55 protein-coding genes (1 of these 55 running past the window's edge) are annotated in these 57671 nt (G+C 27.3%); 54 read left to right on the forward strand and 1 reads right to left on the reverse strand.

Features of this window, described 5'->3' with window-relative positions; genetic code table 11:
• The first annotated feature begins 278 nt into the window (after window positions 1-278).
• The 43 genes from OW729_RS12985 to OW729_RS13195 all read left to right on the forward strand — a co-directional run bounded on the left by OW729_RS12985 (window position 279) and on the right by OW729_RS13195 (window position 47076).
• The gene (locus OW729_RS12985) at window positions 279-623 is read left to right on the forward strand and encodes a DUF1292 domain-containing protein (RefSeq protein WP_268061959.1); all 345 of its coding nucleotides are present in this window, start codon (window positions 279-281) and stop codon (window positions 621-623) included.
• Between the two features lie 66 nt (window positions 624-689).
• A complete protein-coding gene (locus OW729_RS12990; protein ID WP_268061960.1) occupies window positions 690-1343 on the forward strand; it encodes an HAD-IB family hydrolase in 654 nt (217 codons plus the stop codon).
• 15 nt (window positions 1344-1358) lie between these two features.
• Window positions 1359-2183 carry an aminotransferase class IV gene (locus tag OW729_RS12995; RefSeq protein ID WP_268061961.1) on the forward strand — a complete coding sequence of 275 codons (825 nt, stop codon included), beginning with the start codon at window positions 1359-1361 and terminating at the stop codon, window positions 2181-2183.
• A gap of 134 nt (window positions 2184-2317) precedes the next feature.
• The gene (locus tag OW729_RS13000) at window positions 2318-3139 is read left to right on the forward strand and encodes a PRD domain-containing protein (protein WP_268061962.1); all 822 of its coding nucleotides are present in this window, start codon (window positions 2318-2320) and stop codon (window positions 3137-3139) included.
• Between the two features lie 118 nt (window positions 3140-3257).
• Window positions 3258-5267 (forward strand): flagellar assembly protein A, encoded by a 2010-nt coding sequence (locus OW729_RS13005; protein WP_268061963.1) that lies wholly within the window; start codon window positions 3258-3260, stop codon window positions 5265-5267.
• A gap of 12 nt (window positions 5268-5279) precedes the next feature.
• Window positions 5280-5732, forward strand: coding sequence for a chemotaxis protein CheW (locus OW729_RS13010; RefSeq protein WP_268061964.1), 453 nt, complete (start codon window positions 5280-5282; stop codon window positions 5730-5732).
• 10 nt (window positions 5733-5742) lie between these two features.
• Window positions 5743-6231 carry a chemotaxis protein CheD gene (locus OW729_RS13015; RefSeq protein ID WP_268061965.1) on the forward strand — a complete coding sequence of 163 codons (489 nt, stop codon included), beginning with the start codon at window positions 5743-5745 and terminating at the stop codon, window positions 6229-6231.
• Window positions 6232-6247: 16 nt separating this feature from the next.
• Window positions 6248-7357, forward strand: coding sequence for a protein-glutamate methylesterase/protein-glutamine glutaminase (locus tag OW729_RS13020; RefSeq protein WP_268061966.1), 1110 nt, complete (start codon window positions 6248-6250; stop codon window positions 7355-7357).
• A 10-nt stretch (window positions 7358-7367) separates the two neighbouring features.
• The gene (locus OW729_RS13025) at window positions 7368-8135 is read left to right on the forward strand and encodes a CheR family methyltransferase (protein ID WP_268061967.1); all 768 of its coding nucleotides are present in this window, start codon (window positions 7368-7370) and stop codon (window positions 8133-8135) included.
• 12 nt (window positions 8136-8147) lie between these two features.
• Window positions 8148-10217, forward strand: a complete 2070-nt coding sequence (locus OW729_RS13030) for a chemotaxis protein CheA (RefSeq protein ID WP_268061968.1) — start codon at window positions 8148-8150, stop codon at window positions 10215-10217.
• 20 nt (window positions 10218-10237) lie between these two features.
• The gene (locus OW729_RS13035; RefSeq protein WP_268061969.1) at window positions 10238-10843 is read left to right on the forward strand and encodes a chemotaxis protein CheC; all 606 of its coding nucleotides are present in this window, start codon (window positions 10238-10240) and stop codon (window positions 10841-10843) included.
• A 16-nt stretch (window positions 10844-10859) separates the two neighbouring features.
• Window positions 10860-11222 (forward strand): response regulator, encoded by a 363-nt coding sequence (locus OW729_RS13040; RefSeq protein WP_268061970.1) that lies wholly within the window; start codon window positions 10860-10862, stop codon window positions 11220-11222.
• A 20-nt stretch (window positions 11223-11242) separates the two neighbouring features.
• Window positions 11243-11644, forward strand: coding sequence for a chemotaxis protein CheW (locus OW729_RS13045; protein WP_268061971.1), 402 nt, complete (start codon window positions 11243-11245; stop codon window positions 11642-11644).
• 21 nt (window positions 11645-11665) lie between these two features.
• Window positions 11666-12661: a flagellar motor switch protein FliM gene (fliM, locus tag OW729_RS13050; RefSeq protein WP_268061972.1), complete on the forward strand. Its 996-nt coding sequence runs from the start codon at window positions 11666-11668 to the stop codon at window positions 12659-12661.
• Window positions 12654-13853: a flagellar motor switch phosphatase FliY gene (gene fliY, locus OW729_RS13055; protein WP_268061973.1), complete on the forward strand. Its 1200-nt coding sequence runs from the start codon at window positions 12654-12656 to the stop codon at window positions 13851-13853. The genes fliM and fliY overlap by 8 nt, the downstream gene beginning before the upstream one ends.
• A gap of 314 nt (window positions 13854-14167) precedes the next feature.
• Window positions 14168-14452 carry a flagellar biosynthesis anti-sigma factor FlgM gene (gene flgM, locus OW729_RS13060; protein ID WP_268061974.1) on the forward strand — a complete coding sequence of 95 codons (285 nt, stop codon included), beginning with the start codon at window positions 14168-14170 and terminating at the stop codon, window positions 14450-14452.
• Window positions 14453-14893 (forward strand): flagellar protein FlgN, encoded by a 441-nt coding sequence (locus OW729_RS13065; protein WP_268061975.1) that lies wholly within the window; start codon window positions 14453-14455, stop codon window positions 14891-14893. It begins immediately after the preceding gene.
• Between the two features lie 235 nt (window positions 14894-15128).
• A complete protein-coding gene (gene flgK / locus OW729_RS13070) occupies window positions 15129-17003 on the forward strand; it encodes a flagellar hook-associated protein FlgK (RefSeq protein WP_268061976.1) in 1875 nt (624 codons plus the stop codon).
• 106 nt (window positions 17004-17109) lie between these two features.
• Complete coding sequence (gene flgL, locus OW729_RS13075; protein ID WP_268061977.1) at window positions 17110-18495, forward strand: flagellar hook-associated protein FlgL; 1386 nt, start codon at window positions 17110-17112, stop codon at window positions 18493-18495.
• A 272-nt stretch (window positions 18496-18767) separates the two neighbouring features.
• Window positions 18768-19205, forward strand: coding sequence for a flagellar assembly protein FliW (gene fliW / locus OW729_RS13080; RefSeq protein WP_268061978.1), 438 nt, complete (start codon window positions 18768-18770; stop codon window positions 19203-19205).
• Window positions 19199-19417 (forward strand): carbon storage regulator CsrA, encoded by a 219-nt coding sequence (gene csrA / locus OW729_RS13085; RefSeq protein ID WP_268061979.1) that lies wholly within the window; start codon window positions 19199-19201, stop codon window positions 19415-19417. The genes fliW and csrA overlap by 7 nt, the downstream gene beginning before the upstream one ends.
• 157 nt (window positions 19418-19574) lie before the next feature.
• Window positions 19575-19967, forward strand: a complete 393-nt coding sequence (locus tag OW729_RS13090; protein ID WP_268061980.1) for a flagellar protein FlaG — start codon at window positions 19575-19577, stop codon at window positions 19965-19967.
• A 19-nt stretch (window positions 19968-19986) separates the two neighbouring features.
• Window positions 19987-20295 (forward strand): hypothetical protein, encoded by a 309-nt coding sequence (locus OW729_RS13095; protein WP_268061981.1) that lies wholly within the window; start codon window positions 19987-19989, stop codon window positions 20293-20295.
• Window positions 20296-20576: 281 nt separating this feature from the next.
• Window positions 20577-20963 carry a flagellar export chaperone FliS gene (gene fliS / locus OW729_RS13100; RefSeq protein ID WP_268061982.1) on the forward strand — a complete coding sequence of 129 codons (387 nt, stop codon included), beginning with the start codon at window positions 20577-20579 and terminating at the stop codon, window positions 20961-20963.
• A 215-nt stretch (window positions 20964-21178) separates the two neighbouring features.
• Complete coding sequence (gene fliD, locus OW729_RS13105) at window positions 21179-23671, forward strand: flagellar filament capping protein FliD (protein WP_268061983.1); 2493 nt, start codon at window positions 21179-21181, stop codon at window positions 23669-23671.
• Window positions 23672-23676: 5 nt separating this feature from the next.
• Window positions 23677-24030: a hypothetical protein gene (locus OW729_RS13110; RefSeq protein ID WP_268061984.1), complete on the forward strand. Its 354-nt coding sequence runs from the start codon at window positions 23677-23679 to the stop codon at window positions 24028-24030.
• Between the two features lie 123 nt (window positions 24031-24153).
• Entirely contained in the window at window positions 24154-25110 is a 957-nt protein-coding gene (locus tag OW729_RS13115) for a flagellin N-terminal helical domain-containing protein (RefSeq protein WP_268061985.1), read from the forward strand.
• Between the two features lie 271 nt (window positions 25111-25381).
• Window positions 25382-30004 (forward strand): glycosyltransferase, encoded by a 4623-nt coding sequence (locus OW729_RS13120; protein WP_268061986.1) that lies wholly within the window; start codon window positions 25382-25384, stop codon window positions 30002-30004.
• Window positions 30005-30193: 189 nt separating this feature from the next.
• A complete protein-coding gene (locus tag OW729_RS13125) occupies window positions 30194-31450 on the forward strand; it encodes a motility associated factor glycosyltransferase family protein (RefSeq protein WP_268061987.1) in 1257 nt (418 codons plus the stop codon).
• Window positions 31451-31490: 40 nt separating this feature from the next.
• Window positions 31491-31868 carry a hypothetical protein gene (locus OW729_RS13130; protein WP_268061988.1) on the forward strand — a complete coding sequence of 126 codons (378 nt, stop codon included), beginning with the start codon at window positions 31491-31493 and terminating at the stop codon, window positions 31866-31868.
• Between the two features lie 161 nt (window positions 31869-32029).
• Entirely contained in the window at window positions 32030-33028 is a 999-nt protein-coding gene (locus OW729_RS13135) for an SDR family NAD(P)-dependent oxidoreductase (protein ID WP_268061989.1), read from the forward strand.
• Window positions 33029-33241: 213 nt separating this feature from the next.
• Window positions 33242-35071 carry a motility associated factor glycosyltransferase family protein gene (locus OW729_RS13140; protein WP_268061990.1) on the forward strand — a complete coding sequence of 610 codons (1830 nt, stop codon included), beginning with the start codon at window positions 33242-33244 and terminating at the stop codon, window positions 35069-35071.
• Between the two features lie 21 nt (window positions 35072-35092).
• A complete protein-coding gene (locus OW729_RS13145) occupies window positions 35093-35932 on the forward strand; it encodes a hypothetical protein (protein ID WP_268061991.1) in 840 nt (279 codons plus the stop codon).
• Window positions 35929-36987 (forward strand): dTDP-glucose 4,6-dehydratase, encoded by a 1059-nt coding sequence (gene rfbB / locus OW729_RS13150; protein ID WP_268061992.1) that lies wholly within the window; start codon window positions 35929-35931, stop codon window positions 36985-36987. Before OW729_RS13145 ends, rfbB begins: the two co-directional genes overlap by 4 nt.
• A 24-nt stretch (window positions 36988-37011) precedes the next feature.
• Entirely contained in the window at window positions 37012-37869 is an 858-nt protein-coding gene (rfbA, locus tag OW729_RS13155) for a glucose-1-phosphate thymidylyltransferase RfbA (RefSeq protein WP_268061993.1), read from the forward strand.
• A gap of 14 nt (window positions 37870-37883) precedes the next feature.
• Window positions 37884-39386 (forward strand): TDP-N-acetylfucosamine:lipid II N-acetylfucosaminyltransferase, encoded by a 1503-nt coding sequence (locus OW729_RS13160; RefSeq protein ID WP_268061994.1) that lies wholly within the window; start codon window positions 37884-37886, stop codon window positions 39384-39386.
• Window positions 39387-39648: 262 nt separating this feature from the next.
• Entirely contained in the window at window positions 39649-40581 is a 933-nt protein-coding gene (locus tag OW729_RS13165; protein ID WP_268061995.1) for a radical SAM/SPASM domain-containing protein, read from the forward strand.
• A gap of 43 nt (window positions 40582-40624) precedes the next feature.
• On the forward strand, window positions 40625-41320 hold the full coding sequence (locus OW729_RS13170; protein ID WP_268061996.1) for a class I SAM-dependent methyltransferase: 696 nt from the start codon (window positions 40625-40627) through the stop codon (window positions 41318-41320).
• A 4-nt stretch (window positions 41321-41324) separates the two neighbouring features.
• Window positions 41325-42035 (forward strand): formyltransferase family protein, encoded by a 711-nt coding sequence (locus tag OW729_RS13175; RefSeq protein ID WP_268061997.1) that lies wholly within the window; start codon window positions 41325-41327, stop codon window positions 42033-42035.
• Window positions 42007-42738, forward strand: a complete 732-nt coding sequence (locus OW729_RS13180; RefSeq protein ID WP_268061998.1) for a WbqC family protein — start codon at window positions 42007-42009, stop codon at window positions 42736-42738. The genes OW729_RS13175 and OW729_RS13180 overlap by 29 nt, the downstream gene beginning before the upstream one ends.
• Window positions 42725-43852: a dTDP-4-amino-4,6-dideoxygalactose transaminase gene (rffA, locus tag OW729_RS13185; RefSeq protein WP_268061999.1), complete on the forward strand. Its 1128-nt coding sequence runs from the start codon at window positions 42725-42727 to the stop codon at window positions 43850-43852. Before OW729_RS13180 ends, rffA begins: the two co-directional genes overlap by 14 nt.
• Before the next feature lie 212 nt (window positions 43853-44064).
• Window positions 44065-44898, forward strand: coding sequence for a radical SAM/SPASM domain-containing protein (locus OW729_RS13190; RefSeq protein WP_268062000.1), 834 nt, complete (start codon window positions 44065-44067; stop codon window positions 44896-44898).
• A 117-nt stretch (window positions 44899-45015) separates the two neighbouring features.
• The gene (locus OW729_RS13195) at window positions 45016-47076 is read left to right on the forward strand and encodes an asparagine synthetase B family protein (protein WP_268062001.1); all 2061 of its coding nucleotides are present in this window, start codon (window positions 45016-45018) and stop codon (window positions 47074-47076) included.
• A 381-nt stretch (window positions 47077-47457) separates the two neighbouring features.
• Here the strand turns inward: OW729_RS13195 and OW729_RS13200 are convergent, their stop codons facing one another.
• The gene (locus tag OW729_RS13200; RefSeq protein ID WP_268062002.1) at window positions 47458-48168 is read right to left on the reverse strand and encodes an IS4 family transposase; all 711 of its coding nucleotides are present in this window, start codon (window positions 48166-48168) and stop codon (window positions 47458-47460) included.
• A 574-nt stretch (window positions 48169-48742) separates the two neighbouring features.
• On the opposite strand from OW729_RS13200, the gene OW729_RS13205 reads away from it, so the two are divergent.
• The 11 genes from OW729_RS13205 to OW729_RS13255 form a co-directional block, all read left to right on the forward strand.
• On the forward strand, window positions 48743-49315 hold the full coding sequence (locus OW729_RS13205) for a polysaccharide deacetylase family protein (protein ID WP_268062003.1): 573 nt from the start codon (window positions 48743-48745) through the stop codon (window positions 49313-49315).
• A gap of 22 nt (window positions 49316-49337) precedes the next feature.
• Entirely contained in the window at window positions 49338-49490 is a 153-nt protein-coding gene (locus OW729_RS13210) for a hypothetical protein (protein WP_268062004.1), read from the forward strand.
• 4 nt (window positions 49491-49494) lie between these two features.
• Entirely contained in the window at window positions 49495-49794 is a 300-nt protein-coding gene (locus OW729_RS13215) for a hypothetical protein (protein WP_268062005.1), read from the forward strand.
• 318 nt (window positions 49795-50112) lie between these two features.
• Window positions 50113-51195, forward strand: a complete 1083-nt coding sequence (wecB, locus tag OW729_RS13220) for a non-hydrolyzing UDP-N-acetylglucosamine 2-epimerase (RefSeq protein ID WP_268062006.1) — start codon at window positions 50113-50115, stop codon at window positions 51193-51195.
• 5 nt (window positions 51196-51200) lie between these two features.
• Entirely contained in the window at window positions 51201-51659 is a 459-nt protein-coding gene (locus tag OW729_RS13225; RefSeq protein ID WP_268062007.1) for a hypothetical protein, read from the forward strand.
• A 36-nt stretch (window positions 51660-51695) separates the two neighbouring features.
• Entirely contained in the window at window positions 51696-52796 is a 1101-nt protein-coding gene (locus tag OW729_RS13230; RefSeq protein WP_268062008.1) for a glycosyltransferase, read from the forward strand.
• 46 nt (window positions 52797-52842) lie between these two features.
• Window positions 52843-53769 carry an NAD-dependent epimerase/dehydratase family protein gene (locus tag OW729_RS13235; protein ID WP_268062009.1) on the forward strand — a complete coding sequence of 309 codons (927 nt, stop codon included), beginning with the start codon at window positions 52843-52845 and terminating at the stop codon, window positions 53767-53769.
• Between the two features lie 20 nt (window positions 53770-53789).
• Window positions 53790-55232 carry a glycosyltransferase gene (locus OW729_RS13240; RefSeq protein WP_268062010.1) on the forward strand — a complete coding sequence of 481 codons (1443 nt, stop codon included), beginning with the start codon at window positions 53790-53792 and terminating at the stop codon, window positions 55230-55232.
• Window positions 55233-55248: 16 nt separating this feature from the next.
• Complete coding sequence (locus tag OW729_RS13245) at window positions 55249-56370, forward strand: glycosyltransferase (RefSeq protein ID WP_268062011.1); 1122 nt, start codon at window positions 55249-55251, stop codon at window positions 56368-56370.
• A 127-nt stretch (window positions 56371-56497) separates the two neighbouring features.
• A complete protein-coding gene (locus OW729_RS13250; protein ID WP_268062012.1) occupies window positions 56498-57421 on the forward strand; it encodes an ATP-grasp domain-containing protein in 924 nt (307 codons plus the stop codon).
• On the forward strand, window positions 57418-57671 hold the 5' portion of the coding sequence (locus OW729_RS13255; RefSeq protein WP_268062013.1) for an HAD family hydrolase. It continues 418 nt past the right edge of the window; 254 of the gene's 672 nt are visible here — the first part of the coding sequence; it begins with the start codon at window positions 57418-57420; its stop codon lies off the right edge, out of view. Before OW729_RS13250 ends, OW729_RS13255 begins: the two co-directional genes overlap by 4 nt.

Below are 57671 nucleotides of genomic sequence, written 5' to 3' on the forward strand. Positions count from 1 at the left end.
TAAGGGTGGCAGGTAATAGTTAAATTGCGGCTGGCGAGATTTTTATACGTGCCTTAAGGCATAATGCTGGTAAAGTGCCCTTATAGGGCTTAAGAAAAACCACCAGCTAAGCTGGTGGATATTTATTTGAAAAATTTTCATAGAAATACTTTTATTATTTAGCATTTAAGGTTACAATAGAAATATTACTATATAATAATTTCTGTTCTATATAGAATATATAGAAATAAGATAATAAGTCCTATTCTATTTAGAAAGAATATACCAGGAGGTAAAGTATGGATAAAGAAAAGTTACATGAATGCGGATGTGGATGTGGATGCGAAAGCGAACACGAACATCACCACGAGCATGAACATGAATGTGGATGCGGATGTGGAGATCATGAACCACTAATTGTTGAACTAGAAGATGAAAATGGTAATGTTGTACCATGTGAAGTAGTAGATGGATTTGAATATAATGGTAATGAATATGCGCTTGTACAAAATTCAGAAGATGAATCTGTTTATTTATTTAAAGTAGTTGGCGAAGGCGAAGAAGGGGAATTAGTGGTTCCTGAAGATAAAGAATTTGAAGAAGCTACAGCTTATTACGAATCACTATTAGAAGAAGAGGAATAATAATAATAAAAGTCGTTGCATTTGCATCGGCTTTTTCCAATGTGGGAAGAGATTAGAGGTGATTTTGTGGAAAAATTGGCTATATTTGATGTAGATTACACTTTAACTAAAAGAGAAACGTTTATAGAGCTATACAGGTTTATGTTGAAAAAAGATATAAAATTATTATTTCATTTTCCAAACACTTTAAAAACAGCTTTTTTTTACTTATTTAAAATATATGATGCTGGAAAAGCAAAAGAGGCTTTTGGGAGATTTTTAAATGGAATCCATGAAGAAGATTTGAAAAATATAGTGAAAGAGTTTTATGAAAAAAGATTAAGCAAAATTCTATATAAAGATGCAATAGAAACAATAAAAAAGCTAAAAACAGAAGGATATAAAATTTATTTAATTTCAGCATCTCCAGAAATTTATTTAAAAGAATTATATAATATAAAAGAGGTTGATAAAATAATTGGGACTAAATTTAGATGTCAAAATGGTATATACCATAGTATAATAGAAGGAGAAAACTGTAAAGGTGAAGAAAAAGTAAAGAGATTAAAAGAAGTTTTAAAGAATGAAAATATGGAAGTAGATTTTAAAGAATCTTACATGTTTTCTGATTCTTTATCAGATTTACCTTTATTTAAACTTGTAGGAAAGCCATACCTTATAAATTATAGGGGTAATCCTAATAAAAATAAAGATAACATAGAGATGTTAAAATGGGAATAGAATTGGAGGGGTATTATGGAGGAATGTTTTAGAGAAAAATTTATTTATAACAATGATATAAAATCTTCAAAGGAATTTGATTTATTTAACCCTAATGGTGGTAAATCTTTGTATGAAGTTTTAAGAATTGTGGAAGGGGTTCCATTGTTTTTAGAGGATCACCTTGAAAGATTGGAAAATTCTGCAGAGGTTACTTCGTTAAAATTATGGATGAAAAAAGATGAAATTAAAAATAAAATTTATAAACTTTGTAAAGTAAACGATATATTTTTCGGAAATATAAAGCTTATATTTAACTACAAGGAAGATGAAAGTGAAAATTTTTTGGCTTATTTTATAAAACATAAGTATCCTTCAAAAGATATGTATGAAGAGGGAGTAGCTACAGCTTTATATCATGCAGAAAGAGAAAATCCAAATGCGAAGGTTATAAATTCAAAACTTAGAGAAGATACAAATAATTTTATAAGAGAGAAAAATATTTATGAAGCTATTTTAGTGGACAATGATGGTTATATAACTGAAGGAAGCAGATCTACTATTTTTGCTATTAAGGGGGATAAGGTATACACTTCTCCTATAAAAGATGTTCTTCCTGGGATAACTAGAAAATATGTTTTAAAGGTATGTAAACAGCTAGACATAGATGCTATAGAAGAGAGAATACATCATACTAATATAGATGACATAGACTCGTTTTTTATTTGCGGCACTTCTCCAAAGATTCTACCTATACATAAAGTAGATCATATTAAGTGTGATATAAACAATTGTATTCTTGAAAAAATAAAACTAGGTTATGACAATATTATAAAACAATATATAAATTTTAATAAATAGGATTCCTTTGTTTTAGATGAAAATTTTTATTTCATCTAAAACAAAGAAAATTCTATAAGTATTATAAATAATATCTGCTAATTTTAAGAAACTAGAGAATATGATCTTTCATTTATTATGGAAAGGAAAATATTATGTATGTGATTAAAAAAATTTTAAATAATAATGTTGTTGTAGCTCAAAGGGAAAAGGATGAAGTAATAGTTGTTGGAAAAGGAGTTGGATATGATTTAAAAAAAGATATGCCTATTCCGGAGGAGAGAATAGAGAATCTCTTTATAAAGGAAAAAGGGGAAAATGGAGGCAATTACAGTAAACTTTTTGAAAAAATTAATAATAAAGTAATTGCTATATCTGAAGAAATAATATCTTATTCTGAAAATGAACTAAATATAAAATTAAATGAATCTATACATTTGTCACTTGCAGACCATATAAATTTTGCTATTCAAAGAATAAAAAAAGGAATAAAAATAGAAAATCCTTTTTTAAATGAATTAAAAGTGTTATATCCTAAAGAATTTGAATTAGCACAAAAAGCTTTAGAAATTATAAATAAAGAATTTGACACAAAACTTCCAGAAGATGAGATAGGGTTTATATGCCTTCATATAAGAGCAGCTATAGAAAAACAAAATGTAGGTAGTTCTTTAAACTATACAAAAAAGATAAAGGATGTAATGGACTTCATATTAAAACTTATAGATAAAACAATAGATGAAAAATCTTTTGAATATGTCAGAACATTAACACATATTAAGTTTATGTTAGATAGGTTAAATAATAATAAACCTATAAAAAATGAACTTTTAGAAGGGATAAAAAAAGACTTATACATTGAATACAATATAGCAATAAAGGTAGCAATGAAAATAGAAACTGTTTTTAATGTAAAAGTCCCTGAAGATGAAATTGGTTACATTGCTTTTCACTTAAGAAGACTTATAGCTTGTTAAAATTTTCATAAATATATAATCTATAAAGTATGATGTATTAATAACGATAAATTTATTACTATAGTAGATGCATTGTTGGAATATTTTGTTATACCATAAAATGGTAGGGGGTTATTATGTGGCTGAAAAAATTTTCTGTGGTAAAGCCTTAGATGAATGTTTAGAATTAGCTAGTAGTGAATTGAATATTTCAAAAGAAAATATTCAATATGAAATTATAGAGAATAAACAAAGATTTTTTAAAAGAAAAGTTTCTATAAAAGTTAATGTTTATGAGGATGAACTTAGTTTTAATAAAGATGAATCAGATAAAAAAGAATCAAATGAGGAAGATTTAAAAATTCAAGATTTAGAACATAAAAAAACAAAAGTTCAAAATGGAAAAATAAAGGTTGAAAATGGAAAAATAATAGTTAAAGATCCTAAAGAAGATGGAAGACCAGCTATATTAAGAGTTCCTAAAGGAAATATGAAAGTTTTAGTAGATAATGTTGAAGTAGATTATCAAAAAGAGGTTTATGAGGAAAGCAATATAGAAGTTATTTTTGAAGAAAGTGTTGCACAAAGAATAATGAATATAAGTATATCTCCAGATAACATGAAGGTTTTTATAAATATCAGTTATGTTCCTAAAAAAACATATAAACTTAAGGATTCTAAGGAGGAAATTCAATTAACTTTGGAGAATGAAGTAGACAAAATAGAAAATCCTCCTCTTTATAATCAAGATGAAATTAAACAAGAATTGCTGGCAAAGGGTATTAAATTTGGTATAATAGAAGAAAACATAGAAAATTGTACTAAAATGGAAAATGTTGAAGAAATTTTAGTGGCAGAAGGTCTTTATCCAATAGATGGTGTGAATGATGAAATTCAAATAAAATTTAATACAAGAGAACAAATAAGTGATTTAGAGGAAGATAGTACTGGTAGAATAGATTATAAAAGTATTGGATATGTTAAAGAAGTAAAAAAAGGAGATATTTTAGCTGTAAACATAAAAGGTAAATCTGGGAAAGATGGACTAGATGTAAAAGGCAAAATTAAAAAACACATAGTTGGTAAGAAGCTCTTTCTTAAAGCGGGAGAGGGATGCGAACTTTTAGATGAAAATACTATAGTAGCTTCTATAGAAGGTAAGCCATATGCTAAAGGAAATTTATTTGTTGTACATCAACTTCATGAAGTTAACAGTGATGTAGATATAAAAACGGGTAATGTTAAGTTTAATGGCGATATAATGATTCGTGGTAATGTAAAGGAAGGGATGATAGTAGAAGCTGGGCATAACTTGTTTGTAGAAAAAAATGTAGAAAAAGGCAATATATGTGCTAAAGGTGATTTGGAAGTATTAGGAAATGTTATTAATTCCACAGTATGTTCTGGGGGAGAAGAAATAACAAAAATCAGTAAAGTAAATGCTTTGGAAAAATTACACAAAGGATTAGTGACTCTTATAGAAACAGTAGAAAATATAAGAAAACTTAATCTTATAGAACAAAAAGTGCGTGATGGAGAAATGATTAAATTGCTCATTGAAAACAAATTTAAATATATTCCCGAAATTTGTTTCAAATATGTAAAACTTGTTGAGAAGGAATCAGTAGAGGATGAAGTAACACTTTCAAAGCTTATGAGTCAAAAACTTATAGATTTTGGACCACTTAATATCAATACTTACAGAGAACTTAGTATTTTAGCTGAACTAGTAAACAAAAATATTAAAAAAATTCGTGATACTTTATCTATGCCTGTTAATATTAGAATAAGTTATTGTCAAGATTCGGATTTAAGAAGTTCGGGTAGAATAACAATTACAGGGAAGGGAGAATATGTTTCAAATATTAAGGCAAGTGAATCTGTAATATTTGAAGATCCTCGTAGTGTAGTGAGGGGTGGTGTGATAAAGGCTAGTAATGAAATAAGATGTAAAGAAGTTGGAAGTGAAGGAGGAGTATCTACCAAGCTTATTGTTAAAGATAAAGGTAATATATGGGTAGATAAAGCCTATCAAAATACATGTTTTATAGTTGGAGGAAAAGAATATGTATTGGATATTGCTAGTAAAGATATTCATGCATATTTGGATTCTAAAGGAGAACTGATTGTGGACAAGTTTATTCTATAGGGAGGTATACTTATGAATAATAGTGAAATAAAAGTATTGATTTTTAAAATAAATGATCAATATTATGCTACAGACATAATGGAAGTTGAAAGGATACTTGGTTATACTGAACCTACTAAGTTACCTGATTCACCAGAGTTTGTAGAAGGAGTAATAAATTATGAAGGCAACATACTTCCAATAATGAGTTTAGTGAAAAAATTCAATATAGATTGTAAAGAGTCAGAAGGAGATGCTAAAATTATTGTTGCGAAGCAAGAAGAAAATAAAATAGGAATAATTGTTGATATAGTATCAGAAGTTAGGGACGTTAAAATGGAAAATATTGAAGAGCCCCCAGAAATCGTAGCAGGAATATCAAAACGATATATAAAAGGATTAATTAAAACTAATGAACAAATAATAATCTTTTTAAATCTCTCTACTATATTAACGAGAGAAGAAAAAGAACAAATTTTGAGATAAGGTGTAGATTATGAACAACGATGAAGTGAGGGTTGGAATTGCAGATTTAAATACTGCGTTACCACCAAAAAAACTTATAACTGTCGGACTGGGTTCTTGTATAGGAATAGCTCTTTATGATAAACATAAGAAAATAGGCGGGCTTGCTCATATTATGCTTCCAGATAGCTCTCAATTTACTAAGGTTAATAATCCTATGAAATTTGCGGATCTTGCTATACCTTTATTAATTGAAGAAATGGAGAAAAAAGGAGCAGTCAAGAGAAGTATTGTAGCTAAAATTGCAGGTGGAGCATCTATGTTTAATTTTTCTGATAAAAGTATGATTATGGATATTGGAAATAGAAATGGTAATTCTGTTAAAAAAGTTTTGAAAGAATTATCTATTCCCTTATTAAGTGAGTCAATAGGGGGGAATAAAGGAAGAACAATGATATTCAATACTTTAGATGGAATGGTACAAATAAAAACCGTTGGTATGGAAATTAAAGAAATATAGATGGAGTGATTTTATTTTGGACAAGATTAAGGTTATTGTAGTTGATGATTCTGCATTAATGAGAAAAATTATTTCTGATATTATTAATTCTGATAATAGCATGGAAGTAATAGCTACTTGTAGAAATGGCGAAGACTTACTTATGAAATTACAGAAACTAAAACCAGATATAATAACTTTAGATGTAGAAATGCCAAAAATGGATGGCATAACAACTTTAAAAAATTTAAAATTGAATAGATACAATATACCTATAATAGTTTTAAGCAGCATATCTAAAAGGGGAACAGATTTAACCTTTGAATGTCTAGAAAATGGCGCCTTTGATTTTATACCTAAACCATCAGGGGCTATATCTTTAGATATAAACAAGATTGAAGACGCCCTTAAAAGTAAAATAAAGCTTGCTTATAATAAAAATTATGATTCAGATAAAAAATATGACTTGGACAATAGAATTGAGACAGAAGAACCAAAAAAGGAGTTTATAAAAATTAAAGAGGATATAAAAAAAGAAGATATAAAAAGGGAAGTCATTTTTACTTCAAATGTTAGAAGTAAAAAAATTAATGCTGTAGTTATTGGTGCATCAACAGGAGGACCAAAAGCATTATACAAAGTAGTAACAAAATTACCCAAAGATATAGGAATACCCGTATTTATAGTTCAGCATATGCCAGTTGGGTTTACTAAAGCTTTTGCTGATAGACTAAATGCAAATAGTGAAATTGAGGTAGTAGAAGCAACTGATGGAGAAAGCATTAGAAATAATGTGGTTTATGTGGCAAGAGGTGGAATTCATATGGAAGTAGGTGGAGATAAAAAGATTCATTTTAATACAGATCCTCCTATTTGGGGAGTTAGACCAGCTGTTGATAAATTATTTATATCAGCTTCTAAGATCTATAAAGAAAATTTATTAAGTGTAGTTTTAACAGGTATGGGTAAAGATGGCGCTGAAGGCACAATAGTAGTTAAAGATAATGGTGGAATTACTATTTCAGAGGATAAGTCTACATGTACTATTTATGGGATGCCTAAAGCTGCTTATGAAACAGGCAAAGTTGATAAAGTATTTCCTATAGACTATATTGCAGAAGCTATAATAAAAATTATAAAGAGCTAGGAGAGAAGGTATGGACTTAGAAAAATTTAAAGAATGGGTTTTAAAAGAATTTAATATAAATCTATTTGCATATAAATCTAATCAGCTTCATAGAAGAATTCTAAGCTTAATGTCTAGAGTGGGAGTTAATTCAGTAGATGAATATGTTGCTCTACTGAAAAAAGATAAAGAACAGAGACAAAAGTTTCTTGATTTTATAACGATAAATGTAACAGAGTTTTTTAGAAATCCTGAAATTTTTCAAGAATTAAAAGTTAAGATAGAAAAAGAATTACTGCTAAGAGAAAAGAACTTAAAAATATGGAGTGCAGCATGCTCTATAGGTGCAGAGCCTTATTCTATCGCTATGATTTTAGACAATCTAAAAGAAAAGGGAAGACATAGTATTTTAGCAACTGACTTAGATGAAAGTATTTTACAAAGAGCTAGAAAAGGTGAATATGTAAAATCTGAAATAAAAAATATTAGTAATGAGCATCTAAAAAAATATTTTACCGAAAATGGTGATAAATATTTGATTGATTCAAGAATAAAAAATATGGTAAACTTTAAAAAACACGATTTAATACTTGATTCTTATGAAAAGGGATTCGATTTAATAGTATGCAGAAATGTGGTAATATATTTTAACCAAGAAATTAAAGAAGAGATTTATAAAAAATTCAGTGCTTCTCTTAAACCAGGAGGATTACTTTTTGTAGGAGCTACTGAAAGTATATACAATTACAGAGATTATGGTTTTGAAAAGGCTTCTACCTTTATTTATAGGAAACAATAAGGAGGGAAAAATGTGGACACATCACAATATCTATCAATGTTTCTTGAAGAATCAATGGATAATCTTCAAACTTTAAATGAATCTTTATTAGAGTTAGAGCAAGAACCTGATGATATAGATAAATTAAATGAAATCTTCAGGGTAGCCCATACAATAAAAGGTATGGCAGCAACTATGGGATACAACAATATGGCTGAATTAACTCATAAAATGGAGGATGTTTTATCTGAATTTAGAGAAGGAAAGCTAAAAGTAACTCAAAATGTTGTAACAGTATTATTTAAGTGTCTAGACACGCTTGAACAAATGGTTAACAATATATCAGAAGGTATAGAGGACGATGTTCATATAGATGAAATTATAAGTGGTCTAGAAAAAATTGTTAAGGAAGAAGAAGATAACGGTGAAGTAGAAGAATCAAAAGAAGCTGCAGAAACTGTTAATGAAACTCATAATAATGAGTCAGGGGAAGATTCAAAAGAAAGCTTTATTGAAATGAATGAATATGATGTTAATATCATAAGACAAGCTTTAGATAAAGGATTCAATCCTTATCAAATTAAAGTTGTACTGGATGAAAATACTTTATTAAAATCAGCTAGAGCGTTCTTGATATTTAAGGATTTAGAAGAGTATGGAGAAATAATAAAATGCATACCTTCTGCAGATGATTTAGAAAATGAAAATTTTGATTTAGATATAAGTATGATTTATTTAACACATAAAACAGAAGAAGAAATTTACAATGTTTTATCAAATATCTCTGAAGTTGAAGAAGTTATAATCGATAATGTAAATGTAGAAGAAAAAATGGCATCTAAAGTTGAGGAAAAGTCAGAGGAAAAGCAGCAACCAGTTGTACAGAAAAAAGAAGAAAAGAAAATTGAACCTCAAGTTAAGGTCAAACCAAAAGAAGTAGAAAAGAAACCAGAGGAAAGAAGAACTCACAAAAAAGTTCATCAATCTGTAAGAGTAGATCTTGAAAGATTAGATAAATTTATGAATATGGTTTCAGAACTTGTAATTCATAGAACTAGATTAGAACAAATTAGTTCTAACTATAAATCTACTGAATTAAATGAGACTTTAGAGCAGGTCGCTAGAACTACTTCAGATTTGCAAGACTTAGTAATGAAAATAAGAATGTTACCATTAGAAACTGTATTTAATAGATTCCCTAGAATGGTTAGAGATCTTTCTGTAGAATTAGACAAGGAAATTGATTTTATAGTAAAAGGACAAGATACAGAGTTAGATAGAACTGTTATAGATGAAATAGGAGAACCTTTGATTCATCTTATTAGAAATGCAGCTGACCATGGAGTAGAAAGTAAAGAGGAAAGAATAGCTAAAGGGAAAAATTCAACTGGAACAATAAAGCTTATTGCTTATCAAGAAGGAACAAAAGCTATTATAAAAGTTGAAGATGATGGTGGCGGAATTCCTGTTGAAAAAGTTAGAGCTAAGGCTGAAAAAGTTGGTATAAGTACTGAAGGAATGAGTGAAGCAGATATCAGAAATCTTATTTTCGCACAAGGATTTAGTACAAATGAACAAGTTACGGACATATCAGGAAGAGGAGTTGGTATGGACGTAGTTAAAACTAAAATTAACTCTTTGGGTGGTACAGTAGACGTTGTAAGTGAGATTGACAAAGGTACTACATTTATTATAACATTACCTTTGACACTTCAAATAATACAAGCCTTATTAGTTAAAGTTGGAAATGAAACTATGGCTATATCACTAGGATATATTGATAGGGTTATTGATTATAAAGAAGAGAATGTTATGAAAACTAATAATAAAGAGGTTATTATCTATAATGATAATGTAATACCACTAATAAGAGTCTATGAAAAATTGGATATTGAAAAAGTGGACAATGGTAAGAAATACATTGTTATAGTAAAAGTTGGAGAAAGAACAGTAGGACTTTTAGTTGATGGTTTATTAGGCCAACAAGAAACAGTAATAAAATCTTTAGGAAAAACTTTAAAAGGACTAAAAGAGTATATTGGTGCTACTATATATGGAGATGGATTAGTAACGTTAATACTTGATGTAGCAGCTTTAATTTAATGTGAGGGGAGGGGATTAACATGATGTATATTGACATGACTCCCATGCAGTTAGATGCATTAAGAGAAGTTGGAAATATTGGTGTAGGTAATGCAGCAACAGCCTTATCTCAACTTTTAAATAAAAAAGTAGATATGACTGTTCCATCTGTAAATATAGTTCCTTTTGAAGATGTGTTTTCAGATAGTGGAACAGAAAGAGTTGTTGCTGCAATTCTTGTAAGGGTACTTGGAGATACCCCAGGAAATATTTTATTTATACTTGAAAGGGAAACAGCATTTAGTATGATAAAAGCATTGACTGGGGAGGAAAGCGAGGAAATATCTGAAATGGGCAGCTCAGTATTATGTGAGATTGGAAATATTATAGCTGCTTCTTACATGAATGCTATTTCAAAGTTCACAGGACTTTTTATAACACCATCTGTGCCAGCTCTTTGCTATGATATGTTGGGTGCTATATTATCCACAAGTTTTATAGAAGCTGGTCAGTTTGATGAACAAGTCCTTGACATTGAGACAAGATTTTTAGAAGATGATAATGATAAGGGAATAAGTGGGCATTTTTATTATATTCCAATGCCTGGATCTTTAGAAAGAATATTGAGTACATTAGGAGTAAATTAATGGAGGTTATGAAGACATGGCAAAAGTATTAATTGTTGATGATGCTGCTTTTATGAGAATGATGATAAAGGATATTTTAGAAAAGAATGGATTTGATATTGTAGGAGAAGCTAGTAATGGATTAAAAGCTGTAGAACTTTATAAGGCTGAAAAACCAGACGTAGTAACTATGGATATAACAATGCCTGATATGGATGGTATTGAGGCTGTGAAGGCTATAAAAGAATTTGATCCTAATGCTAAAATAATAATGTGTAGTGCAATGGGACAACAAACAATGGTAATGGATGCTATAAAATCTGGAGCTAAAGACTTCATTGTAAAACCATTTCAAGCAGATAGAGTACTTGAGGCTATTAGAAAAGTAATAGGTCAATAGCCTAAAAGGGGGAAATGAAAATGCAAGTTGTTATATTTAGACTTGGGGATGAACAGTTTGCAGTTGAAACTGCAAAAGTGCAAGGAATAAATGATATTATGGAAATAACAAGGGTCCCTAAAGCACCAGCTCATATAAAAGGATTGATTAATTTAAGAGGTAATGTTATTTCCCTCTTAAATATAAATCTTTTATTAGGTATACAAAAGTTAGATGATGTGGAGCAAAATAATATAATAATTTTAAATATGGAAGATGAACATGTTGGTATTACAGTAGATGAAGTTGATGAAGTACTTGAGATTGAAGAGAGTGTATTAGAAAAAGTTGAGGATAATAAGAAACCTTATGTAAAAGGAATTATAAATTTTAAGGATAGAGTAGTTAGTTTAATAGATATAGATAAACTACTTATAAATTAGTAAAAGAAATGAGGGACAAATATGGCAGACGTTTTATCGCAAAGCGAAATAGATGCCCTTTTATCTGCCTTGAACTCTGGTGAATTAAATCCCGATGAAATTGAAGCGGAAGAAGAAAAACAAAAAGTTAAGCCTTATGACTTTAGAAGTCCTCAGAAGTTTTCTAAAGATCACATAAGGACACTAGAGCTCATACATGATAATTTTGCTAGGATAATTTCAAATTATCTGTCAGCCCAATTAAGAACTAACGTTAAGGTAAAGGTAGAAACGGTTCAGCAGATAACTTATGATGAATTTATTCATTCAGTTCCTAATCCAACTATACTGACTATATTCAAGATGCCTCCTTTAAGTGGTTCAATACTTTTTGAAAGCAATCCTCAATTTGTGTATAAGGTTATTGATATTTTGCTTGGAGGAGCAGGGACTAGTCAATATAAGGATAGAGAGTTTACTGACATAGATAAAAACATTATAAAACAAGTAAATACAGGATTAATTGCAAATTTAAAACTTGCTTGGGAAGATGTTCTCGAAGTAGAGCCTGAAATAGAAGGGCTAGAGACAAACCCAGCTTTAAATCAAACATTAGCTCCAACAGAACCAGTAGCGTTGATAACTTTTTCTGTTGAGATGAATGGAAGTAGTACGTTTATAAATATTTGTATTCCTTATTTAAGTATAGAAAAGGTATTAGATAAGTTAGTAGTGCAATATTGGTTTAGAGAAAATGATACCTATATACTAGAAGAATCTAAACAAAAGTTGCGTAAGAGAGTGAATGTTATTGATTTAGGAGTAACTGCTCAATTAGGAGTTACTAATATAACAGTAGAACAGTTTTTAGGATTAACTGTTGGAGATGTAATAACTTTAGATACTACAACTAAGGAAGCAATAAAATTAAAAGTAGAGGATCAAGATTATATGTATGCTAAACCTGGGGTTATCGGGAAGTTTAAAGGTGTACAGGTATTAGATATTATTGATAAGGATGTGGGAAACTATGAGTAGCGATAACGGATTTCTTTCTCAGGAAGAAATAGATGCATTATTAAATGGGGGAAGTGATTCTACACCTAGTGATGAAGTTGGAAACGATAAACCTGAGGAAAGCAATATACAAGGAGATATATCTCCTGTAGAAGAGGAAGATGGAATTTCTGACTTGGAAAGGGATTTACTAGGTGAAATAGGTAATATCTCTATGGGGTCAGCGTCTACTGCTCTTTCTACTATAATAAATCAGCAGGTAAATATCACTACTCCACAAGTTGAAATTACTACTTTAAATAAATTAAAAGACAGTTTTGAAGTTCCTAATATAGCTCTTGAAGTTCAATATACAAGTGGTATATTAGGCGAAAACTTACTTGTAATGAAAATAGATGATGCAGCAGTTATCGCCAATTTGATGATGGGAGGAGATGGTAAGATAGAAAAAACCACTTCTCTTTCTGAAATAGAAGAAAGTGCTGTATCAGAAGCTATGAATCAGATGATAGGTTCAGCTGCTACATCAATGGCGACAATGTTTGCGAGAGAGGTTAATATTTCTCCGCCATTATCTAAAATATGGGAAGATACAACTGCTCCTTTAGCGGAAGGTATAACAGGTGATGAACCTATAGTGCAAGTATCTTTTAGATTAAATATAGGTGAATTAGTTGATAGCAAAATTATGCAAATACTCCCAATAAAAACTGCAAAAAAAATAGTTTCTATAATGATGGGAAAAGAAGATGGTGAAAATATTCAGCCTATAAAAGAAGGTTCTAAAGTAAATATGGAAAAGATTGAGGTTAAACCTAAACCAGTACAACACCATGAAGAAAAACAATACATACAAGAAACTAAGCCGCAACCACCACAACCACAGCCACAAGTTAATGTTCAAACAGCTAATTTCAAACCTCTTGGAGAGGCTGCAGTTAGCAATACTCCTCAAAATATAGATTTAATACTTGATGTTCCGCTTGAAATTTCAGTGGTTCTTGGAAGAACTAAAAAGAGTATAAAAGAAGTATTAAGTTTGGGCGCAGGTTCTCTTATAGAATTAGATAAATTAGCAGAAGAGCCTGTTGAAATTTTGGTTAATGGTAAAAAGGTAGCTTATGGAGAAGTAGTTGTTGTAGATGAAAACTTTGGTGTTAGAATAGTAAGTATTGTAAGTGGTGAAGAAAGAGTTAAATCCCTTAGAGGATAATATGATTTTAAAACAAAGTATTATAAAAAACACGACATATGAAATATAAAAATGCAATTTTGAAAAATCAAAATTGCATTTTTATTTCATATGCTTAATATTATGTGAAAGTATGTTGTTCACAAATTGTTTATATTTTCGGAAAAATATAAACGCTTTAAGTTGTATATAAATTTTAATGTAGTATAATTTAACATTAAAAATGAAATTACTATAGTAATTCCTTTTATTTTTTTATAAACTAATATAAACTTTATATATAGTAATTCGATAATATTAACAAGAAGATAAGAAATGGTTAAGGAGTGTCAGGAATGAAAATATCAAGAACTGATATAAGTAAAGCTGTAAATTTATACGATAAGAATAATAATCAAATAGAGAAACAAAAAATAGAAAAAATTAAAGAAAAAAAAGATTCTATAGAGATTTCTAAGGCAGGGAAAGAACTGAGTACTTTAGATATTACTGATAATAAAACTTCATCTGCTGAAAAATTGGAAAAAATAAGAAAAGAAATTAAAAATGGAACTTATAAAGTAGATGCAAAACTTGTTGCAAAAAAGATGATAGATATAATGAAAGGAAGAGAGGGGTAAATGAGTTTAGAGTTTACAGTTTGCAGTTCACAATTGAAGGAGAATATGAAAAAACAATCTGAGGCTTTAAAGGGTTTACTTAAAGGTCTAGAAGAGCAACATGAATACATTGTCAAAAATGATGTATTTAAGATGGAAAGCTGTGTAGAAAAAATTCAAAAACATAATCAAAATATTGCAAATCTAGAGCTTGAGAGAAGAAGTATACTTAAAGAAGAGTTGAAACAAAAAACTATGAGCGGCTTAATTGAAGAGATAGATGATAAGGATTTAGAAAAAACTTTTAGAGACATACAGAAATTGATCAATGAAGTTAAGCTTCAAAAAGATACGAATGAGCTTTTGATTAGACAAGGAATGGTTTTCACCAATAAAATGCTTATGATTCTAAATCCAGATAGACAAGCTAAAACTTACAATGGATACGGGAAGATTAGATAAAAGATTAGGTGCTAGGTACTAGGTACTAGGTACTAGGATTGAAAGACGGGTGTTAGGAACTAGATGCTATAGGTACTAGGATAGGAGGTAAAACTACATTTAAAGGAGCGGAGCTCCTTTACGCTCTTTGTAGTAAGCTACAAAGGCGGATTCAGTAATTGAGTGTTCTCAATTACTTCCTTTCCTAGTACCTAGCACCTAATACCTAGTACTTAAAAAAACGGGGAGTGATAAAATGTCAGGATTGTTTGGGACTTTTAACATAGGAAAAAGAGGATTGTTTGCTCAACAAAGAGCTATAGACGTAACTTCACATAATATAGGGAATGCTAATACAGAAGGGTATTCAAGACAAAGAGCTATTTTAGAAACTACAAGACCTTTTGGTATGCCTTCTATGGATAGTCAAATAGGACCAGGACAAATAGGAACTGGGGTTGATGTATCAACTATCCAAAGAGTTAGAGATGGGTTTATGGACTACCAAGTAAGAAGAGAGAAAAGTACATTAGGTCAATATCAAGCAAGAGATAAATATTTAAGTGAGATTGAGAGTATATTCAATGAGCCTTCAGAAAATGGTATTTCTAATTTAATAGGAAAGTTTTTTCAAAGTTGGGATGAACTTTCAAAACAAGCTGCAAATTCAAATGCTAGAACAGTAGTAGCCCAACAATCAGCAGCTTTAGCTAATGAGTTAAACCACACATACAGTCAACTTGAAAAAGTAAAAGAGAATGCTCATGATAGTATAAAGCAAACGGTTTTTGAGGTAAATGGAATACTTGAGAGATTAGATAAACTAAATCAGCAAATTATGAGTGTTAAGGTTTCTGGAATGGAACCCAATGACTTAATGGATCAAAGAGATTTGCTTTTAGACCAATTAAGTGAAAACTTTAACATAAAAGTAGAAAATGATAAATTTTATTCTGTCAATGTAACTCCAGGAGATGTAGATGGACTTGGAAGTGATGTAAACGGACTTCTTGTAAGGAAAAACCCTAATGATGCTGTAAGAAGATTTTCTTATGTTACAGGTATGGAAAAAATTGAAGGAAAGACAGATTTATATAAGGTTACATACCTTAGAAATGGAGATAAAGATAAGCCAGAAACTATTACTGTGAAAATGACTGAAGAAGAACATAAAAGATTAGATCAAACAAGAGTATTATGGTCTCAAAAGGATCCTAATAATGAAGATAAAGATGGTTTAATAATAGATAAAAACGGCGGAGAAATAACTTCAGGAAGCACAAAGGAGTTTAAAGATTTAGCCATTTTTGCTTTAGATAATGATGAGGATAGAGGATGTCTTAAAGGTTATATGTCTGTACAAAAAGATGTGGACAATTACATGGATCAATTAAATAAATTAGCTAAATCCATAGCTTTATCTGTAAATACTATACACAGTGGACATACATCAGCAGGTGTACCGACAGATCCAATAGATCCATCAAGTGCAGATTATATGCCTTTCTTTGTAAATAAAGACAAAGCTAAGTATGAAAATGATAAAATAAATAATTTAGGTGACGTGTTAACAGGTGAAGCTGAAATAACAGCTAAAAACATAGCTGTTAATGAAGAAATATTAAAAGATGTAATGAAAATAAAAACAAGAATACATGATGATCAATTTGCTTACGCAAAAGATAATGACATAGACGGAGAAAGTGATGGAAAAAGAGCTCTTGCAATATCCGAACTTAAAAACACTTTAATGAAAATTCAAGATATTGATCCTAAAAAAATGACTAGAGAAGAGTTTATAAAAAAGTGTACTGGTAAAGATGGATTAGTGGATGATGTAAATAGTGTTAAAACAATAAAAAGTGATATTAATGGTATGAAAACAGATAATTATTTTAAGGATTGTGTGAACAAGTTAGGAATACAAGAACAAGAAGCAAGAAGAGTTGTTAAAAATCAAGAAGTTCTTTTAAAGAGTTTCCAAGAAAGAAGAGATTCTATATCAGGAGTATCATTAGATGAGGAAATGGCAAACTTAGTTCAATTCCAACATGCTTACCAAGCAAATGCTAAGATAATATCTACAGTGGATGAACTTTTGGATGTGGTTATTAATGGATTAAAAAGGTAAAAGAAATCGCTAATCTCTAGTCGTTAATTGCCAAAAGAGCCACATGAATTTTTGAAGAAAGCTTTTGGAATTAGAGATTAAGAAAATGTGAGCGGAGGTATAAAAAGTGAGAATTACAAATAAAATGTTAAGTAATACTTTTCTTTCAGATATGAGAAATAACTTGGAGAATATAAAAAAGCTTCAGGAACAGATGACATCAGGTAAAGAAATTAGAAGACCTTCAGATGATCCTTTAAGGGTAGCTAGGGCAATGAATCTGCATACAGATATTGCTGAAAATAAGCAATATAATCAAAATATAAGTGATACAATAAATTGGTTAGATACTACTGATACTGCGCTAGGCCAAGTAGGGGATGTTCTTCATAGGGTAAGAGAACTTTTGATTTCTGCAGGTAATGCTGGATATAGTTCAAGTGAAAGAAGAGCTATTAAAGATGAGATAAATGAAAAGGTTGGAGAAATTAGCCAAATTTTAAATACAAATTTTGATGGTAAATATGTGTTTGGAGGAACTAGAGGAACTACAAAACCTGTAGATGTTGTAGGTGGAATTAACTACAAAGACGCTTTGAAAGTAAAAATAAACATTGATGATCTAAATTCTTCCCTTAAAAGCAATGATGTAAAAATAGAATTAAAAAATAGTGGAACAGTAGTGCAAACAATTACTTTGCCAAAAGATACAAGTGGTAAAAAATTTAAAAATGTAACTGAATTAGCAAATGAGATAAATAAGCAGATAAATACATCGGGACAGCCTTTTGAAAACAAATTAAAAGCAGTGCCTGTTATAAGCGAAGGCTCTATAACTTTTGTTTATGACAAATCTAAATTATCAACAGGAGATCCTGAAAAAATTGACATAAGTTCTGGAATTAGTGAATTAAATGGAAAAGAGATTAAAAAGGCAGAAGTTATTGATTCTGGAAATACAAATATCTTTTACAATAAAAGAGAAGGTGGAACATTAAAGACTACTGATGATCCTAATACAGATGATGGTAAACAGTATAATATGATAAATAAAAAATTAACAGTTCAAATATCTCAAGGAGTTAAAATGGACTATAATGTGTGTGCTACTGAGGTACTTGAATTTACAAATGAAAAAGGTGAGAGCCTAGATTTAAGAGAAGTACTAAGGGGTATAACTAACCACTTAGATGGTAAAGATTCAGATGGAACAGCTTTAGATGAGAATGCTATAAAAGATTTAGTTAATGGAGATCTTCAAAAGCTCACAGATGCTATGAATAATGTATTGAAAATTCGTTCAGAAGTTGGAGCTAAACAAAATAGAATGGATAGTGCTCATGAAAAGAATACAGATGCTAATTTCAACATGACAGAGATTCTTTCAAAGACAGAGGATATAGATATAACTGAAAAAACAATGGAATTTGCAGTAATGCAGACGGTATACTTAGCGTCACTTCAAACAAGTGCTAGAGTAATACAACCATCTCTTTTAGATTATCTTAGATAACAAAGCTAAGAGATAGGTACTAGGTGGTAGGTGCTGGGTGCTAGGATAGGATGTTTTGCTTTGTAAAACTATATTTTAAGGAGCAAAGTTCCTTTACGCTCTTTGCAACTTGTTACAAAGGCGGATTCAGTAATTCAGCTAGCTCAATTACTTCCTTTCCTAAAACCTAGAACCTAGACAAGGGGTTGTTATCAAAAATAAAAATTTATTTCAAACCACTAAATTTAAGATATAATGAAAAAACTATAAAGTACAAAAAGCGAGGAATGTTTATGAGATTAAATACAAAGTATCATGGTGTTCATGAGTATGAAGAAAAGGATGTTTTCACTTTTAAAAAGGGAATACCAAGCTTTGAAAATTTAACAAAGTTTATAATATTTCCTGTAGAAGAAAATGAAATTTTTAGTGTACTTCATTCTATTGAAGATAATGAAGTTGGATTTATAATTATGTCTCCTTTTGATGTACTAGAAAGTTATGAGTTTAAGCTTGATGATGAATTGATAAAAAGATTAAATATACAGAAGGCAGAAGATGTAGTAACAATAAGCATTGTTACTTTAAATTCTAAAGTTGAACATATAACAACAAATTTACGTGCTCCTATAATAATAAATATAAAAGAAAAATTAGGGGAACAAATAATATTGAATAATGAGAAATATATGATAAAACATCCATTATTCAAGGAGGATGTTCAATGTTAGCTATAAAAAGAAAAAAGGGAGAGTCTATATTAATAGGAGAAAATGTGGAAATTACAATAGTTGATATAGCAAATGGTTCAGTAAAAATTGCAATAGAAGCTCCTAGAGATGTAACTATTTTAAGAAAAGAGCTTTATAAAGAAGTAGAAGAAGAAAATAAGCAAGCTATAAATGTAGATATTTCTGTATTAAAAAATATAAAAAAAAGATAGTATAATAAGTATTTAAGGGAGTGAATCTTATTATATCTATAAAAATATGTTTAAAAATTGTTGAATGCATAAAATTTTAAGTTATTTAAGGTATTTTAGAATAATATAAAAACATTATTTTAAGATATAATTTTATAAAACAAGGGAGTGTGTTAATATGGTTGATCCTATAATAAGTCAAGGAAGACAAGTCAACCCTGTGACAATAGCCAACAATTTTTCTAATAATTCAGTAGACACAGAAGTTATTTCAATACCAATTGGTGAAAATCAGAATATAGACAGTGAAGTGGAGCACGGAAAAGAAAATCAAAGTAATATAGAACATAAACAGATAAAAAATGCTGTAGACAAATTAAATAAATTTCTTCAAGGAGAAGCTACTCACATAGAATATGAAAGGCATGATAAATTAAAAAGTGAATTTGTTATTAAAATAGTAAATAATAAAACAAAAGAGGTTATAAAAGAAATACCGCCCAAAAAAATATTAGACATGGTAGCAGAACTTTGCAAATTAGCAGGAGTTATTGTGGATAAAAAAGTATAATATCAATGGGGGTATTCTTATGGAGTATAGATTAAACAAAATAGATACTGAACTTCGTCAGATAGTTAATGATGCTACTAAGGAAGGAAAGGTTCATGGAAACAAAGGAATAGCCAAAGTAGATAAAGATAAAAAAGATCAAGGCAATAATAAAAATAAGCAACATAAGAAAAAAGATGAAGAAGAATTTGAAAAAGAACTAAAAAAGTACAGTAATGGCAAAATACTAGTAGATGCAGTTAAGGTAAATGAGGTAGAAGTAGATGCTTTTAAAGGAAAAGAAGCAGAAGATTCAATTCACGGAAGGTTTCTTGATACAAAAAGATAATTAGATTCTTAATAAAGATATACCAATATCCAGTATTAAGTAACTAATGGGAGTTGTTATATGGTAATTAACTATTAGATTTGATTTTTTATGAAACAGAAAATCTTATAAGTTGATTATTAGAAATGATTATTTGGCTATTAGAGAATAGCTGATAGTTACTATAAAATTGTTTGCTGAAAGGAATTTTTAAAACAAAAATTGGATTAAAGTTATGTTTTTTGGTTACGATAAACTTTATATAAATAGATTAAAGCTCATTAATTAGGAGGTTTACGTAAATGTACGCAAGTAATGCATATAACGCTTATAAGAATAACAGTGTAAATTATGCTTCAAAAGATCAGCTTCTACTAATGTTAGTAGATGGAGCTGTTAAATATTCAAAAATAGGTAGACAAGCTATCATAGATAAAAATATTGAAAAAGCTCATAACAATATAACTAGGACTCAAGATATATTTTATGAGCTTATGGCGACTTTAGATATGGCTAAAGCTGGGGAGTGGGGACAAAAACTTATGTCAATCTATGAATTTATAGTAAGAAGATTAGCCGATGCTAACATAAAAAAAGATATAGCTATTATGGATGAGGTTATTCCACTGATAGAAGATATTAGAAATACTTGGACAGAGGCTGAAAAATTATCTAGAGGAAGCAGATAATTTTTAGTAGCTATCCAAGATAGATGTTAGTATCCAGTTACTAGTGGTAAATTATTAAATTACAAATAATTGTTGTTTTGGATTTTCTACAAAATAGAAAATCCTTGAAAATAATTATTATAAATATCAGTTGCTTGAAATAAATCACTAGCTATTATAAAAGCTGGTGATTAGGGATTAGTTACTTGGTGATAAAAAAGTAAGGAGGGATATATATGAGTTACATGGGAGTAAGTCCATCTAGCAAATTAAGAATTACAGGGCTAGGCGCAAATATTGATACAGATAATGTTATAAAACAAATGATGACTGGATATTATGCTAAAGTAGATAAGATGAAACAACAACAACAAATTTTATCATGGAAACAGGAAGCATATAGAGATATAATAGGGCAGGTTAATTCTTTTAAAACTAAATATTTTGATCCTTTATCTAGGGATTATTTACTATCAGATAATAATTTTTCATCATTTCAGGTAACTCAAACAGGAACAACAAGTGATAATATTACATTAAAAGCTACTTCTGGAGCAATAGAAGGAAAGTATACTGTAGAAGTAACTTCTAGTGATATAGCAACAAAAGCATCGCTTGATGCAACTAAGACTATAAATGTAAAAGAAGCATTAGGAGAAGTGCAATTCCCTATATCTATAAAACATATAGATGATAGTAATTTTAATGATAACTTAATTGTTGAAGGACAAAATGTAAATATAACTTCAGGGACATATAGAAATCTTACTGAATTAGCAGCGCAGATTAATAAAGATATGTCCTCCGTAGATGTGGGAGGAGACAAAAAACTTAGTGATAATGTGAAAGCTGTTGTAAAGAATGATAGTATAAAGTTTTTTAAAAAAGTTACTATAGATGATACTAATAACAAGTTAACAATAGATGTTGATGGTACAACAAAAAATATAACTATAGACAAAGGAAATTATACTTTAGAAGAATTATCATCTAAAATAAGTGGAAGTTTAAATGGGGAATATATTGCTCAGTCAACTGATGGATTAAATATAACTTTTATTAATAAGGATAAACAGCCTGTAACAGGCACAGTTAAATTCGAAGGGGGCAGTGAGGTAAAATTTGATTCTGATGTAACACTAAATAGAACTGGCCCTGATAGTGATCAATTTTCAAATCCAACTATTGTAGGTAATTCATTATCTTATGATAAAAAAATAATTGCTGGAGTAAATGATACGTTGACGTTTGATATATTTGATGGAACATCACAAACTAAGACTGTAACCTTAGATCCGGGCACATATGATAAAAGTACCCTTGTTACAGCAATAAACGATAAGTTAGGAGTAGGTAGTTCAATAAAAATAGAGGAGTCTGTTAATGGCAAAATACTATTCAAGTCTACTACTAGTGCTCAAGTAACTTTAACAGGTAATGCTGCTGGAACATTAGGAGTTTCAAGTGGCTTTAAGATAGAACAAAGTATTAATGACCAAATGGCCAATATCATAAACCCTGAAGGAAAAGAAAAGGTTTCATTCACTATAAATGGTAAGAAATATAATTATGATTTTACTAGTATAAGTGATAGAACTGAAGGTGATGTAACTTATATTGGAGCAAAGAATAAAAGTATATCTGATATATTGAGAGATATAGAAAAAGGATCAAATGTTGATATTTCTTATAGTCAACTAGATAAAAAATTTCATATGACTTCGAAAGATACAGGGTCTAGTCAAAATATTTCAATAACGGATGATCCAACAAATAAATTTATGGAGAATTTATTTGGAACAACAACAGCTAAGGCGGGCGAAGATGTTACATTAAAAATAACTCAGCCAAATGGCTCAACTAATACTATTAAACAAAGTTCTAATAATTTTAGTATAGATGGTATTAATTATAATCTAAATTCTAAACCAACTGAACCTGTTACATTTGAAGTTAAGGGAAATACAGACAGTACTTTTGATAAAATAAAGTCATTTATAGATAGTTATAATGACCTAGTAGGTAAAATAGGTAGTAAGGTTGAGGAGAAAAAGCAATACAAGTATCTTCCGCTTACTGATGAACAAAAAGAGGCAATGAAAGAAGATCAAATTAAAAAATGGGAAGACAAAGCCAAACAAGGATTACTTTCAGGTGATAGTAATCTTGAAAGTATGCTATCAAAAATGAGAATAGCATTCTTTGATAATGTTGAAGGAAGTGGAACTAATTTATTTGGCATAGGACTAAATACTTCTAATGATGTTTCTCAAAGAGGAAAAATAATTATAGATGAGGAAAAATTAAGACAGGCTTTAAAAGATGAACCTGATAAAGTTATGGATTTATTTATTCAAAAATCAGAAAATCATAAATATTATTCAAGAACTATGTCAAGTTCAGATAGATCTGAAAGATATAAGGAAGAGGGGATTTTAAACAGAATAAGTGATATTATTGAGGATAATGTATCAACATTTAGAGATGCTAATAGTAAAAAAGGAACTCTTCTTGAAATAGCAGGAATAAAAGGTGATTTCACTGAATTCAAAAATACTCTTACTGATCAAATAAAGGAAAAAGAAGATAAAGCCAGTGAAATGTTGAAGAGGATATATGAAAAAGAAGATAGATATTATAAACAATTTGCTCGTTTAGAAACTGCCATGAACAAATTGAATTCTCAAACTAATTGGTTATATAGTCAATTAGGAATGAGTCAAGGGTAATATATATGGATACTGATACTATGGGATTGAGAGATAAGTTAAAAGAGTATGCAGATATAACAGTAAAAATAATTGTTGAAATCGAAAATGAGGATTACCAAATATTGGACGAATTATTATCTAGTAGACAAGATGTAATAGATTTAATAGAGAAAATAGATTATTCTAAAGAAGAGTTTTTGTTTTTATGTAAAGATTTAGATGTATTAGTTCTTAATCAAAAGCTAATAAAACTAATGAATGAAAAAAAAGCTGATTTGCGTAATAATATAACCAATTTAAATAATTTACAAAATGCAAATAAAGGTTATAACAAGCGTTTTGCAGTAGATTCTGTATTTTTTAATAAAAAAATCTGAAAAAAATTATAAAAAGCTATTAAGTGATTTAAAAAATCACCGATATAATATATGTAAACAAAAATAAAAACAAAAATAATGGGAAAGGATTCCTATTATTAAAATTCAAGGAGGAATTTTATTATGATTATCAATCACAATCTTAATGCAATGAATGCTCACAGACAAATGAGTGCTAACACAGTTAATTCAGGAAAATCAATGGAAAAATTAAGCTCAGGTTTAAGAATAAACAGAGCTGGAGATGACGCTGCAGGACTTGCAATCTCTGAAAAAATGAGAGGACAAATCAGAGGGCTTGATCAAGCTTCAAGAAACTCTCAAGATGGTATCTCAATGATCCAAACTGCTGAAGGTGGATTAAATGAAACTCATGCTATTCTTCAAAGAATGAGAGAATTAGCAGTACAAGCATCTAACGATACAAATGTAACAAAAGATAGAGATGCTATACAAGGAGAAATGAATCAGTTAACAGCAGAAATAAGCAGAATTGGTAACACAACTGAATTTAATACTCAAAAAATATTAAATGGTGGTAGTGTAAGTGTAAAAGGTAATTCTAAAAATGTAACTTTACAAATTGGAGCTAACGAAGGACAAACTTTCCAAGTTTCTATTACTGATATGAGAAGTTTACAACTTGCATTATCTACAGTAACTTCAGGTGCAAAAGCTGGAGCATCAACTACATTAGGAACAGCAGGTACAGTGTCATATGTTAGCGCAGGTACAATAAAGGGTAGTACAGATGTAACTAAGTCAGCAGGAGAATATGCATTAAATATAGGAAGTGCAAAGGCTGCTGGAGCTGCAGCATCTGTTATAAACACTGCTATAAACACTGTATCAAAAGAAAGAGCAAAACTTGGTGCATACCAAAACAGATTAGAACATACAATAGCTAACTTAAATACTTCAAGTGAAAACTTAAGTGCATCAGAATCAAGAGTAAGAGATGTAGACATGGCAAAAGAAATGATGGGATTCTCAAAGAATAATATATTAACTCAAGCAGCTCAAGCTATGCTTGCGCAAGCTAACCAAGCTCCACAAGGAGTACTTCAATTATTAAGATAAGTAACACTCTAAATCTTCGATTTAGCTAGCGGAACTTACTCAGCGACTAGAGGAGTGGAGTTTCCTTTAAAGTTATTATAGTAACTATTTAAAAGGCCAGAAAGAAATTTCTGGCCTTTTTGTTTTACTAGGGATACTTTAAATTTAAAATTACTGTTAAATTTAACCTAACAAATTATTAAAACATATTATTGCATGAGTTAAAGCATAGAACTAAAAACACGATAAATAATATACATAGTAAATTCATAATATTTTTGGAGGGGAATTTATGAAAGACTTAAGTATAGTTATAAGAGCTAGTGAAGAAGAAATTTATGAATATGTAAGAATTCTTAAACCTTTAATGGAAGAAAATAAACCCCAATTAATACTAATAAATAACATTGTAGAAAAATTTAATTTATCTTATGAATACTCCGTTTATAAGTTTAGTGAAGATTATAGTAAATTTAACGAATATTATAAAGTTATTTGTAAAAATCACAATATATTACTAATTGAGTCTGGTATGGTGATTGATAAACAGTTTACTGATAAAATTCGAGAAACTATTAAAAATGAAATAAATATAAAAATAAAATGTAAAAAATTTCTAAGCCAAAATAAAAGTAAATATATTATGCAAGATGTTACCATGATTTATAATAAAAATTCAGAAGAAGATAGCTATTTAAATGGATTAAAATTGGAAGATTATAGTTTGATGAACTTTGAATATGAAAATATAAAGATTTGCTTATATAAACTATTAAAAGATAATTTGTATAGAGAGATTTACTATTGGTATGACTACCTTATCAAGGGGAAGGAATATAATGTTGAAAAATTATTTATACAAGAGTTAGAAAAGTTTAAGAGTAGTTTGAAAGTGGAAGAAGTTGAAAAAATCAACAAGGTATTTTTACAAAATGATATAGACAATAACTACAAAAATTATATGATAATAAAAGAAATGTATAATAAAAAAGAAGAAGGCTATTATTTGAAAATTTTAGATTTGTTAAGTGAAAGCAAATTTAGTCAAAAAGATAGTTATTTTGCTAATTTTATTAAAGATATATTCACTAATAGAGATTATTCAGTAGAAATTTTAAGAAATATCAACTGGAAATTGCTAAATCTATGTATAAACTATCTATTAGAAATAGATGAAAAATTTTATCTAACATTATATAATTTTATGACTTCAATAAATTTAGAAAAAGAAATTTCTGTTGAAAATAATATTAATATGCTTTTGTATATTAATATTATAAAATCTTATATTAAATATATGGGAGATAAGTCTGCTGATATTGAAAAAAAGAATATGCTTATTCAAATGTTTTTAGATTATACTAATTATGGATTTTATAAACTAAGTTATACTATAAATAATAATACCTCTTTAGTATTAGATGATGAAATGAGGTTTCTAATAGAAATAAATAATGCAGTAGATAAGTTAAATAAAAATAATATACACGAAGCTATAACAATATTAAGGAAGGTGAGTGAAGAATATACATTATTTGAAATGCCTTTAAGATATTATATTCAAAAGCTTATTAGAGAAAATAATATGTATCCATATAAACTAAGTATATGTATGATGGCTAAAAATGAGGAAAAATATCTAAATAAATGTTTGAGTAGTATCAAGCCAATTATAGATAGTGGTATCGCTGAATTGATTTTTGTTGATACTGGATCAACTGATAGAACAGTTGAAATAGCAAATAAATATACACAAAAAATATATCACAAGGCTTGGGAAGGTAATTTTTCGAGAATGAGAAATTATACTATATCTTTAGCTCAAGGTGAATATTTATTTATTCTTGATGCTGATGAAGAATTTGAAAAAGGAGAGCCTGAAAAGATCATTCAATTGTTCACATCAGAAGAATATAAGAAATATAGTACATTTGTATGTACAGAAAAAAACTTTCATGATGAAACCTATGAAGGTTATTCGATATTAAGTAGATTATTGATATTTAGAAATAACGACGAGTTTTACTATTTTGGTAGTGTTCATAATCAAGCTAATAGGGCAGAACCAACTAAAAATTTAGATATTAATCTATTACATTATGGATATATAATGACTGAAGACATTAAAGATAAAAAATTTAAAAGGACAGCTACTTTGTTAAAGAAGGAATTAGAGAAAGATCCTAATAATTTATATTATAGAATGCAACTAAGTACAAGTTATTCTATGCATGGAGACCATAAAGAAGCATTAGAACAAGTAGATATATATATAAGGGCACTACAAAATAAAAAAATAGGAAAAGGATTTGAGTTAATGGCTCTTAATAATGCAGTTGCAATTTATTCTGATAATGGTTTCTACGAAAAAACTTTAGAATTGTGTAATAAGGCATTAGAAGTTGAACCTATATTTATAGACTTTGTTTATAATAAAGGACTAGCTTTCTTTGCTTTGAAAAATTATTTACAAGCAGCCGAAAGTTATGAAAAATATTTAGAATTAATGGATGATATTCATAATATATCTATTATTAATGATGATAGATATATATTTTATAGCTTAAGTTCGGAAAATGAGGCTTTGGCCAAATTATTAGTTTGTTATTATGAAACAAAAGATTATGAGAATTTTAGAAAAACTACTTTAAGAATAAAAGATGATAACTTCATGAAAAATTGCATATATACTATAGTTAAGTCTTATGTAGAAAGTAGTCAGTATTTTTATTTGACAGAATTTTTCAAGAAAAAAATAATGAATAGTGAAAACTATGAGTTGAGATATTTATTTTTTTATTTTATAGCAGAGATAGTTAGTGAATGTAATATAGAAGAAAAAGGAAGTATACTAAAACAATTTGAAGTAATAGAAGAAGAAAAAGAATGTGTGGATATTATAAAAGGATTAATAAATACTGAAAATGATGATTTAAAAGTCTTAGAATTAGTCAATAAATATGACTTAGAAAAATTAGATATTGTAACATCTAAAATGATTTTAGATAAGACATATGCTATTTTATTGTTTTTTGATAAAAACAATAAATTTACATTAGAGCAGATAAAAGCTTTAAAGGATAGTGCATTGTTTATGTTAAATAAAACCATTAATACAAGAGTATTTAAAGGATTATCCAAAAAAAATATATTAACTATAACTAATAAGTATATTGATTTATGTGATGTTTTAATACAAAACAATAGAATGGACATGGTAACTTATGAAGAAACTCAATTTGTAAAACATATATTAGATGCATTTAAAGAGTTAAATAATAACAATTTAATTGGGGCAATAAGAGAACTAAAAGAGTCTGTTTTAATACACAAGGATTTAGCTAGGGCAATACAATTATATTTAGAAACAATTATACCAGAATATAATGCTGAACTTGAATATTTTAATGAGGACAAAGAAGATGAAAAGGACGAAGAGGATAAAAAGATGAATAATAAGTTCTTAGAATATAGTAATAACTTAAAGAAGAAAATAGAAGAATATATAAATAGTGATTCTTTAGATGAAGCTATGGAGATTATTGAAGAGTATGAAAAAATAGTTGAAAAAGATATTGACGTTTATTCTATGAAAGCTGTTGCTTTAATCATGAAAAATGAATTAGATAAAGCAGAAAAAGTTTTATTAGAAGCGATGCAATTAGACCAACATAACTTTGATATAAATTATAATCTAGGGTATCTTTATCAATTAAAGGACAAAAATAAATTATCCAAAGAGTATTATAATAAGGCATGTAAGCTTACTAACTCTAATGAAATAAAAGATCAGATTAATGACATGATTAGTAAGTCAGTTATTAATCAAATGTTAGATGAGGATATAAATAGATATTTTGTAGATGGTAATTATAGTGAAATTATCAATACATTAAATAAATATTCACTAAAACGAGAATATCAAAAAGTAATAAACATATGCAATTATTGGTTAAATAATGTAGCACCAGACACAGGTATAATATTCTATTTTAAAGCTTTAGCCTATAATGGATTGAAAGAATTTAAAGATGCTCTAGCTTATCATAAAAAAGCACTTGAACTAGATAATTCACTGGCTGATATTAAAAATAAAAATTCAAAATATAAATATAATTATCCAGAAAAACAAGTTAATTGTATAGGATGTGGAAATTCTGAGTATGAGGTAGTCTGGGTGGGTAATCAGTCTATAAGTGAAGATAATAAGGAGCTAATAAATCCCATAAGAGCATGGGTTAAATGCAAAAAATGTGGGTTGATATATGCAAATCCTCAACCAAAAGAAGAGAATTTAAATAAATATTACTCTATAATAGCTGAAGAAAAATTTGGTGGAATTTATGGAGACATTAATGATAGATTAGGTTTTTTGATAGACTTAGCTAATGACAGACTAACTAAAATTGATAAATATAATAAAGGAGAAAAAATACTTTTAGATATAGGAGCAGGGATAGGTACTTTTGTTGGAACAGCAGTAGATAGAGGGTGGAATGCTGTTGGGTTAGAATTGACAGAGGAAGACTGTAAGTATGCAAAGGAAAATTATGATATAGAACACTTACAGACAAATTTTTATTCTTTTGATGACAAAATAAAATATGATGTTGTAACTTTATTTGAAGTCATAGAACATCTCCATAAGCCGTTGGAAGACTTAAAGAGAATAAATAAACTAGTAAAAGAAAATGGGTTACTTGTGGTTGCTACTCCTATAGTTGATAGTTTATATGGTAAAAGTGCTAAAGAGAGTAATGTATTTTGGCATGTAGTTACACACTTATCATATTTCAGTAGAAAAGTTATGATAGATTATTTAGAAGAAGCAGGCTTTGGAGTTTTAGAAACTAATATGTCAAAGGAACAGCTTGGGAGAATGGAGTTTTATTGTAGAAAGATAAAAGAAATGTAGATAAATAACCTTTATATTCTTTTAAGAGTATAAAGGTTATTTACTATATATACTAAGAGAGTAGATATAAAGAAGATAAGATTAAATACGATAAATAATATAACAATGAGTTTTTAATTACAGTGAAGCAAAATAAAAAAGATACTAATAAGTTACACATTAATATAATTTTAATGGAGAATTAATCTTATGACAAGAATCATAAAAATTATAGAAACAAAAGAAAATGTGCCTACTATTCAAGTAAATAATAAATTTATTCATAGCAAATACTTTCCACAAAAAGATGCTAAAACTTTTATAGATAATAATGCATTTATTTATAAAGGAAAGCAGCATATGTTGTCATATGGAATTGGATTTGGGTATCATGCTAAAGAGCTTCTAAGAAGAGTAGATAAAAACTGCAAAGTATATATTTTTGATGTGGACGAAGAGATATTTAATATTGGTAATGAATTAAACTTATTTGAAGATATAAAAAAAGATAATAGAGTAGAATTATTTATAGGATATTCAAAAGACTTTATGGACAAATTCTATGAAAAGTTGCAATTAATTGATGATATGCTAGTGTACAATCCTTCTATTGAAGTATTGCCTAAAAACATGGAAAGATTTAAAGTGGCTTTGAAAACTTTCTCTATTAGTAGAACGGGAATGAGTAGTTTTAGGGAATTAGCTCAACAAAATTACGAAAGTAATATTAAAGAAAGTTCCCAATCAATAAAAACGTTCTACGAAAAAAATAAGTTTAATGACAAACCTGTAATAATAGTATCATCAGGGCCTTCCTTAGATTATAATGTTAAATATTTAAGTGATTTTAAAGGAGAAGTACAAATATTTGCAGCAGGTAGTGCACTTAAAACTTTAATAAACAATGAAATAACACCAGACATGATATGCATTATAGATGCTCATGAGATTATTGCAAATCAAGTAAAAGGCTATGAAAATTTAGATGTACCGTTATGTTTTTTAAATACAGCTTCACGTGAAGCTGTAGAAATTTATAAAGGCCCTAAATATATATTTTATAATGAACCGCATGAAGAAAATATTGTTATAGATACAGGAAAATCTGTTGCAACAGCAATATTAGATATAGCAATAAAGGGAGGAGCGAATCCTATAATATTTATAGGACAAGATTTAGCTTTTTTAAATAATAGAACTCATGCAAAAGCCTACTCGAAAGTTCACAATTTAGATATAACGGTCCCAATTAATAAAGAATATGAAAAGGTACAAGGAGTAAATGGAGAGTTACTAGATACCAATATTACCTTATTATATTTTAAAACTTGGATAGAGAATAAAATAAGTGAATATCCTAATATAAATTTTATAAATTGTAGTAATGGTGCTAAAATAAAAGGAACAACATATATGGAATTAGAAGAGGCATACAGGTTGATAAAAAATAATCTTGTTTTAAAATAGAGCACAAATAACAAAAATAATTAACTTTGGAGGTTAGAAAATGGAACCAAAATTTAATGTAGAGGAATATATACAGCAACAATTTGAAACTCTTCAAACAGCTAGTGAGTATATAGAAAAACTAGAAGCGGGCATAATAGAAACAGTAAGATTATTCAAAAGTGATGAAGAAGGTAAAGCTACAAAAATGATTGCTCATATAATAGACGGTATGGAGTGGATTAGTGATGCTATGAGATTAACAGGAGGAGTACACAAGAAGAATATAGATTGTAGTGAAATAAATGATAAGCTTTTAGAAATTGTTGAAGCCTTTAATAATGAAGATTATATCTTAGTTGGAGATTTGTTGGAATATGAAATATTACCTATAATAGGTCAGTGGAAGTCAATTATAAGAAATGCTATATTAAACTAATAAATAAATCCTGTGTACATTTAAGTACATGGGATTTATTATTTTAGAAAATGATTATATTATATAAAGTAGCATAACTTATTTTAATTTTAAAGATAAAAGTAATTTATACGATAAATTAATGTATAAATGAACAATGGAAGGTTTGGAGGCAATAACTAATGAGTTACTTTACAGATAAAAATATTTTGATAATTGGTGGTACAGGTACCATAGGAAAAGGACTAGTTAAAGAACTTATTAAACATAAGCCAAGTGTAATTAGGATATTTAGTAGAGATGAATATAAACAGTTTTTAATGGAACAAGAATATACTAATTCTGGAATGTTTCGATTTCTAATAGGAGATGTAAGAGATTATGATAGATTAGAAAGAGCTATGAATGGAATAGATATAGTTTTTAATTTAGCAGCTATGAAGCATGTACCAGCATGTGAATATAATCCTACTGAAGCTATAAAAACTAATGTAGGTGGAATGGAAAATGTAATAAAAGCAGCTCAATATCATAATGTAGAATGCGTACTTTTTACTAGTTCAGATAAAGCTATAAATCCTACAAATTCTTATGGAGCAACTAAACTCCTTGCAGAAAAATTAGTGCAAGCAGCTAATTACAGTAAAGGGAAAATAAGAACAAAATTTGTTGCAGTTAGATTTGGAAATGTTATGGGATCTAGGGGATCTGTCATTCCTTTATTTAAAAGACAAATATTAGAACAAGGGAAAATTACAGTAACTGACCCAAACATGACTAGGTTTATGATGACTTTAGATCAAGCTGTAAATCTTATTATGCATGCAGTGGAAAATTCTGTAGGAGGCGAACTATTCATTTTAAAAATGCCCGTAATAAAATTAAAAGATTTAGCTGAGGTTATAATAAAAAATACAGTAAATAATTTAAATATATCTTCACAAGATATAAAAATAGAGCAAATAGGTCTTAGAGCTGGTGAGAGAATGTATGAAGAATTAATGACAGAAGAAGAATCTCTTAATGCCTATGATTTAGGAAATATGTATGCAGTTCTCCCAACAGCTTTTTATATAGGAGTACATAGCTATTATAAAGATAAGAAAAAGGTAAAACCAGGAAGTTATAATTCAATGGATATAAAACCTATATTAAGAGAAGAGATTAAGGTGGAAATATAAAATGGCAAGGTTGTTAGTGGTAATGAGACAAAATAATGTTGATATGAAAAGACATTCATACTAAAATATGGATGTTTTTTGTATGTTATAAAGTTTTATAAATTAATTTCGATAAAAGAAATGTAGAAATTATTTTAAATTAAGCATTTGGTACAATAATATGTGAAGTACAAATAAAGCTTCATTACCTAAAATATTAGATAAGGTGATTTTATGAATAAAATAACTAAAAGAACAATTCAGTTAATAAATAGTATAGAATCAAAAGAAAAGTGTTATATAGAAATTAGTAAAGATAATAAATATGTAATCCAAATTGATAAAAACGGTAAGCTAAGGTATGTAGGCAGTAAATATTCAGTACAAAGAGATATAGAAAAGTTTTATGATTATATATTAAAAGAAGCAAATGCTGAAACAATTTTTCTTATCTTTGGCTTAGGATCAGGAGAACATATTAAGTATTTATTTGATAGAATTACAAATTCAAATAAAGTATTAATAATAGAACCTAGTTCAGTTGTAATAAAGGAAGTTTTACAGAAAAATCATATTAACTACATATTACAAGATGAAAGAATAGGTCTTTGCTATTTTGATTATGGCATAAGAAAAAATTTAAAGGATTTTATAGGAGAACATTCTATAGATAATACTAAATTTATGGCGTTTTCAAATTACAATGTAATATTTGAGGAAGAGTATGAAAAAGTGTTTACTGAGCTTAAAGCTATTAAAAATGTGAAAGATGATACATTTAACGTTTTTTCTCATATATTCTTTAATAACTTTATTGAAAACATATTTAGCTTAGATGAATTTTATACTGTTAGTCAGTTGAAGAATTTATATAAAAATAAACCGGCGGTAGTAGTGTCAGCTGGACCATCTCTAAATAAAAATATACATTTATTAAAAGAGGTTCAAGATAAATTTATAATAATATGCGGACCTAGAACGATAGGCACATTGATAAATAATGGGATAAAACCAGATTTTCTATGTTCGGTTGATCCACAGGATGAAGCATATGAACTTATGAAGGACTATATAGACTCTGAAGTACCTCTTGTTTTTATGGATTCTACAAGTAATAAAATAGTAAAAAAACACAAAGGGTTAAAAGTAATTGCTGCAAATCAAGGTATGGAAAGTTACTTAGAAGAAATTCTTGGAATAAAGGTAGATTCGCTTATGCAAGGTGGGTCAGTAGCTCATTTTTGTATGGGATTAGCTGTTTATATGGGTTGCAAAAATGTAATATTTATAGGACAGGACCTTGCATACACCAATGAAAAATTCCAAGCAGAAGGAACTTATTCTAAAAGCGGAATTGATGATTTAAAATACAAATATGAAGAAGACAAAGAAGAATGGGATAAAGATAAAGCTTATAGCATATATGTACCAGATATAAATGGACAAATGGTTAGAACAAGTACTATGCTAAACTCATATAGACAAGAGTTTGAAGAACTTATATATATTTGTAATGAAGTTGAATTTATAAATAGTAGCCAAGGTGGAGCAAACATTAATGGTACTAAAGTAATGGATTTGAAAGATTCAATTACAATGTATGCAAAAGAGAATATAAATAAAAATATAGAAGAATTATTAGGTAACAAAATTATATTAGATGAAGATTCTTTTATTGAAAATATGTTTAAAATAATAGACAAACTGAAAGTAATAAAAAAAGCTTGTGAAGAGGGATTAGAATACTCAGATAAAATGTTACACTTTTATAAAGATAATAAGTATTGTGATATGAATGAAGTACTTAATAAATTAGACAAAATAGATGCTATGATAAATGATAAAAAGAAGTTAGGGTTTATTGCATACAAAACCGTTGCATTAATAAATAATATTCTGGAAAATGATTATTATAAAGAAAAAGCAAATGAAACTGAAAAAGAGTTAGGTATAAGGCTTGCCAAAAGAAGCTTTAATATGTACTTAGCAGTGCTTCAGCCGGCAGAAGAAGCGATTTTTAGGATAAAAGATAAGTTTATGTATATAAACATTATTGAAATTTAATGTAGCTTGGTTGGTGATATTATGAAAAGAGTATTTTTTAAGAGAAATTTAAAAGAAAAGATAGCACAGTTAAAAAAAGAATATCCTGATGCTAAGGAAATTGATTATGAAAAAGATCTAGATTGGGAAGAAATGAAAAGACAAGGAATTAGATCCATAATCAATGAGGATAGAAGGATTGAGGCACTATATAAGATAAAAGAAAAAATTGATGTAAATGATTTGGAAATGTTGTATGGTGATAAAAAAGTTAAAAATGGAAAAATTTCAATTTATCCAAAAGAATTTGAGACACTATCAGGAAATATAATAAATCATAGTAGTATTTTAGTTACGAAAAATTTTAAATTAGAAAAAGATAATGTTTTATATTTGAAATTAAATATAAATAAAAAAGATGATTATGTTTATTTTAGATTTTTTGATAAACAGAACTTTGTTTTCTTTAAAAAAATGTTTAATGAAAGTACGTTGGTAGACATTAATACTTATTTTGATGTTTACATAGGAAATAATATAATAGGATATGCACTAAAAAAAGGAAATCAGGTTTTGTTTGATTATAAGATAGCAAGTAATTACTCTAATAATATTGAAGTGATTTTTGATTTAAATGACAATGGTATTATAATAAATAATCAGAAATTTTTTATTAGCCAATTTATGATAAATAAATATATAAGGAATAATGTTTTTACTATTAGATTAGCTTCATTTAATAGACATAAGTATGAATTATATTGTATCGAATATAGAACACAAAATATTAATGTGGATGAAATGTTATTCAAAAAAGATAAGGATATACTGTGCTTCAAAGATGATTTGTATTTTTATCGAAAGGAAAAGATTGAACTATGAAAACTTATTTAGTAACAGGTGGTGCAGGATTTATTGGATCTAATTTTATAATCTATATGCTAAGTAGATATAGGAACATAAATATTATAAATTTAGATAAGCTAACTTATTCAGGAAATTTGAGTAATCTTACAAGTATAGTGGATAATTCTAATTACAAATTTGTAAAAGGTGATATATGTGATAAAGATTTATTAGAGAATATATTTAATAAGCATAATATAGACTATGCTATTAATTTTGCAGCTGAGTCTCATGTGGATAGAAGTATATTAGAACCAGAAATATTTGTAAGAACAAATGTTTTGGGAACGGTAAATTTATTAAATATAGCTAAAAAATATTGGCGGTTAGCAGATACTTTTGAGAGTGATAAAAGATTTATACAAATTTCTACAGATGAAGTTTATGGTGCATTAGGAACAAGTGGATGTTTTACAGAGAATATGCCATTAGATCCTCATAGTCCATATTCATCCAGTAAGGCTTCTGCTGATTTAATAGTAAAGTCTTACTATGATACTTATAAAATGCCTATAAATATAACAAGATGCTCAAATAATTATGGATCATATCAATTTCCAGAAAAATTAATTCCCCTTATAATAAATAATTATTTAAACAACAGACCTATTCCTGTATATGGAGATGGTAAAAATATAAGAGATTGGTTATATGTTGAGGAACATTGTAGAGCTATAGATATGATTATACAAAAAGGGAAGATAGGAGAAGTATATAATATAGGTGGACATAATGAAAGAGAAAATATATATATAGTAAAGTACATAATAAACGTTTTAAACGAAGTGACAGGAAATAATAAAATATCTAATAAACTAATAAAGTATGTGAAAGATAGAAAAGGACATGATAGAAGGTATGCTATAGATCCATCAAAAATAGAAAATGAAATAGGATGGAAATCGGAAATTGCATTTGAAGATGGAATTTTAAAAACAGTAAACTGGTATTTAAATAATAAAGAGTGGCTTAATAAAATAACTTCAGGGGAGTACCAAAAATATTATGAAAATATGTATAAAGATAAATAAAAATTATAGGCTGGTGACTTGTTAATGAAAGGAATAATACTTGCAGGAGGTAGTGGTACAAGGCTTTATCCCTGCACAAAGGCAATAAGCAAACAAATAATTCCCGTATATGATAAGCCTATGATATATTACCCATTATCTGTGCTTATGTTAGCAGGTATAAAAGATATTCTTATAATATCTACTCCAAGGGATATAGAGCATTTTAAAGAATTATTAGGAGATGGAAGTCAGCTTGGAATAGCTTTTTCATATAAGGTTCAAAAAGAACCTAAAGGTATAGGAGAAGCCTTTATATTAGGAAAAGAGTTTATAGGAAATGACTCATGTTGTCTTATACTTGGAGATAATATATTTTATGGACAAGGGTTTACCCCAATACTTAAAAAAGCAGCCTCTATTAAAAAAGGTGCTGCTATATTTGCATATTATGTAAACAATCCCTGGGATTATGGGATAGCGGAATTTGATAAAAATAATAATGTTATTTCTTTGGAGGAAAAACCGAAGGAACCAAAATCTAATTATGCAGTGCCCGGATTGTATTTTTATGATAATTCTGTAATAAATATAGCATCAAATATAAAGCCTTCTCTTAGAGGAGAATTAGAAATAACAGATATAAATAGAATTTATTTAGAACAAAAAAAACTTAAAGTTCAAGTTTTAGGAAGAGGTTTTGCTTGGCTTGATACTGGTACTCATGAATCTATGTTAGAAGCTGGTAATTTTGTGCAAACTGTTCAGAAAAGACAAGGGCTTTATATAGCTTGCATAGAGGAAATAGCTTATAGAAATGGATTTATAGATAAAGAACAGTTAAATAAACTAGCTAGGTGTTTAGATAAAACAGAGTATGGAAGATATTTAATGATGCTTTAGAGGGAGATATAATAATGAGTAAAAAAGAAAAGATAATATTCTTTGGAGCCTCTAAGATGGGGGAAGCGGCATATGTTTTACTTAAAGATAACTATGATATAGTTTGTTTTTGTGATAATGATAAAAACAAATGGGGAAAAAATTTTTGTGGAGTAGAGATTATTTCTCCAGAAAGCTTAAAAAAAGATGAACTTAAAAATATACAAGTAATAATAACTAGTATGTACTATAAGGAAATAGGTAAACAACTTGAAATGATGGAAATTCAGAATTATCAGGTTTTTGATTTCAAGTTTAGATATAAAGAAGAAGTACAATATTGTAATGAGAGATATAAAGAATTTAAGCATATAATAGATAATTCTTATTTCAATAATAAAAACCATATTAAGAATTTACATTTGATGCAGGATAGCTTTTATAATAAAAAATTTATAGAGTTTGTAAATGAAAATTTCCTACAAGATGAACATAAGTTTATTATAATAAAGCCTTCAGATTATGAGTTAAAGTACATAGATAATATTGATAATTATGATAATGTAGAAATACTGTATCAAGAGTATTTTGAACCCAAACTTTATTATTATGTAAAAAGTTCTGAAAAGGTATTTATACATTATTTATATGATTATATTTGTGAATTTATATATAAATATGATATTGGAAAAAATGTAGAGTTGAATTGGAAAGTTTGGGGTGGAGACTTTTATAATATAGAAGATTTTTGTTTATATGATGAAGGAACTAAACAGTTATTAAGAAATTTAGGATTAGGTAATCTATTAGAAAAACAAGTTGATAAAAAATATAAAAATTATAGAAAAAAAACCTTAGAAAATATTACATATATTTTATGTGGATTTAAATATGATTATGATTTAATTATTAATCAGTATAAATGCGATGCAGTATATAGGAAGATGTTTTACCAAAATCCAATTGATTTTGAGAAATTAGACAACATAAAAAATAAATCACCTTTGAATCTTAAAGAAAAGTATAAGTATGTTATAATGGTAGGAAATTCAGCAGACCCAAGCAATAACCACATAGAAATATTAGAACAACTAAAAAGATTTAGAGATGAGGACTTATGCGTAATAGTTCCACTTTCTTATGGTGTGAAGAAATATGCGGATTACATTAAAAAAGAAGGTGAAAGGATTCTGGGGGATAAATTTATTGCTTTAATGGAGTTTTATAGTTCTGAAGATTATTATAATATTTTGAATGAAGTTGACGTGTGTATAATGAATCATAATAGACCACAAGGAGTGGGAAATATATTTACACTGATGTATCTTGAAAAAAAGGTTATGATTAAACCTAATGTTTCAACTTATAAAGGAATAAAAGAGTTGGGAGGTAATGTATTTGATGTAAGTGGTATATCGAATAGTTTAGAAAAGTTAATTTATATAGATGATAATAGCAAGTTTATGAATAGAAATATATTTTTTGAGAATTTAAAAAAAACAATAAGCAAAGAGGCTTATTTAAAGATATTTGAGTAAAAGCTGAATTTATATTCTTTTATGATATTCAAATTTAGTAAAATATTTAACTACTAGATAGAAATAAATGTAAGTTCAACCATAAAGATAGTAATCAAGACAAAATATAAAAATATTATTGCATATAGATAACAAATTATAGATAAAAAATATTATTATAATATATCAATTTAGGATTAATATAAAATCCTATTTTAGCAATTAAAAGCAAAAGAGTTGATGAAATATTATAGATTATATAAAAAAAGCGTGAGGTGAAAAAATGAATTACAAAGATATAATAAATTCTAGTGATTTAAATAAACAGTTATACAATAAAAATGAGGAATTTCCACCAGCGGTTATAGTAGGAACTACAGAATATTGTAATCTAAAATGTAATTATTGTGGACATTCAAGGATGACAAGAAAAAAAGGTGTAATGAGTATACCCTTATATAAAAAAATAATTAATGAAATAGCAGTAAAGAATTCATATACTGATTTGTGGATGGTTTATTATGGAGAAGCTTTAATGTTAAAATATAAAATGGTTTATATGATACAGTATGCTAAAAAGCAAGGACTTAAGAATGTATTTATGAATACAAATGGCATTTTGCTTGATACAGACTTATCAGAAGCAATTATTGATTCGGGATTAGATAAAATTATATTTAGCTTGGATGCATATTATGAAGAAACCTATAAAAAAATTAGAAATAATGACAATTTTGAATTAGTTAAGAAGAATATAAAGGATTTTATTGAAATAAAAAAAAGGTTAAATTCAGATATAAAAGTAGAGATTCAACTAATTGAAATACCAGGATTGCATAAAAAAGGCGAAATTGAACTATTTGAAGAGTACTGGGGAAAGTTTGATGTAGTAACTAAAAGAAAAGAATATCTTACATGGACAGGAGTGATAGAGATAGATGGAATTAGGCATAAAAATAGATATCCATGTTCTTGGCTTTTTAGAACTTTTGTAATAACATATGATGGAAAGGTAAATCAATGCGGTTGTGATTATGATTGTAAGGCTATCACAGGAGATCTTAAGGAAGATACAATTGAAAATATTTGGCAAACAACTTTAAAGAGAACAAGAGAACTACATCTAGAAGAAAGATATAACGAAACCTCAATATGTGAACAGTGTAAAGATTGGGATAGTTATGAAATTATGCCATTTTTGAAATTGAGAAAATGAGTTGTTTAGAATTTGTGAAATTATTTACAAAAGGAGCAAAAATATGTTGTTGAATGATATTAGTAAAGAACAAATCGTTAATGCACACAAAGATAGATTTAAACAATATGGATATTCACCTAAGTCATTATTTTGGGATAAGAATAGGCAAAATATAAGATTTGATGTTCTTACTTCAAATTATGATTTTAGTAATAAAAAGATATTAGATATTGGGTGTGGATTTGGTGATTTAAATAATATATTGAGTTTAAAAGCTGACAGATATATATATATGGGAATAGATATTGTTGAAGATTTTATTGCGTATGCCCAGGATAAATTTAAAAATGAAGAAAATATTAGTTTCAAGTTAGGGGACTTTCTAAGCGAAAAATTCATTGCTAATTATGATTATATAATTGCATCTGGTACATTTAATTATAAATTAAAAAATATGGATAATTATGATTATATTGAAGCTATAATTAATAAATCTTTCAATACATGTAATTCAGGTATAGCCTTTGATTTTTTATCAGACAAAGTTGATTATAAATATGATTTTAATTTTTATTATTCTCCTGAAAAGATATTATCAATAGCTTATAAATATTCTAAGAATATAGTATTAAGAAATGATTATATGCCATTTGAATTTAGTTTATTCATAAATAAAGATGATTCTTTTAAAAAAGAATATCCTATATTTAACGAATATAGACATTCTCATTCTATTTATAAAAAGGAGATGTATTAAATTTATGAAGAAAATAGTTTTTTTAGTATCTGGAGATGGAGGTACTTTAAAGTTCATAAAAAAATGCATTGATAACAATATTTTACAAGGATTTGTTATTCAGTGCGTAATTGCTGATAGAGAGTGTGGAGCTTTAGAATTTGCAAGAAATAATGGTATAAATAATTATAAGATAACTTATGATAAAAATAATGATACTGAATTAAAAGCGATATTGGATGAAAATACTACAGTAGATTATGTTATAACCAATATACATAAGATTATTTCAGAACAATTAGTAGAACAATATTATGGAAAGTTAATTAATTTACATTATTCCTTACTACCTGCCTTTAAAGGTTTTAATTCTGTAAAAAGAGCATTTGATAAAGGATGTAGATTCATTGGAACTACAGTACATTATGTTGATAAAGATATAGATAACGGAGAGATAATATCACAAACAATCATGAGTATTGATAGAAATATGAAGTTTCATTTGACAATGAATAAAATTTTTCAAGCTGGTTGTTTAAATCTTTTAAATACAATAGTAAGAATGACAAATTTAAATAATGTTGAGAGCATAAATAAAGTTGAGGAATATGATGGAATCATTTTTTCACCACAGTTTGTTATAGATACACAAAAAATAGACTTTGAATTTTGGCAAGAAATTAGGGGTGGCAGAGGTGAATTAAAAAATGCACAAAATAGCAATTCTTCAATCTAATTATCTCCCATGGAAAGGTGTATTTGATATGATACATCAAGTAGATACATTTGTATTCCTAGAAGATGTTCAATATACAGAGCATGATTGGAGAAATAGAAATAAGATTATAACTAAAGATGGAGTTAAGTGGATTACAGTTCCTGTTAATCATAGTAATAGAAAAGGACAAAAAATATATGAAGCAGAAATTAATGATAAAATAAGTTGGCAGAGAAAACATTATAATGCTTTTGAATTAAATTATGCTAAAACACCATATTTTAAACAATATAGATGGATTCTAGAGGATTTATATAGGAATAAAAAGTGGAGCAAAATATCAGATTTCAACATTTATGCTATAGAGCTTATTGCTAAAGAATTAGGAATAAAAACTCAGTTTATAAATTCATTAGATTTAATAGCTAAAGGAACAAAGGATGATAGGATAATAGGGATATGTAAAAAGTTAAATGCAACTCATTATTTATCAGGAACAGCGGCAAAAAACTATATTATACCAGAAAAGTTTGAAAAAGCTAACATAAAACTTGAATATATTAAGTATGAATATCCAAGATATAAGCAACTTTATGGATCTTTTAATCATTTTGTTACAGTGCTTGATTTGATTTTTAATTGTGGGACTAAAGCTCCTTATTACATATGGGGATGGAGAGAAAAAAAAGAAAAAGGAGTTATTGAGTATGATACCCTTTAATAAGCTATATATAACAGGAAAAGAAGAAATATATGTAAAAGATTGTTTGAAAAGAAAACATATTCATGGAGATGGGTATTACACTAAAAAGGTAAATAAATTTATAGAAGAAAAATTTAATACTAGAAAAGCGTTAATGACAACATCATGTAGTTCTGCGCTTGATATTGCTGCAATTTCACTAAATTTAAAAGAAGGCGATGAGGTGATTATGCCTTCATATACTTTTGTATCTACAGCTAATGCAGTTGTTTTAAGAGGTGCTAAACCTGTTTTTGCAGAAATAAGTAAAGATACGCTTAATATAGATCCACGAGATGTAGAAAACAAAATAACAAATAATACAAAAGCAATTTTCCCAGTACACTATGCAGGGGTAAGCTGTGACATGGATAGTATTATGGATATAGCAAAAGAGTATAATTTAAAAGTAGTAGAAGATGCAGCACAAGGAGTTAATGCTAGGTATAAAGGGAAGTATCTTGGAACAATAGGGGATATAGCATGCTATAGTTTTCACGAAACTAAAAATTATTCTTCAGGAGAAGGGGGAGCTATTCTTGTAAATAATGACAATGATTTATGCAAGAGAGCTGAAATAATAAGAGAAAAAGGAACTAATAGGAGTCAGTTTTTTAGGGGAGAAGTGGATAAGTATACATGGGTAGATGTAGGTTCAAGTTATTTACCTTCAGATATGTTAGCTGCATTTTTATGTGCACAATTTGAAAAGATAGATGAAATACAGGAAAGTAGAAAAAAAGTTTATGATGCATATTATGTTGGATTAAATGAATTAGAGAAACAAGGGAAACTAAAGTTGCCTATAATACCTGAACATTGTGAGAGTAATTATCATATGTTCTATATATTGCTGAATTCAGAAAAAGAAAGAGATAGCTTAATGTATAAACTTAAAGAAAGAAATATAGGAGCAGTATTTCATTATATTCCTTTGCATGAATCGCCTATGGGACAGAAATTTGGATATAAACAAGGTGATTTGAATATAACAGAGGATTTAAGTAGACGGATATTAAGATTGCCTATGTACCCAGAATTAAAAGCACAAGAAATTGAATATATAGTAAAAAATATTAAAGGTATTTTATAAATTAAGCAAGAGTTGATTTTATGAAAAATGTGTGATTCTATTTGGAGCATCCAACTTAGTGAATATGCCTATAATAATTAAAAAAACGATAATGATATTTGCTTTTTTAGTGATAAAGACTCAAAAAAATGAGGAGAAAAGTTTTGTGGAATTGATATAGTTTCAATAATATTATTATAACTAGTATTCATTGGAAAGAAATATATAAACAAATGAATGAACTAGGATTTGAAAATATCTATGTATATACAAATAATAATGAAACTTTTGAAGAATATGATAATGAATATCCTGAATCAATATGGATAGAAACAACAAATTACTGTAATGCAATGGTAAGAAAAAAAGGATATATGTCTTTAGATTTATATAAGAAAATAATAAATGAACTTAAGTTTTTTAAGCCAATGATAAATCTCCATTACTCAGGAGAAACTTTTCTACATAAGGATTTATATGAAATTATAAACTACGCTAAAGGATTTAATTTAGATGTAGGATTTACTACTAACGGAACACTAATAGATAAAGATAATTATTGTATTTTAAAAACAGGAATAGATAGAATAAACATTTCCCTTGCAGGAGTAGATAAAGAAGATTATGAATTTATAAGAAAAAATTCAAGTTTTGATGAAATAGAAGAAAAGATAATTAAACTTGCTAATTTGAAAAAAACAAATAATTTTAATACTAAAATTTATATAAATGTAACGAAAACAGAAAAAAATAAAGATAGGATAGAAAACTTTGTAAGTAAGTTTAATGGTGTTGATGGTATAGATGAAGTAATAGTAAGAAATCTTATGACATGGTCAAAAAGTGTAGATGTATCTGGAATGAAGGTAAATAATAATGAAGAGATAGATAACTCTAGGAATTATGAAATTGTTAAAATTAGTAGTTTGCATCCTATTAATTTTTTACTTTGCAAGGCTATGTATAAAAGTTTAGCTGTTTTATGGGATGGAACTGTTGTGCCTTGTTGGTTAGATTTTCAAGGATATAATAGCTTTGGAAACTTATTAGAAGAAAGTTTTATATAGATATATATATAATGGAGAAAAGAGAAAAAAACTATTAAAAGTTATGCAAGACAAAAGTTTAGTCAAAGATAGTAATGAATTTTGTAAAAATTGTATGAATTTATAAGGAGGAAGCTTATGTCTTTACTTTTAGTTAACCAATTAAAAAATAATAATAAATTATTTGAACTAGCTAATTATGGAAAACATAAATATCTCACATGTCTAGCTAAAGAAATTAATATTGGTTTTATTAATGATGAGGTTCTTTTTAAACAGGATGATATTGTAAGTAACGAATCCGATACTCTTATAGGTTTTATGTTAGGTGAAATTTATGATACTGAAGATAAAAAATATGATTTAAAGTCTAAAGGACACATATTTAAGTCTAATTTAGATATAGAGTACGTAATGCATCTATATGAGGAGTATGGGGAAGATGAATTAAAAAGATTCAATGGTAAGTTTATAATATGTATTTATGACAAAGTAAAAAAAGAAACAATAATTGTGAATGACAGATATGGATATTATACATATTTTTACTCCGTAAATAAAGGAAAATATACATTTTGTAATGATCCTAATGTATTGTTATATTATATTGAAAAAAGGGAATTAAATCAGGAGGCAGTAAATGAATTTTTTAATTTTGGATATCTTTTAGATAATAAAACTCTTTTTAAGAATATAAATAAACTTGAACCAGCCTCTATAGTTAAGTTAAAAAATAATGAAGTGTTGTTTGATAAATATTGGGAGTGGACTGATATTAAGAAAACTATAGATATAACTTACGAACAAGCGGTAGAAAAGCTAGGATTACTTTGGATTAAATCTATTAAGAAAATAATGAATAAACATGAAAAATTTATTTTACCATTAAGCGGTGGATTGGATTCTAGAGCAATTTTAGCAGCAATAGATTTTTTAGGATTCAATAATAAAATAGAAAAAGCTGTAACTATAGGACAAGAGAACTGTTGGGATTATTTGATTGCTAAGAAAGTATGTGAAATTTCAAATATTAAACATGAATTATTACATATAAATGAGAAAATTTGGTTACAAGTAGTAAATGAAACTATAGTAAATTCTATAGGAGGAATATATTGTGCATGTGGAATTATAGAAAAAAGCATAGGAAGAGACATATGTCGATATCCAATCTTAAATGGGTTAGCTGGAGATTTAGTATTAGGAGGGAGCTTTTTATCAGAGAAAGTACTAAGTAGTAAAGTGAAGTACAATGAATATTGTTATAAATGTTTAAAAAGTAGTGGATTAAGTAACATTAATGTTATAAAAAAATTAAATAATATAAATTTACAAATTGATGATGTGGATTTTATAAAAGGTTCAATTGATTATTATTTTTTAAATAATAGTAGAGTTAAAAATTTTACTGTTACAGGAGCTTTGACTCATGGTACAAATTATAATGATATTATACCTTTTTTTGACAATGATTTAATAGAATTTATCTATTCCTTGCCTGATAAATGGAAACTGGATTCACAGTTATACAAAAATATGTTAATTAAATTTTTCCCTAAATTTTATTTAGATATACCTTGGCAGAAAACTGGCAAATCTATAAAAAAAATAGGAATATATACTTTTAACTTAAAAAAAATAAAAATAAAAAAATATAATGAAAAATTAGTAAAAATGCAAAAATCAAATAAATCAATAGTTTTATTTGGAGCATCTAATTATGGGAAAAAATCACTATTACTGCTTAAATTAAAATATAAGAATATTGTGTTTTGTGATAATGATAGTAGTAAATGGGGAAAGTATCTAGAAGGGTATAAGATAATTTCACCAAAAGAGTTATTAAAATATAAAAGTGATTTTATATTTATTACTAGTATGTATTACAAAGAGATATCAATACAGTTAGAAACGTTTAATATATATAATTATCGATATTTTAGTGTGGCAAATAATAAAAAATTTTTATATTCTTCTAACTTTATACATTTTAGTGATTGGATAAAAAAGGATAATATCAGAAAAGAAATTTATAACACATTATTAGATAATGATTGTAGTGGCTTTTACAATACATATGAAATAAAGAAATTATTAGATAATCATATGAATAGAAATGTAGATTCATGGATAGATATATTAATTTTGTATACTTTTAAAAAATTTTATCAGATATACTTCGATACAAATTTGAAATAAGAAGATTATGTGAAAAAAAAGATAGAAGAAGGGAATGTTAGTCTTGAAGGAAGATATAGTTATATTTGGAGCATCTAAGTTTTGAGAAATAGCTTATATACTATTAAAAGATGAGTATAACATTTTATATTATTGGGATAATGATATCAATAAGGTGGGAAAAACTATAAATGGCATCACTAGTGTTTAATTATTAGAAAATATTTTCATTGATATTTATATTTTAATAATTTTTATAGATAAGTTTCTAAATTAAACTATCTTGGTATAAAATTCCTATAGAAAAGGGCAGACTTGCCCTCATAGCGATAGCTTGCGTGGAAATATATGGGTTTAAACTACTATTAACTATCTAGCCACTTATCCCAAGAAAATAAGCTACTATCCACTAATTTTGCAAGTGAGTGTTTTATTAATCTCTTTATTTTTAATAAGCCGTAGGCTGTTTTGGTTACGTCTTGTATTAGTTTTTGCTATAATAAATGTTATTATTGCAGAAACAATTTGCATCATGACTGCATTGAGACTATGACCTATGAATCTTTTTATTTTTAAATTTTGTTTAATCCATTTGAAGAATAGCTCGATATCCCAATGTTTTTTATATAACCATGCTATATCTTCACTGGTATATTGTAGTATGTTAGTTACAAAGGTTAGTATCTGACCTTCAGAATCAACTACGGTTATAACCCTATACTGATTTTTTGTCATATTAATATCTTCTGTACCAAGATAGCAAACAATATCTTCAATGATATTTATAGAATCATCTAGTAGGGTAACGTCAGAGTAAGTTATTTCAAGCTTACTTACTTCAGTTATAGCAGCATTATCTTTTAATCGCGTGATAAAGCGTATTCCTTTATTGCTAAACTCATCAAACTTTTTAAAGACAGCATAGCCTTTATCAAAGACATATATACAATTGTTTTCTGTAATAAGTTCTTTCATCTTAGTTCTATCATGCGGTTTAGCATTAGACACAATTATAAGCTCTGGAACTCCTTTGCTTAAGTTAAATTTTGTATGAAGCTTTATTCCTGCTTTTGTAGAGCGAAATTCTGCCCATTGAAAATAAGTTTTAGCCATACTTTATTAACTTTATGGTTCCAAACTTTTTTATTTTCTCACTTACAGGCAGTTGTTCTAAAGCGTTAGAAATTAGTTCATTCAATATTGGAATGTAAACATTATAATCAATATGATTGTTATAATTAGATAACATTCCCAAGCTAACGCTTTTTATTGACTCCTTTAGCTTAGAGTCTGATTGCATGAAATCATCAATATCCCTTAAGCTATCTAGCTTCGCTAAATGAAAGTAGAGATGAGTTTTTAAATGATTTCATGCTATATTATAGTCAACATCTAACTTATACGTAGATTTTTTCAAAGTGTTCCAGTTAACAATATCTAATAATTTTTCAAAAATAGTGATATAATTACCCATAGATAGTCAGCACCTTTCTTGCTTTTTTATGGTTAGTGGTAATTATATTAAAGCAAGGTTGCTGGCTATTTTCATTTATATATTGATGGTATAAATAGAAGCTTATTACATAAGATTATTGTCAATAGTATTTTAAATCCATTAATTAAACACTAGTGAGAAAATTTAAAGTATAAAAAAGCTATTAATGCTTATAAGATTATATTTAATCATGTGCTAAGTAATATTAATTATGAGAAAGATCCTTTTTTTACGTTTAACTATATTAGAGATATAGAGAAAAAATATAATTTTAAATCTTCTTTCTATTTTATGACAGGAGGAAATTCTGACAAAGATAATTTTTATAAGATAAATGATACTAGAATATTAGAACTTATGTATAAGCTATATAAAGAAAATTGTGAGATAGGTTATCACTATAGTTTTAATTCTTTTGGTAACTTAGAACAAAGAGAAAAAGAAAAAATATTAGACAAGCATGTTGAAAATAAGATATATGGTGGAAGAAACCATTATTTAAGGTTTAAAGCACCTGAAAGCTTTAGAATAAGTGAAACAGTAGGATTATTATATGATACTACATTATCTTTTGCAGATTATGATGGCTTTAGGTGTGGTATATGTATGACGTATAAACCTTTTGATGTACTAGAAAATAGGAAATTAGATATCTGGGAAATTCCCCTTATTGTAATGGAAGGGACTTTAAAGGATAAGAAATATAGAAATTTAAGTAAAAAAGATGGGTTTTTAGCAATCAAAGAAAAGATAGATATTTGTTAAAAAGCATAATGGAGTTTTTACTTTGCTTTGGCATAATTCATCTTTTGATAAAGAAAATTGGAATGGTTGGAAAGATGTATTTGAAAATACTATGAAGTATTTATATAAAAACAATGCATTTGGAACAAGTGGTGAAAAAATAATTAGTATGTTAGAAAATAAGAAGCAAAGGTGATTAAATGAAAACCATATTAATAATGAGAATTGCTAATATGCAGACTATGGAGCAACTTATAAGTTATCTAAAAGAACATAATAAGAAGGATAACATCTATTGTTTAATACAAAAAAGCTCTATTGAAGCTTTTAAAGAGAAATATCCTCATATAAATTATATAGAAAAACAGAATGGTTTTTTTAAGTATAAAGAGTTTAAAAAAGATATAAATTTGAAAAGTAAATTAAAGTGTGTAAAAGCTGATGAAATGTATATCCCATCTTCTTATATAGATTTTCCTGATTTTCAAGATGCTTTTTGATAGCTTCAAAGATAAACTGTAAAAAATACATTTTATTTAATGTAAATGGGGAAATGCAAGAAGAAAAATTAAATTTTGTTTCTTTATGTATAGATAAATATTTAGGTGAAATAATTTATTTTGTAAAAGTATTATTTGCTTTAATAGGAATATTTATAATATACATTTTTGCATATCCTTATTATTTTATAAAAAGAAAATTATTTTAAAATTTATAGGCACTCACTTATGGGTGCTTTTAATTTTAAAGATTTAGTATAAATAAACGATAAAATTAAAGATGATGACAATAAAATATTAAGTACCAGAGGTGATAATGTGAAATTTTTAACAGTTATTGGTGCTAGGCCACAATTTATAAAAGCTACATTAGTTTCTAAAAAATTAAGAGAATCGCATAATGAAATAATTGTTCACACGGGACAACACTATGATAAAAACATGTCAGAAATATTTTTTAAAGAACTAGCAATACCAAAACCTGATTATAATTTAAAAATTGGCTCTGCCTCTCATGGAAGACAAACAGGAGAAATGCTTATAAAGATTGAAGAAGTAATTTTAAAAGAAAAGCCAGACTCTGTCATTGTATATGGTGATACTAATTCCACATTGGCAGGAGCTTTAGCAGCTTCAAAACTACATATTCCAGTAATTCATATAGAATCAGGTCTTAGGAGTTTTAATAAAAAAATGCCAGAAGAACAAAACAGAATACTTACTGATAATATATCCACATATTTGTTTTGTCCTACAAAAACAGCAGTAGATAATTTACGTAATGAAAGAATAATAGAAGATGTTTATAATACTGGTGATGTTATGTATGATTCTACTTTGTTTTTTGGAGACATGGCACAAAACAAATTTAAAGAAGGTTTAGCTGTAAATGATGTAAAAATAGAAGAGAAAAATTATTATTTAGCTACATTACACAGAGCTGAAAATACGGATAACATAGAAAAGATAACAACACTATTAAATACTTTAAATAAACTAGATAGTAAAGTTATAATTCCAGTTCATCCAAGGATCAAAAATATAGTAAAAGAGTTAAATAAAAAGTGTGAATTTAAAAATATAAGTATAATTGAACCGGTTGGATATTTGAAAATGCTTTATTTAATAAAAAATGCTAAAAAGGTTTTAACAGATTCAGGAGGAATGCAAAAGGAAGCTTACTTTTTAAATACTCCGTGTATAACCTTAAGAAATGAAACAGAATGGATAGAAACTTTAAATGGAAATTTGAATGTTTTATGTAAAATTGATTGTGAAGATATAATTGATAAGGCGTATAATACTAATATTGATTATAATATGATAAATAAAAATTATTTTGGAAAAGGGAAGGCAGTTATAGATATTATTAATTTGATAAATACGAGAGTAAGGTGTTAAAAGTGATGGATAAATTTGGTGATAAAGAATTATTAAATTTATATGTAAATACTTTAGATGAAGTAGATTCAATGAACTATAGAAATAAAGTATACTATAGTATACTTTATTTATGGTTAAAAAATAAATTAAATAATAAAAATATAGAAGATTATTTTTTGAAAAATAAAATAAAGACTATTGCTGTTTATGGAGCAGGAAATTTAGGTGAACTTTTATATGATGAATTAAAAAATAGTAATAAGGTATATACTAAGTATTTAATAGATCAAGGCAATGTAAATAAAAAAAATTATCAAATACCAATAATAAAATTAGAACAATTAAGTAATATGGAAGAAGTAGATTGTATTGTTGTAACGCCAATTTATGCCTATGATCAAATAAAAGAAAACTTAAGTAAGTTAGGACTTAACAAAATTATGTGTATTGATGATATTGTAACTGAAATATATTATGAATAATATTACAAATTAAAAAAAGAAAAAGGAACTGATTTTATGAAGTTATTAATGATGTCTAATTTGGATGTTACAAATAAAAATAGTTTAGGGGTCTTAAATAAAATATTTGGACAAGTTGATGCATTTAGTAATTATGGAATTGATATAGATTTAATATACAATAAGCTTCATTTTATAATGGTAAAGAAAATTTGCAGCAATAAAGAAATAAAGTTTAGACCTAGTAGTACAAGGGATTATTATAATAAAATATTAAATTTAATTAACATAAATAAATATGATGTTATATATGTAAGATATCCACTAAGTAATTATTATTTTTTAAATTTCTTAAAAAGTATAAAAGATAGTAATTCTAAAGTAAAAATTATATTAGATTTTCCTACATATCCATATGAAGAAGAGTTGAATAATGAAAGAATATTACAAATAGATAAATTTTTTAGAAGATATATTAATAAATTTGTTGATTTTGGAGTTTGTTACAATAATTTAAATTCAATTTTCTCTATTCCAGTATTAAAATTAGGGAATGGAATTAATTTAAAAAAAATACCACTGAAAAATCAAATAGAACAAGATAGAAAAGAATTAAATCTTATAGCTGTTGCCAATATATCTAAATGGCATGGATATGATAGGTTGATATTAGGATTAAGTGAATACTATAAAGAAAAACCAGAGATAAAAGTTTATTTTAATATTATAGGTAATGGAAATGAACTAGAAAATTTAAAGAATCTTGTGTATAAGTTGGAATTGGGAAAATATGTAGTATTTCATGGTATAAAGGATGGAAATCAGTTAAGTGAAATGTTTGATAAAAGTCATTTAGCTATTGGAAGCTTAGGTATGTATAGAATAGGCTTAAAAGATGGTGCGACATTAAAAGTAAGAGAATATTGTGCGAGAGGAATACCATTTGTTTTAGGCTATGATGATTTAGATTTTTCATTAGATTTTAAATATGCTTTTAAAGCAACAAATGATAATACACCAATAAATATACATAATTTAATTGAATTTTGTAATAAAATACATGAAAATGGAGATGTTGCCAAAGAGATGAGAAACTATGCTGAAAAAAATCTTTCATGGGAATTTAAATTAAAGGCAGTGATAGAGAAAATAATATAATGTAGGATGATAAGAAAAACTAAATTTTATACATGGAGGAATAAAGATGAAAGTTTTAGTAACAGGGGGAGCAGGTTTTGTAGGTTCTCATATAGTTGATTTGTTAATACAAAGAGGTTATGAAGTAGTTGTGGTTGACAATTTATATCATGGTAATCTAAAAAATATTAATTCAAGAGCTGTATTTTATAAAGTAGATATAAGAGATAAATATAAAATAAAAGATATATTTGATAAAGAAAAACCAGATTATGTTATACATGAAGCTTCACAAATAAGTGTGGAAAATTCAATAGAAAATCCTATATTAGATGCAGAGATAAATATATTAGGAACTATAAATGTTTTGGAATCTTGTAAAGGAAGTAAAGTGAAAAAAATAATATATCCGGCTTCGGCAGCTATATTTGGGGAGCCAGAATATTTACCTATAGATGAAAAGCATCCTCTAAGTATGCTTTCACCTTATGGTGTAAGTAAACATACAGTGGAGCATTATTTAGATGTATATAATAAAATTTATGGGATTAATTATGTTTCGTTAAGATGCTCTAATGTATATGGACCGAGACAAGATAGTTCAGGAGAAGGGGGAGTGGTATCGATATTCTGTAATAAGATGTTTAATGGAGAAAGACCTATAATTTTTGGAGATGGCGAGCAAATAAGGGATTTTATTTATGTAACAGATGTTGCAAGAGCTACTTTAATGGCAATGAGTGGTAATATTAATGGCATTTTTAATGTGTGCTCTGGTACAAAGACAAGTATTAATAAATTAGTTAAGTCTATTAATAAAATATTGGATCAAGATATTAAGGCTATCAATAAAGAAGAAAGAAAAGGTGATATTAAATTTAGTTTTATGAGTAATGTGAAAATAAATAGTATATTAAAGTGGGAGCAAAAGATACGTCTAGAAGATGGTCTTAGAAACATGTTAAAATATCTTGAAATGGAAAAAAAAGTATAAAGACAAATGAGGTGTATATTTTGGAAAATAATATAAAAAAAATAATTATTTTTGGAGCATCCAAAGCGGGTCAGAAAATGTTTAATATTTTAAGAAACTTTAATTATAAAGTTGAATTTTTTGTGGATAATGATGAAAATAAATGGGATACCATGGTTTGTGGAAAACCCATAAAATCACCTAAAACGTTAAAAAATATAGATTTGGGAAGATATTATATAATTATAGGCAGTATGTTTATAAATGACATATCTAATCAATTAGAGACAGTGGGGTTATTATATAAAATTAATTTTGATAATATGTATAACTATACAAAGATGCTTATAGAGGATAATATTAACTATTTCATAAGTAGAATTAAAAAAGAGAAAGTTATCTATTTAAATAATAAAAGTGTATTTATGGCACTACCTTGTGGGATTTCTTTAGGGGGAGTAGAGACTTTATCCTCTACAATAAGTAATGCACTAAACGAGAAATATGATAATACATATTTATTGAATTTAAAACCAAGAGAGGGTGATAATCCAGAAGTGATAGGATTTAAATTTAAAGAAAAAATATTAGACTTTTATATAGATGATAATAATTATTTAAATTCATTAATTGAAGGATGCGTAAAGTTACAAAAGTACCTACCTATTACTATTATTCCTAATCATTCTGAAGAAGTTTTTTTAATAGCTAATATTTTAAAAAAAATATATCCAGACTTTGTTAAAGTGATATCTATACTTCATTCTATATCTGACGATACATATGAGAAAAATATTAATTACTCTAAAATTATAAGTAAATTTATATGTGTTAGTGATGAGATTTCTAATAAATTCATAAAATTATTGCCACAAAGAAATGAGGATATTATTACAAAAATATCTCCAGTAGTAATAGAAGGAAAAAGAAATAGCTATTCTAACGAAGAAGAGCCTTTAAAAATTGGGTTTGGAGGTAGGCTTGTAAAAGAAGCAAAAAGATGCGATCTATTAATTAATCTTATAGATGATTTAGAAAGTAGAGAAATAAGCTATGAAATTCATATTGCTGGAAACGGTGACTACTATAATATAATAAATGAGTTTATTATAGAGAAAAAACTTAATAATAAAGTGTTTTTATATGGACAAATACCAAATAATAAGATGAATTATTTTTGGAGGCAAATGGATGTTTATATTAATACATCAGATTTTGAAGGAACAAGTATTGCTATGTTGGAAGCTTTAGGAAATGGATGTGTACCTATTGTTACAAATGTTAGTGGTGTAAAAAAATTTATATCAAATGGTATTAATGGCTTTGTTGTAGAGGTAGGAGATTTTGTTGGAATGGCAAATAATATTGAGTTTTTATACTTTAATAGAGAAAAATTATATAAATTTGGGATGAAATGTATTGATAGAGTGAAAGAAGCATGTTCAATAGAAGATTATATTAATCATATTTACAGTATAATATAATTAATGGAGGATCTTTATGGTTACTATAATTATACCTACATTTAATTCAAAAAAATATATAATACAGGCAGTAGAAAGTGTGTTAGACCAAACTTATAAAGATATAGAAGTAATAGTTGTTGATGATGGTTCTACAGATGGTACTTGTGAAAAATTGGAGAAATATAGAGATGAAATTAAGTATTATTATAAGGAAAATGGAGGAGTAGCATCGGCTAGAAATTTTGGAATTTTAAAAGCAAAAGGTGATTACATATGTTTCTTAGATGCAGATGATATTTATGAAAAAGATAAATTAAAGGAACAAGTTAGATTTTTACAAGATAATCCACAAATAGATGTAGTTTACAATGATATTCAGGTAGAAGATGAAAAATTAAATTATATAAATACTTTAAAAAGTGAAGGTGTTTATAATGACAGAGAAGATTTTTTATCTATGATGCTTATAAGACAGATAATACCAGGACCGGCTTCTATAATGTTTAGAAGAAGATGTATAGAGGATGGATTAAAATATAATGAAGAATATACTAATGCAGAAGATTATGATTTCACATTAAGACTAGCTGAAAAATTTAACTTTGCATATATACCAAAATCTTTGTATGTCTATAGAAGGCATCAAAATAATTTAACTAACAATCATAAAAAACAATTTGATAATGAAATAGAAATAATAAAAAAAATAGGAATTGAAAAAATAAAAAATATAGTTTGGCAAAGTAGCTTTGATGAACTTGAGAAAAAACAATTATTTTCCAAAATATTAATAAAGATTCGTGAATGGCAGAAAGCAAAAGAGGTTTTAATTGGCATTCTAAAATATGAAAAGATAGCAGCAGTTTATTTTTTTCTAGGAAATTGCTATTATTTTTTACAATCTTATGAGGAAGCGAAAGAATATTATGAAAATGCTATCAAACTTAATCCTAATATGGCAGAAGCTTATAACAATTTAGGGTGTGCTCTATCGAGTTATAATAGTACATATGCTATTGATATGTTTAAAAAAGCTTTAAATATAAGACCAGGGTATATGGATGCAGAAATCAATATAAATAAAGTTAATGAAAAAAATACTGATTATAAATTAACTGAAAGAGAATTAAGAAAAACTTTAACTATGTATAAATAGAATTTATCTTTACAATGAAGTTCATAAAATATTATTAAAAGTCGAAACCGACTAGTTAAAAGATATTAAGGATCGAAGTGTTAGTGATGTTAAATATAAGATAAAATTTTTGAAACGAGGAACAAATATGAAAATTTTACTAACTGCTATAGGCAAAAGAGTTCAACTTATAGAATATTTAAAAAAAGACTGCTGTGTTATTGGTGTAGATTGTGGGGATTTGGTACCAGCAGAAAAATTTGTAGATAAATTTTATAAGGTGCCAAAAATAAGTCACCCACTTTATATAAAGAGTCTTTTAAAGATTTGTAAGGAAGAAAAAGTTGATTTATTAATACCTCTTTATGAAAAAGAGTTTATTAATCTATGTAATTTTAGAAATAGATTTGAAGAGCAAGGTACAAAATTATTGTTAAGTAATCTAGATGTAATAAATACATTTAATAACAAGTATAGTACCTATGAATTTTTTATAAATAACAATATAGATACACCTAAAACTTATTTGAAAGACAGTTTACCCAATAAATTAGATTATCCTTTAATAATAAAACCTATTGATGGAATGGGAAGTAGTAATGTTTTTAAAATTAAAAATGAAAAAGAACTACATTTTTTTATTGAATACATAGAAAAGCCTATAATACAAGAATGTATAGAAGGAATAGAATATACAATAGATGTATTATGTGATTTAAATGGAGTAGTTATATCAGCTGTCCCAAGAGAGAGAATTGAAGTGCGTTCTGGAGAAGTTTCTAAAAGTAGGACTGTTAAAGATTTTCCAATAATAAATGATGTTTTGGATTTATGTTCTAAAGCTAAGTTTATAGGTCCTATAACTATTCAATGTATAGTGACTAAAGATAAAAAAATTAAATTTATAGAGGTGAATCCTAGATTTGGTGGAGGAGTTCCATTGTCTTTTGAAGCAGGAGTTAACTACGGAAAATATTTTAACCTTATGTGTAATAAAGGAAAAATAAATCCTATAGTAGGTGACTTTAAAGAAATTACTATGTTAAGATATGACGAGGCGGTATTTATATGATAAAAGTAGTGGTTTTTGATTTAGATGATACATTGTATAATGAAAAGGACTTTGTGTTTGGAGCTTTTAAGGAAGTAGCAATATATTTATCTAAAAAATATGGAATTAGTGCTAACATATTATATGAAGATATGCTTAGTATTTTACATAAAGAAGGCAGAGGTAAAATATTCAACATAATATGTGATAATTATAATATAAATGAAGACATTAAGGCTTTGGTTCAGGTGTATAGAAACTCCAAACCAAA

It is taken from the genome of Clostridium brassicae, assembly GCF_026738875.1.
Lineage (GTDB): Bacteria > Bacillota > Clostridia > Clostridiales > Clostridiaceae > Clostridium_H > Clostridium_H brassicae.

Coding starts and splice junctions, on each gene's coding strand:
- OW729_RS13015 (WP_268061965.1), top strand. CDS start 5,743: ATGAACAACGATGAAGTGAGGGTTGGAATTGCAGATTTAAATACTGCG.
- OW729_RS13040 (WP_268061970.1), top strand. CDS start 10,860: ATGGCAAAAGTATTAATTGTTGATGATGCTGCTTTTATGAGAATGATG.
- flgK (WP_268061976.1), top strand. CDS start 15,129: ATGTCAGGATTGTTTGGGACTTTTAACATAGGAAAAAGAGGATTGTTT.
- rfbB (WP_268061992.1), top strand. CDS start 35,929: ATGAAAACTTATTTAGTAACAGGTGGTGCAGGATTTATTGGATCTAAT.
- OW729_RS12985 (WP_268061959.1), top strand. CDS start 279: ATGGATAAAGAAAAGTTACATGAATGCGGATGTGGATGTGGATGCGAA.
- OW729_RS13065 (WP_268061975.1), top strand. CDS start 14,453: ATGAGTTTAGAGTTTACAGTTTGCAGTTCACAATTGAAGGAGAATATG.
- OW729_RS13145 (WP_268061991.1), top strand. CDS start 35,093: ATGAAAAGAGTATTTTTTAAGAGAAATTTAAAAGAAAAGATAGCACAG.
- OW729_RS13135 (WP_268061989.1), top strand. CDS start 32,030: ATGAGTTACTTTACAGATAAAAATATTTTGATAATTGGTGGTACAGGT.
- flgM (WP_268061974.1), top strand. CDS start 14,168: ATGAAAATATCAAGAACTGATATAAGTAAAGCTGTAAATTTATACGAT.
- OW729_RS13250 (WP_268062012.1), top strand. CDS start 56,498: ATGAAAATTTTACTAACTGCTATAGGCAAAAGAGTTCAACTTATAGAA.
- OW729_RS12995 (WP_268061961.1), top strand. CDS start 1,359: ATGGAGGAATGTTTTAGAGAAAAATTTATTTATAACAATGATATAAAA.
- OW729_RS13010 (WP_268061964.1), top strand. CDS start 5,280: ATGAATAATAGTGAAATAAAAGTATTGATTTTTAAAATAAATGATCAA.
- OW729_RS13130 (WP_268061988.1), top strand. CDS start 31,491: ATGGAACCAAAATTTAATGTAGAGGAATATATACAGCAACAATTTGAA.
- fliD (WP_268061983.1), top strand. CDS start 21,179: ATGAGTTACATGGGAGTAAGTCCATCTAGCAAATTAAGAATTACAGGG.
- OW729_RS13000 (WP_268061962.1), top strand. CDS start 2,318: ATGTATGTGATTAAAAAAATTTTAAATAATAATGTTGTTGTAGCTCAA.
- OW729_RS13140 (WP_268061990.1), top strand. CDS start 33,242: ATGAATAAAATAACTAAAAGAACAATTCAGTTAATAAATAGTATAGAA.
- OW729_RS13120 (WP_268061986.1), top strand. CDS start 25,382: ATGAAAGACTTAAGTATAGTTATAAGAGCTAGTGAAGAAGAAATTTAT.
- OW729_RS13175 (WP_268061997.1), top strand. CDS start 41,325: ATGAAGAAAATAGTTTTTTTAGTATCTGGAGATGGAGGTACTTTAAAG.
- OW729_RS13095 (WP_268061981.1), top strand. CDS start 19,987: ATGGAGTATAGATTAAACAAAATAGATACTGAACTTCGTCAGATAGTT.
- OW729_RS13195 (WP_268062001.1), top strand. CDS start 45,016: ATGTCTTTACTTTTAGTTAACCAATTAAAAAATAATAATAAATTATTT.
- OW729_RS13180 (WP_268061998.1), top strand. CDS start 42,007: ATGCACAAAATAGCAATTCTTCAATCTAATTATCTCCCATGGAAAGGT.
- fliY (WP_268061973.1), top strand. CDS start 12,654: ATGAGTAGCGATAACGGATTTCTTTCTCAGGAAGAAATAGATGCATTA.
- OW729_RS13045 (WP_268061971.1), top strand. CDS start 11,243: ATGCAAGTTGTTATATTTAGACTTGGGGATGAACAGTTTGCAGTTGAA.
- OW729_RS13165 (WP_268061995.1), top strand. CDS start 39,649: ATGAATTACAAAGATATAATAAATTCTAGTGATTTAAATAAACAGTTA.
- OW729_RS13215 (WP_268062005.1), top strand. CDS start 49,495: ATGAAAACCATATTAATAATGAGAATTGCTAATATGCAGACTATGGAG.
- OW729_RS13025 (WP_268061967.1), top strand. CDS start 7,368: ATGGACTTAGAAAAATTTAAAGAATGGGTTTTAAAAGAATTTAATATA.
- OW729_RS13200 (WP_268062002.1), bottom strand. CDS start 48,168: ATGGCTAAAACTTATTTTCAATGGGCAGAATTTCGCTCTACAAAAGCA.
- OW729_RS13170 (WP_268061996.1), top strand. CDS start 40,625: ATGTTGTTGAATGATATTAGTAAAGAACAAATCGTTAATGCACACAAA.
- fliW (WP_268061978.1), top strand. CDS start 18,768: ATGAGATTAAATACAAAGTATCATGGTGTTCATGAGTATGAAGAAAAG.
- OW729_RS13235 (WP_268062009.1), top strand. CDS start 52,843: ATGAAAGTTTTAGTAACAGGGGGAGCAGGTTTTGTAGGTTCTCATATA.
- OW729_RS13110 (WP_268061984.1), top strand. CDS start 23,677: ATGGATACTGATACTATGGGATTGAGAGATAAGTTAAAAGAGTATGCA.
- OW729_RS13160 (WP_268061994.1), top strand. CDS start 37,884: ATGAGTAAAAAAGAAAAGATAATATTCTTTGGAGCCTCTAAGATGGGG.
- OW729_RS13115 (WP_268061985.1), top strand. CDS start 24,154: ATGATTATCAATCACAATCTTAATGCAATGAATGCTCACAGACAAATG.
- rfbA (WP_268061993.1), top strand. CDS start 37,012: ATGAAAGGAATAATACTTGCAGGAGGTAGTGGTACAAGGCTTTATCCC.
- fliM (WP_268061972.1), top strand. CDS start 11,666: ATGGCAGACGTTTTATCGCAAAGCGAAATAGATGCCCTTTTATCTGCC.
- fliS (WP_268061982.1), top strand. CDS start 20,577: ATGTACGCAAGTAATGCATATAACGCTTATAAGAATAACAGTGTAAAT.
- rffA (WP_268061999.1), top strand. CDS start 42,725: ATGATACCCTTTAATAAGCTATATATAACAGGAAAAGAAGAAATATAT.
- OW729_RS13245 (WP_268062011.1), top strand. CDS start 55,249: ATGGTTACTATAATTATACCTACATTTAATTCAAAAAAATATATAATA.
- OW729_RS13190 (WP_268062000.1), top strand. CDS start 44,065: ATGAATGAACTAGGATTTGAAAATATCTATGTATATACAAATAATAAT.
- csrA (WP_268061979.1), top strand. CDS start 19,199: ATGTTAGCTATAAAAAGAAAAAAGGGAGAGTCTATATTAATAGGAGAA.
- OW729_RS13225 (WP_268062007.1), top strand. CDS start 51,201: ATGGATAAATTTGGTGATAAAGAATTATTAAATTTATATGTAAATACT.
- OW729_RS13035 (WP_268061969.1), top strand. CDS start 10,238: ATGATGTATATTGACATGACTCCCATGCAGTTAGATGCATTAAGAGAA.
- OW729_RS13125 (WP_268061987.1), top strand. CDS start 30,194: ATGACAAGAATCATAAAAATTATAGAAACAAAAGAAAATGTGCCTACT.
- OW729_RS13090 (WP_268061980.1), top strand. CDS start 19,575: ATGGTTGATCCTATAATAAGTCAAGGAAGACAAGTCAACCCTGTGACA.
- OW729_RS13230 (WP_268062008.1), top strand. CDS start 51,696: ATGAAGTTATTAATGATGTCTAATTTGGATGTTACAAATAAAAATAGT.